The following is a 55,969-nucleotide window of genomic DNA, read 5'->3' as shown; positions in this document are numbered from 1 at the left end:
AGCGGGAGCGACCCGTCCTCCGGGTCGCTCCCGCTGAACAATGTCCACACCATCAATGCCTGCACGAACACGGTGCCGACGAGCACCACCACGACCACGGCGCGCAGCGCACGTACGGTCAGCTTTCCCATGACCCACCCTTCCATCGAAACACGATGGGAATCTATCGAGATTCGATAGGCAAAGCAAGCGCTGGGATGGAGGTGAGCGGCACTTTCGCTGTCTTCTGCGGATCGGGCGCGATCGGTGGGTGGGGGAGGGGTCAGCCGCAGTCGTTGCGGCTTTCCACCGCGCGCTTTCCCCGCCGGCCGAAGCAATCGGCAACTGTCGCACGGCCGTTAACCGCGCAACCACCTGGTCCAGCCAGCGCCGGCCGCGTCCCGCCCAGCTCTGCACCCACCTTCGCTGCTTCCGGTCGTTGCCGGCCCGGAGGGTTTGCCACCCCGTGACGGCTCGATACAGGATGCGGAAACGCACCCTGGGAGCGTGTCTCAGTAACCGGCTACCCGCTGGCGGAGTGCACCCGAATGTACCCAGTCACGTACAGCTGAGCGTGCTCAGGACGCCTGCGCTGGATTCAGCTCCGGCGTCTGAACGTGCCGGGGGCTGTCCCGTGCGTGCGCTTGAACGCGGTGGCGAAGGCGAACTCGGAGGCGTAGCCCACCTGGGCGGCGACGGATTTCAATGGTGCGTCCGATGCCCGCAGCAGGCGCGCGGCCGTGGTCATCCGCCACCAGGTCAGGTAGCTGAGGGGTGGTTGGCCGATCAGTGTGGCGAAGCGCCTGGCGAACGGTGCGCGGGAAAGCCCTGCTTCCGCGGCGAGTTTCGCCACTGTCCACGGTGCCGCCGGGGCCCGGTGGATGGCGTGGAGGGCGGCGGCGACCGGTGGGTCGTTGAGCGCGGCGGCCCAGCCGGTGGTGTTGCCCCGGGCGGGCTGTTCGTTGAACCAGATGCGCAGGATGTACAGCAGCAGTGTGTCCAGGAGCGCGGGAACGGCCGCGTCCGTGCCGAGGCGCGGGTGCTCCAGTTCGGTGGCCAGTAGCCCCACGGCCGAGCGCAGTTCCGGGTGCTGATCGGGGTGCGCGGGGAGGTGGATCCGGTCCGGCAGGTCGCGCAGCAGCGGGTGGGTGCGGGAAGGGTCGAGCTGGTAGGTCCCGCAGAGCACGACGGTGACTGGACCGCCGTCTCCGGTCCGGTCGACGCTGTCCGACGCGTAGGGCTCGGACAATCGGGGGTCGTCGGGGCCGCAGGCGGGGGCCGTCGCCAGGGTTTTGGGGCTGTCGGCCAGGGTGTGTCCACTGCCGTGGGGCAGGAACACCACGTCGCCCACGCCCAGCGGGACGGGCTCTGCGTCTGGAGGGAGTAGCCAGCAGGAGCCCTGAAGGATCACCTGAAAGCCCGCCGACCCCGGTACGGAGGCGAACTCCTGCCCCCACGGGGCATGCCACCGCACGTGCGCCGACCGAGGCCGCCCGGTCCGCATCACCGCGATGACGTCACTGAGCACATCCATGCGGTGAGACTACGCGGGCGAGACGTACGCGTATGAACTGGGCGCTCTGCCGCATGGATCGTCTCCGAGTGCGGTCGTAGATTCGCGGCATGAAGATGAAGACCGCACGTATCCACGAGTACGGCGACGCGTCCGTGATCCGCTACGACGACGTTCCGCGCCCTCAGCCCGCAGCCGGTGAAGTGCTCATCCATGTCGCGGCGACCTCGTTCAACCCCACCGAGGCCGCGTTGCGGGGCGGACTGCTGCGGGCGTTCTTACCCTTGGACCTGCCCTACACGCTCGGATGGGACGTTGCCGGCACTGTCGCCGAGATCGGCGCGGGTGCGCAGGGGTTCACCGTCGGCGACCGGGTCGTCGGGCGGCTCGACAGCGCGGGTGCGGCCGCCGAGTACGTACGGGCGCCCGTGGCCACGCTGGTCGCGGCCCCCGCCTCCATCCCTCTTGCGAACGCTGCGGCCCTTCCCGTGGCCGGTCTCACGGCGTGGCAGGCGGTGTTCGAGCACGGGAAGGCAGCCGCCGGTCAGCGGGTACTGGTCAACGGTGCGGGCGGAGGTGTCGGTGGCTTCGTGACGCAACTCGCCAAGTACGCAGGAGCCGAGGTGATCGCCACGGCCGGAGCCCGCAGCGCCGAGGCGGTCCGGCGGCAGGGGGCGGACCAAGTGATCGACTACACCGCCAAGCCGGTGGTTGCAGCGCTCGACGGCCCGGTGGACACGCTGCTCAACCTGGTCCCGCTGAGCCCGCCGGACGCCGCGGCTCTGGCGCCGCTGGTGCAGCCGGGCGGGCGGATCGTCTCGATCGCCACCCCGATCGAGCCGCCCGCTGATGCCGGGGTGACTGCGATGCACATCGTCGCCCGCAACGATGTGGAACATCTGGCGGCGCTGGTGGAACTCATCGACGCGGGTGTGGTCACCATCGACATCAGTGAGTCGCGCCCACTGGCCGACCTCGGCGTCATCCACCGCCTCAGCGAGGCCGGCCGGATCCGAGGCAAGGTCATCATCGTTCCATGAGCCGCCGGCGGCCGGACCTGCCCCAGGATCACCTGGCCCGGTTCGTCGCCGGCCTGGTGGGCGAAGTGCTGGACCTGGGGCCGGTCCTGGCCGACTGCACCGAGAAGCGAGGCTCCCCGCCCTGCGATCCGCGGCTGATGCTGCATCTGCTGATCTACGGCATACGGGACACCGCCCCGGCGACAGCCGCATCCGCCACGTCAGCAGCCTCGTCCTGGCCGCCCGACACAAGTGCAGGCCCCGGAGGGCGCCCCCGGCCACCCGCTACGGGGCCGGGGACAACAGGCATGCCTACGACCTTCGGTCGTTGCTGGGGGCGACCGGGAAGGAAAGCTCGTCGCGGTCCGTGCCGTCGGTGATCCACCATCTGTCCCCGCCGAGAAGGGCCAGTTCTGCGCGACCGTCGCTGTCCCAGTCGTCAACGGCGAAGAGCGTGCCGTCGACGGGGCCGTTGTCACCCGGCACGGAGCGCTTGGTGGAGCGCCAGGGCTTCGACCCGAGCCCGTGCTCGGAGCCGCCACGCAGCACCTCGATCCGCGCGTCCCCCGTCTCCTTCTTCTTGGTGAGCTGTACGGCCAGGTCGTCGCAGCCGTCGCCGTTGAAGTCTCCGGCGGCGAGCCTGGTGCCGAAGCCCTCCTTGAAGTCGCCGCCATCCATGGTGACCCACTTGCCCGGCTCCTTCCCGTAGCGGACGCTGACCTGGCCGCGTCGGTGGGGGGTGTCGATCTCGTCGTAGCTGTCGACGAAGCTCCGGCCGATGGCGACGTCCTGCCGCCCGTCGCCGTCGAAGTCGCCGAAGACGACGTTCTCGCCCTCCGGCAGCCGCTCGGGCTCCTTGCTCAGCCCGCCGGCGGTCCGGGCGCCGCCGGTGAACAGCAGGGGCGGATCCCACGGGGAGTCGTAGAGCGCGAGATCGGTGGCGCGGTCGTCGTTCGCGTCCCCGGCGACCAGCATGGGTGACGCGCCCTCGTGGACGGGGCTGGGGATCTCCACGGTCCGGGTGGGAGCGCCGGAGCGCTTGAACGGTCCCTTGAGGACGACCAGTTCCTGATCCTCGTTCGAGAACCTGAAGGCCGCGAGGTCGGTGTGGCCGTCCCCGTCGAAGTCGCCGGCGATCGGCGCGGTGCGGTATCCGCTGCCCGGCAGCGGGACGCGCCCGTGCGGTCCGCCGGCCTGCGGACCCTTGGGGCCTCCCCACAAGACCTGGGCGGCGCCGCTGACGATGAGGTCGGCGTGGCCGTCCTCGTCCAGGTCGGCGACTGTGGGCTGCCACGGGTCGTCGCCCGTCTGGATGTCGTCCGGCAGACCGAGGTCATCGTTGGTGAGGACGGTCGTGCGGTCGTGGTCCGGACCGTGCTCGGAGCCGGGCACGACGGTCACGTCGAAGTTCTCCGCCGTGTCGGAGATCTCGTGCACCAGATCGACGAAGCCGTCCCCGTCGAGGTCGGGGGGCGCGGGCCTGTCCTCGCGCGCCGAATCGGTCGGTCGGCAGGGGCTGTTGGGCACCGAGCGCGCGCCGTCGGACGGGAGAAGGACGAGGAACGCCACCACTGTCACCACTACGAGAAGGGCCGGCGCGGCGTGCCACATGCGCAGGTGGCGGAGAAACGGACCGCCTGCTGTCGGAAAGTGCATCAGTCCACTTCACGGGCGTGGACCCGGCCCGCACAAGGAAGCGGATCATCTTGTTACGCGGGTGATGCACGAACCGGGTTCGCCAGCAGTGGCCGCACTCAGTGCGTTGCCGGTGGGCAACTCGCGCGGCAGGCCTGGGGCGCTGGAGCCGCTTCTGCCGGTGAGTGACAACCGGTGCGGCCGGTAGCGCGATCACCGGCAGGTGATCAACGGGATCATCCACCGGCTGGGCACCGGGGTGCGGTGACGGGAACTGCCCGAACGCTTCGGCCCATGGAAGACCGTCCACAAGCGGCACTTGCTGTGGTCGGCCGACGGGACCTGGGACAGGCTCCTGCGGCACATCCAGTCCGCCGCCGACGCCGATCCCTTCAAAGGGGCACGCCGAAGGTCACTGCGGCGGCTGTCGCCCAGGGCGATGCCGCATGCCTCCTTGGAGGGGGTGGCGCTCCGGGAGAAGCTCTCGGCCGGTCCCGCGGCGGCCTGACGACCAAGATTCACATCGCCGCGGAGGGCCACTGTCGCCCGCTGTCTCTACTGATCACGCCGGGACAACGGGCGGACTGCACACAGTTGGAGCCGGTCATGGACAAGATCCGCGTTCCGCGTCCGGGACGCGGCCGTCCCCGACAAGCGCGGATATGTCTATCTCGGCACTGTCACCGCTGCCGGACTCCCCATCTGGCTCCGATCGTGATCGGAGGAACAGGCCCTAGCCTGGTGGCTGCCCGGCAGTTGTGCACTCGGAGACCAGGTGGTGGATCGCCCGGCGCACGTCGGGAAGGGTTCGCTGTAAGCCATGATGGGAAGGAGACGACCTTTGGAGCGGACGTCAGTACGATCTGTGGCGCGTGCGCATCATGCCCTGGAAGTCGGACGTTGAGGGGGGAGCATGAGCTTTGAGGGATTTCCGGTCGGTGGCTGGCGTACAAGGACGGTGCCCGTGCACCGGGCGGCAGGGAGCCCGGCCGTTCTCGTGGTGCGCTCTCGCGGGCCGTTGACGAACTTTACGATCACGCCGGTCATCGACACGCCGAGTGTGAAGAGGACGGGGGGCTACTTGCTGCGGACGTGGGGCACCGCGCCCCATACGTTCGTGCTGCCGGGCGAGTACACGCATGTCAAGGTGGCGAGAGCCGGCCGAGAGTCGAACGGATTTGCTCGCTGGAGTCTTGACCGGATTGCCGTCGATGAACTGCGGCCCCTTCGGGGCCGGGTCATCGGGACCGGCTCGGAGGTCTTCAGCTGGCGAGGCACCGAGGGACGCTTCCGGTTCGACTTCACGGACAAGTACAGCCGGAACTCATTCGGCTTCTTCTCCTTCGACGACGGAAGGCAAGACCGCTTGGAGTGTGACGGCGGCACCCGGGGCACGGCCACCATTCCAGGACCCGGTTTCGTGAGGATCCAGTCCCCGGGCACATGGACGGTCAACGTCGTAAACGCCGTCCCCTGACCCGGGCGGTTGAGGGGTTCCCGCAGCAGGAGGGCGGGCGGCTGTCGTGCGTCCCGGACGCTGGACGAACCGGCAAACGTCTGCTGTTTGTAGTGCTTGTGGCCCTGCTTGTCGGTCGGGTACTGGGCGATCTCGGTGCCCGCGCCCCCTCGCCCTCTGGTCGGCCTCGCGGGCAGCAGTCCTTCGCCTGGCGCCTGGAGAGCGTTGACGGTGATTCCGTCCAGCGCGAGTAGTACCCCAGCAGGGCGGCACGCCACGAGAGCGGCGTATGAACAGGGCCAGGAACGTGATCTGCCGAAACCGGCCTCAGGCGGGCATCTGGCGCTCACCGACGACGGCCAGAGCCCGGGACTCTCCTACAGGGCCATGCAGGCACGGGAACTGGGGCGGTCTTTCGGACTCGCGATCGCCGATCGCACTGCGCGGAACCGCTTCCCGGACCACATGGTGGGCCGGCGGCGGCTCTACCGCGAGGTCAGTTTGGCCACCCTGGCGATGATGGCGTCGGCGACGCTCTCCGCGGGCCACGGGAAGATGCGGATGACTGCGTACTGATGTGCGAGGCCGTGCATGGAGATCCAGAGGGTGACGGCATCCAGTTCCGGATCGGTGACCGTCGACTGTCCCGCGGCGGCACAGTCGGCCAGGGCGTCGGCCAGAATGCGCAAGGCCGGCGCGCCGAGGCCGGTGAGCTGCTCCTCCGTCAGGGAGTTGTCGCCCAGAGTTGGCATCCACAGACCGCCGAACATCGTGCGGTAGCGGCCGGGGTGGTCCTGCGCGTAGCGGAGGTAGGCGCGGCCGAGGGCGTGCAGCCGCTCCCGCGGATCATCTCCGGCGTGCTGGGCGGCCTCGCGCAGATGGTCTGCCAGCGCAGCGAACTCCCGTTCCACGACGGCCAGCATGATGGCCGGCTGGTCGGGAAAGTGGCGGTAGATCGACGGGGCGGCGATGCCGATCCTGCGCGCGACCGACCGCAGGGTGATCGCCCGCTCGTCGCCGGTCTCGTCCAGCAGCGCGGAGGCGGCATCAATGATGTCCTCCCTCAGTCGGCCGCCCTCGCCGCGCCGGTTGCGCACGCGGGCCACTTGTTGAGGTGTGTCCAGACCAGTCACGTCAGCCTCATTCATCTTCGTAATCTTACGCATACAAGTTTATGAGTGTTAGCCCTTCTCGGCGGCGACGCCGCGCACCTCCCCTCCGCCCCTGCGGCTTCGCCTAACGCCGTAAGTTTACTGTCGATACCTCTTGCCTGACGGGAGTTAACGCGCATAGCCTTACGGGTGTAAGCGCACAGTCGAAACCTTCAGGGGCAACCATGACCAGCACCGCCACCACCCTCGCCACCGAGATCGTCCTGCCCGGCAAAGTGGAGCCGAACGGCCTGCACCTGCGCACGCAGGAATTGCCCGCCCCTGCCGCTGGCCAGGTTGTCCTGCGCATGGAGGCGACCGGCGTCAGTTTCGCCGAGCAGCAGATGCGTCGCGGCAAGTACTACGACCAGCCGCCCTTCCCCTTCGTGCCGGGCTACGACCTGGTCGGCACCGTCACCGCGATCGGCCCGCAGGTGGATGCCGCGCTCATCGGGCGCCGGTTCGCCGCCATCACCAAGACCGGCGCCTGGGCCAGCCACCTGCTGGTCGACGCTGCGGGCCTACTGCCCATCCCCGCGGAGGTCGACCCCGCCGCCGCCGAAACGGTCATCGTCAACGGCGTCACCGCCTGGCAGATGCTGTACCGCGTCGCCGAAGTCCGATCCGGGCAGACGATCGTGGTCCTGGGTGCCAACGGAGGCGTCGGCTCCACCCTCGTCCAGCTGGCCCGCCACGCCGGCATCACCGTGATCGGCACCGCCTCGCCCCGCCATCACGACCTCGTCCGCGAGCTCGGCGCCATCCCCCTCGACTACCGCGACCCCGACTTGTACGCCCGCATCCGCGAGATCGCGCCCGACGGCGTCGACGCCGTCTTCGACCACGTCGGCGGCGCCGCCATCACACAGTCCTGGCGGCTCCTGCGCCGCGGCGGCACCCTGGTCTCCTACGGCAGCGCCGCCACCAAGGACGAGGACGGCAGCTCCCAACTCCCAGTTCTGAAGCTGTTCGCACGGCTCTTCGCCTGGAACGTCCTGCCCAACGGCAGGAGCGCCCACTTCTACAACCTCTGGGCCGGCAAGCGCCGCAACCAGAAGGCCTGGCAGCAGCGCATGAGCAACGACCTCACCCAGGTCCTGCTCTTGGTCGCCCGCGGCATCCTCGCCCCCCAGATTGCGGCCACCTTCGCCCTCACCGACGCCGCCGCAGCCCTCGAACTCGCCGAATCCCGCACCGTAGCCGGCAAGGTCGTCATCCTTCCCCGGGCCTAGTCCCCGCAGCCTCACTGGCCGAGCGGCACAGCCCGCTGCCCGCTGCCCGCTGATCCGGCATCACCTCTGCTCCGCGCTAAGCCCTCATCTCCCGTCCTCGGTCCAACACGGCCCACTCAATACCCCCCTGAGGTATATTCATGTATCCCGTCATCGCCACCGCAGAGCAGTCGTCCCCGGTCCGCCGCGCTTCCGGAGACGTCGCCAACCTCGGCACTTACAGCTGCTTCGGCCTCGCCTACGTCCTCGGTCACGGCTCCGCCGCCCTCTCCCAGGGCGACAATCCGTTACTCGACCTGCCCGGCTGGCTGCCCATGGTCCTCCTCGGCAGCGGACTCGCCCTCGGCACCGTCCAGGCCACCCGTGCCGCCCTGCGCGCCCAGCGCGCCGACACCGACCCCGCCACCGTCCGCACCGGCCAACTCCTGGGCGTCGCCTGGGTCACCGCACTCGCCGCGCTCTTCCTCGCCATCACCGGACTCAGCGCCACCGTCGACCACCCCGACATCCAGACCCTGCTCTGGCCCACCGGCTCCGGCTTCGTCGTCGGCCTCATGTACGTCGCCGAAGGCGCCGCCCGCCGCAACCTCCTCCACTACACCCTCGGCACCTGGCTCGCCCTCACCTCTACCGCCGCCCTCCTCCTGGGCACTCCCAACTTCTATTGGGTCCTTACCCTCGCCGGCGGCGGCGCCTACGCCCTTGCCACTCTCCTCGAACACCGCCGTCTCGCCTCCAACCAGCACTGACCCTGAAGCGGCCACTTCTCCCCAGTGGCTCCTTCAGGACATGCAGGTCACTGTTCTGGCGCGGCGGGCAGAGACGTCGTCGACGCTGACACCACGACACGCCCCGTCCGAGGAGCTTGAAGAGAAGGCGGACGGGCTGAGCGGGGCAGTGAGCCGATTCCGCGGAGCGTCCGACAGACGGAGAGTCCGTTGATCTACCACAGTATGCGGATCAAGCTGAAGGAAAGTGTCACCTCGCAGCAGTTCGAGGAGGCGCTGGAGGCCACCCCCTCGCACACGGGCAGCAGCGCCCTTACGGACGTTGGTTTCTGACCTGCGGGTCACCGTCCGCTTGGTGCAGCGCCGGCGCAGAGCGCCGCCGACCGCCCGCACCTGGTCCCGTAGCGGACGCACTCCCGTCGTGCGGGTGCGGGGCCGCTCCCGCCGGCGATTGTCCGTCGCCGCCCTGGCCTGCTACAGCGAACGCTCCCGGCTGGTCAGCATGTGGTGCTCCCGCGGTCCGTCTCCTGTCACCGGATTCGGGATGGCTGGGATGGCATGTCGGGCGTTGTCTGGCATGCGTGCCTCCGTTGGATGCGGTCTGTCCGTTGCGGGATGGGACCCGTGTGGCATGTGTCCAGGTGCCGCTCGACATTCCTGAGCGCGGGAACTTCCGCTTCCGCGCACGATTCGGACGAAGGTGAAGGAGCACCTGCGTCCCTCGCAAAGGGCGTGCCCGTGACGGACATGGCTGATTGGAATCCACCTGGGGTTTCTGCCCCGCCACCAACGTCCTTGTCGGTGAGAATGGCAGCGGGGGGCGATGCCCACGCACACCAGTCCCGCGGCCAGGGACCCTCAGCTTGCACACCACTCATGGGGTGGGCATTCGTCATCGCCATGGCCCGGGTGGCAGGTGAGGCTGTCGGTCCACGCGATGGAGGTGGGGTGAGGGGAGGGTCAGGGGGCGCCCAGGTAGGTGGTGGCCTTGATGTCGTGGAGGTGGATGAGGATGTCGTGGGCCCTGCCGAGTGCGGCCGTGTACTGCGTGGGGTCGGGCCACCCGGCGCCGATGTTCCAGGTGGCACGTTCCGTGTCCAGCCACGCGCGTGCCGCCTTGGGGGCTGTGCGCATGTCGAGGATGTAGTCCTCGCGGCGGGTCTTGTCCAGGGTCTCTTCGTTGGAGCCCTGCTTGGCACCGGCCACGCGGTAGGTGCGTATCACGTTGTCGTCCGTGCCGAACGCCTTGAAAGCACCCTCGTAGAAACTGAAGCCGATGCTGACGTAGCCGCTGCCCAGTGCGTCGTGCAGGAAGGCACCCTGGGTCTTGGGGTAGCGCTCGTCGAACGAGTCGTAGGACACATGGGTGTTGTGGGCCGACAGCAGCGTGCGGTCACCGGTGTGGTGGCGCCACCATTGCACGTTTTCGGCCATCACCTGGTCGCGGTACTTCATCATCTGCGCGATCTGGGCCTCGTCGTTGATGTCGAAGGACATGCCCTTGGCCATCTGGTGGATCGCCAGGGCGTGCTGCACCATCCACACGTGGTCCTGCCTGTCACCGGTGCCGGGGTGCTGTGTGCGCAGGAGGTCGTAGACCCTCCGGGTCCGCTCGGCTCGCTCCTGGCGCTCGTCGAGCGGCAGCTTGAGGTACTCCTCGCTGTAGGTGCCGGCGTCTGTGGTCGGGGCCAGGCCGCGGTACAACTCGGTGACCTGTCCGAGCAACTGCGGGTAAGTGCGGGAGACGTAGTCGATGACGCGCCCGTACAGTTCCGGGCCGGCGTAGCCCATGTCGTTGCCCATGAACTGCACCGGGTCGCTGGGGTGCTGGCGGTTGTAGTCGCGCATCCAGACGATGAGGTCACGGTAGTCCTGGTTGTTCCAGATCCGGTAGGAGCCCTGGAACTCCTCCCGGGCTATCTCGCCGAGGTCGCCCTTCCCGTGCACCACGTACTCGTTGAGCCGCACGCCGCTGCTCCAGGGCAGTTCCAGGGAGAAGGACCGGAAGCCCTTCTTCTCGACCAGGTAGCGGAACACTCGGTGCTTCATGCGGAAGAAGTCCCGTGAACCGTGGGTGGCTTCGCCCAGCCCCACCACCTCGGCGTCCTTGATCATGCGGCCGAGGGCGTCCAAGTCCCGCAGAGAGCCCGTGGGCTGTGTGGTCCTCAACGTGTGGGCGCTGCGGTCGATGGCGTCGACCACGCTCTCGTGGTGCTGCCACAGAGGGGATGTCTTCGACACGGTGGTGGACGAGGGGTGTGCGGGGGATCCGATGGCCGGCGTGGCGAGGGCAAGCGCGCCAACGGAGAGGAGGACCGAGGGAATGAGTACCGCCTTGCGTCGCGTCATGCCTCCAGGTTCCTGTGGACGCAGGGTCCGTCACCAACCCATCTGCTGCCCACCTGCGGTAGTGCAGGCACTACCTACCCGCAGGTCGGCAGGCTGCCGCCCCGTTCGACGGGGGCGTGTCCGCGATTGGCTCGGCGTGAAACGGTTGCGGGTCGGGAGGCGGGTCACGGCGGCCTCCCACAGTGCCGGACCCGGGTCTTCCGCCGGCAGGCCGGCGCCTGCGGCCAAGCAGCGATGGCGGCATCCGGTTCGGATGCCGCCACCGCTGGTCAGCTGGTTCTCACGCGCAGAGCTCGCTGTCGATCAGGTCGTTCTGGGCCCGCTGGGTGGAGGAGTCCGCGGAGCCGTCGCCGGACGAGTTCAGGACCACGGCACGGCGGCCGTCCGCGCTCACGCCGGTGCGGGTGGTGTAGCCGGCAATGTCGCCGCCGTGGCTGTAGTAGGCGCCGCCGCAGGACAGCGGGATCTCCATCAGCCCGAGGCCGTAGCGCACACCGGCCCACGCGGGATCCAGCTCCGGGGCCCGCACGGTCCTCTTCATCTCCGCCAGCTGCGCCGGGCGCAGCAGCCGGCCGCCCAGGAGCGCCTGGTAGAAGCGGCTCAGGTCGGCCGTCGTGCTGATCATGGCCCCTGCCGCGCCTCCTGCGGAGGGGTTGATCTCGGTGACGTCGAGCGCCGGACCCGGTTCGTCGAAGGTGGAGTAGCCGTGCAGGTGGCGGCCTGGTATCCGCGGATGCGTGGTCGGGGCGAGGGTGTCGCGCAGGCCCAGCGGGCGGATGATGCGCGAAGTGACCTCCTGGTTCCAGCTGTTCCCGGTGATCTTCTCGATGATCATTCCGGCCAGGATGTAGTTGGTGTTGGAGTAGCTCCAGCCCTCGCCGGACTCGAAGTTCGGGGCGTGCCGCATCGCGGTGGCGACCAGCTGCTCCGGGGTCCAGGTGGTGTAGCGGTCGGCCAGGTAGCCGGCCTTGCTGGTCAACTCGGGGAGGTCCACCGTGTAGTCGTGCAGTCCGCTGGTGTGCTGGAGCAGCTGCCTCACGCTGATGGCCTTGCCGTCGTTGCCGTTGCCGGAGACGACCCCGGGCAGTCGGCTCTCCACCTTGTCGTCCAGCGACAGGCGCCTCTCCCCGACGAGTTGCAGCAGCACCGTGGCGACGAACGTCTTGGTCGTGCTCGCGATGCGGAACCGGTCACCGGAGCGTGCGAGCTCCCCTGTCGCCTCGTTGGCCACCCCACCGTTCGCATACCGGGTGCCGCGCGGCCCCGTCGACTGCGCCACGACTGCGACGGTCCCCGTCTTCATGATCGCGTCCACGCCGGACCGCAGAGCCGCGCTGTGCGTTCGGCCATGCGCGGCGTCATGCGCGGTGCCGTGCACGGGACCGGTCGCGCCCGCCGCGGGCAGGATCAGGCCGATTCCTGCCAGCGCTGTCACCAGGGTCGTGGCCACCACACGGGAAGTGAGCTTGGGTTTCATGAGTCGCGGACTCCTTGGGCGTCGTCTCGGCCGTGCCGCCGTCGCGGCGTGACCACGACGCTAGGGATTCCGGCTGTTCGAAACGATCAGGCAGGCGGGTCATGCGCAGGGGGTGTACTCCGCCGGGTGCGGGTAGTGCCTGCTGTACCGTCCGGCCCCGACCAGGCCGGAGAGCGGAAGACACACACGCCGCCGGACATGCGCCGAGGGGGCAGGCACGAGCGGTGGACGCAAGGTCCATGACGGGTCGTCAGGAGTGGAGGCGGACGTCGTCGAGGTAGCGCAGGACCGCCGCGACCCGCCGGTCCACCTGGTCGGCGGGGGACAGGTCGAGTTTGGCGAAGATGCTACGGATGTGCTTGTGGACGGCGCCCTCGGTGACAACGAGCCGTTCCGCGATGGCACTGTTGCCCAGGCCCTCCGCCATCAGGGCGAGCACGTCGCGCTCGCGCGGGCTGAGCCGCTCCAGACGGGTGTCCTGCCGACTGCGGGTGAAGAGCTGCGCCACCACCTCCGGGTCGATGGCCGTACCGCCGCCCGCCACCCGGCCCAGCGCGTCCAGGAACTCCTCGACCCGCCCGACACGCTCCTTGAGCAGATAGCCCAGCCCCGTGACCCCGTCGACCAGCAACTCCGTGGCGAACGACTGCTCGACGTACGCGGACAGTACGAGAACCGCCAGATCCGGCCGCCGCCGCCGGGCCTCGACCGCCGCGACGATCCCCTCGTCGGTGTGAGTCGGCGGCATCCGTACGTCGAGGATGGCGACTTCCGGCCTGTGGATGTCGATGGCGTCGAGGACACCGTCGGCGGTCCCGGCCGTGGCCACCACGTCCAGGCCCTCGGCACGCAGCAGGAGCGCGAGCCCCTCCCGCAGCAGCGGGTCGTCCTCGGCAATCACAATCCGCATGGCAGTTCCACCTTGAGGGTCGTCGGGCCGCCGGGCGGGCTGGCCAGTTCGAGGGTTCCGTCGTGGGCGGCGATCCGGTTGCGGATGCCGGTGAGCCCGGACCCGCCGGACCCGCCGGGCTCTTCTGCCCCGCCCCGGCCGTCGTCGGTGACGTCCAGGTACAGCAGGCCGCCCCGGCTGCGGACCGTGACCGATGCCTGCCGGGCCCCGCTGTGCTTGGCGATGTTCGTCAGCGTCTCCGCGACCACGAAGTAGGCGGTCGCCTCCACGGACGCCGCGCACCGCTCGGGTGCCTCGACGTCGATCGTGCAGGGCACCGGGCAACTCGCGGCGAGCCCGGTCAGCGCACCGGCGAGGCCCCGGTCGGCCAGTACGGGCGGCAGAATGCCTCGGGCGACCGAACGCAACTCGGACAGGGCCTGCTCGGCTGCGCTCTGGGCCCGTTCGAGGAGTTCCTCGGCGCCCGCCGGGTCGCGGGCCACCATTCGGCGGGCGGCGCCGAGCAGCACGGTGACGGTGACGAGCCGGTTTTGCGTACCGTCGTGCAACGAGCGTTCGATGCGCCGCAGTTCGGTCGCGTGGGCGTCCAGGGCGGCGGCCCGGGTGGCGGTGAGTTCCGCGACGCGCAGGGACAGGTCGGTGTCGGGTCCGGCCGCGAGGAGGGTGCGTCCCGGGTGGGCCTGGAGTCGTGCCATGCCGGGGGTGAGGCCCAGGATGATGGCGGTCCAGCCAAGCCCGAGGAGGCCGGCGGCGAGCGCGTCGGCCCACGTCGCCGCGACCCCGATGCCCAGGGACGTGCTGGTCGTGCCCTCCGGCAGCAGGCGCCAGTACAGCGGGAAGGCAACGTCGCGCACGGCCAGCACCGGGAGCAACGCGGCGCACAGCCCCAGGAACAGGCCGAGCGACGCGTGGCGGACCAGCCAGCGCAGCTCGCGTCGGGTGGTCGGGTCGACGAGGGCGAGTCTCAGCCGGGTCGGCGCCGGGGCCGGGCCGATGACTTCGGGGCCGCGCCGCCCGAGCCGTCGGCGTTCGCGGCCGGCGAGGGCGTGCAGGGCGCGCAGGACGGCCGGGGCCATGAGCAGTCCGACGCCCGCCAGGGACGTCACGGCGGTCACGGCCGACCAGATCAGGACGAGGAGCGCGAGCAGGGCCGTACCGAGTCCGGTGACGAGCTCGCCGAGCGCGTCGCCGGCCGCATTGGCGGCCCGCACAACCCCGACTCCGACCCCAGGCCGTTCCGTCCCCCGGTCCTCGCCGGACGGGGCGGACCCGTCCTCGGCGGACGCGCGTCCGCCGTGCCGGCTGGAGGTCAGCATGCGTCCACTCCCTCTCCGTCCCCAACAACCCGGTCACGGCCACCGGTTGGCAGATTGGTTCGCCGTCGATGAGGAGCGTAGAGGTACAGCCTGCTGTACCCCCACTCGGGCTGCTGGCGGGCTCGGCCGCCCGAGGCCCCGATCCATAGCCTCGGTGGCACGACAGCCGGGCCCTGCCGGGGCCCGGAGCGATCCGAGACTGCGAAGAGGACAGCCATGACGACCACGGACCCCTACCGCCTCGACGGCGGAGCCGAGAGCCCGCGCCCGGCCGGACCGGGCGCCACCCGCGTTGGCGCCACCCGCGACGGCATCACCCGCGACGGCGTCATCGGAGGCGGAGTCGTACGGACGGCACTGTGGCTGGTACTGGTCATCAGCACCGTCGGCAACATGGCGGCCTCGTTCGGCGCCGCCTCCACCCAGGTCCACCTGATGTGCGGCGCGGTCACCGCACTGTGCGCGACGGCCCTCGTCACACGCCACGTGCGGGCCCGGCGATGAGCCGGGGCGCGATTGAAGCTTCCTTCGAAGCAGCGGCGTGGCACCGCACGGTGATTCATCGTCAGCGGCTGGGCTCCGGCCGGCGACCGGAAGCGCACTGACCGGGGAAGACGCGGCTAGCTCAGGACCAGCACGGTCGCCAGGGCCGGGCCGAGGGCTCCGCCCATGAGGTAGCTGAGCTGGAACAGGCCGATGCCGGTGGGGCGTTGGGGGCCGGGGACGGCGGAGGCGGCGGCCATGGACTGGGTGGCGTTGGCGGCGGTGGCGCTGAACACGGCGAGTCCGATCGCCACCAGGAGCAGCACCGCGCTGTGGGCGAGGACAGCTGCCGCGGTCGCGACCGCCCCCACCGTCAGCAGGATCGCCCGCACCTTGGTCTGGCCCAGACGCGAGGAGACGGCTGCGAAGACGAGGGTGAACACGGACCCGGTGATCATGGCGATCATCTGGCCCGCGGCCACCGAGTCGGTCGACCAGCCGGCCCGGACGGCGATCAGCCGTGGGATCGCGAACAGGAGGGTGAAGTACGACACGGACAGGACGAGGGCGATCAGGACGGAGCCGCGGAAGGCAGGGGAACGCAGCGCAGCGGCTGGAACGTAGCCTTCCGGACGGCGCCGGACGTGCAGGGCCAGGAGGACGGTCGTGACGCCCGTCGCGGCCAGGGCGGGCAACGGGTTGGACGGCAGCAGGACCAGGCCGCTGGACAGGATCGCCAGCAGCAGTGCTCCCCGGGTGTCGAAACGCCCCGCGGCCGACGGCGCCTGTGTGGTGGTGTGGCGGCCGACCGCGGGTACGGCCAGGAGCGTGACCACCAGGACGGACAGCGCCGCCCGCCACGAAACCGCGTCGGTGAGGCGCTCGCCGAGCAGCGGCCCCACCGCCCCTAGCATTCCGGAGCCGGCGCTGATCACGCCCATGCGCCGGGCGGTGCCGGCCAGGTTCATGGCGATGGCCATCATGCCCGCGCCGCCGGCAGCCTGCGCGGCGCGCCCGACGAGGGTGACCGGCAGCCAGGGCGAGGCGGCCACGAGAGCGGTTCCCACGGCGACCAGCACGGCACTGACCAACAGCGCGGTATGTGTGCCGCGGCGCCGCAGCAGCGTCGCGATCAGCGGTGTCCCGACCGCCAGGGCCAGCGCGAACACGGTGACCAGCCACGACGCGGTGGCAGTGGTGACCCCCAGCGACCGGCTCAGGTCGCCGAGGATCAGGACGGACGCGTTGTTGGCGGCGGCCACCGGCGTGGCGAGCAACGCGAGCCAGAGGATGGGGACATGACGGGAGGATCCGCTCATGGCGGAGGGGGCGCGCGTGGCGGCCGGCCCGGAGATGGTGGACATGGCTCTTCCTGTGGCGGAGGTCTGGGGCTCGAAGGCGAGAAGGGGGCGATGTCGTGGCCCGCCGACCCCTCTCGAACGCGCTTCAGGCCGTGGTCACGTGGTGCAGCATCCGGGGCGCGTTCCCACTGAAGTCGATCCACGGGTTCGTCCCCAGTGCCTCCGCACCCTCCGAGCCCGGGGCCTCGTACCGCATGACGAACTTCTCCGGGCCGTGGGCGTACGCCACGATCAGGCCGTGCCCGGCGTCCAGGAAGGCGCCGTGCGGCCGGATGCCGGGGTAGCTGATCCGCCAGGCCGGGTCGCCGATGCCCACTGCGCCCACCGACAGCTTGGCGACCACTCCACCGGGAAGCCGGTAGAACCACGTCATGGGGCCACCGGAGACGACGGTCATGACTTCGTCGATGCCGACACCGTCGTCGGAGGTGTTGACGTGAAGCCTGCCGAAGCGCGCCTGGACAGCGTGCCGGGCGGCGGCGTCCATCGTCTTCATGTCGTACACCTTCGGGTACGGAGGAACGTCGTGCTCGGAGGGGTTCAGGAACCCGCCGTCAGGTGCTTCGGGTGTGCGGCCGGCCAGTTCGACGTGCTCCAGGAGCTTCGCTCGGTCCAGGCTGAACAGCGAGATCAGCTCCGCCTGTTCCTCTGCCGAAAGCGCCCGGACCTCGGAGGCCTCCAGGATCGGATGAGCTCCGGCGGGAACGGGGATCTGGCAGGCGTGGACGCCGACGGTGCCGAGCACCTGATTGACGGACTCGACGCCGATCGTCGCCGGCCTGCCGTCGGAGTAGGAGAGCTTCAGGCCCTGGTCTGCGTTCGTCATTTCTGGTCTTCCCTGATGTGGACGTGCATTTGATCGACACTTCGACCATCTGTCATCAGGCTCATTTATGGAAATGCTTTGTATGCATGGTTATTATTCGCGGCATGGATGAACTCGGCCGGATCGACCTCAACCAGCTCCTGACGCTGCATGCCTTGCTGGCCGAGAAGCACGTCACGCGAGCCGCGTCGCGGCTGAACAAGAGCCAGCCGGCGGTCAGTCACGCCCTCGCCCAACTACGAACCCAGTTCGGTGATCCCCTGCTGGTGCGGCAGGGCGGCCGTATGGTGCTCACCGCTCGCGCTCAGGCTCTGGTGCAGCCGCTGGACGATGCCCTGAACCGTCTGAACGAACTGCTCAGGGCACCGGGCTTCGATCCGGCACTCACGCGCAGGCGATTTAGGCTGTCGCTGTCGGACTACGCCTCGCGCATCGTGCTGCCCCCGCTCGTGCGCCATGTCCGCAGCAGCGCACCCGGCCTCGACCTGGCGATCAGTCAGGCCAGCCGGGAGGCGATGGTGGCGCAGCTCACGGACGGCGAGCTCGACCTCGCTCTGGGAATCTTTCCCCACGTGCCCGAGGGCATCGAAGTCCAGGATCTCTTCCAGGAAGGGTTTGTCAGCCTCGCGGACAAGGCGGTACTGCCCGCACAAGGAGATCTGTCGCTGGAGGAGTGGCTGGAACGGCCGCACATCATGCTGGCCCTGCGCCCCGATGCGAACGACGAGATCGAGATCGCTCTGGCGGCGCGGGGACTACGGCGGCATCTCGCCGTGACCCTGCCCCACTGGAGCGCCGCAGTGGATCTGCTCGCGGGCACGGATCTCATCCTGACAGTGGCCGGCAGAGCCGTCGGGCCGATGCAGAGGCACAGAACCCTGCGGAAATTCACACCTCCCCTGGACCTCCCGCGATTTGCCTACCAGCAGGCGTGGCACGTTCGGCGAGCCAATGATCCTGCCCATCGCTGGTTGCGCGAGGCCGTGCTGACCTGCAGCCGACCAGATCGGGTACAGGCAAAACGAAGTTGACGAGTCATTCGCCAGGTGGACCCAAGCCGCTTGCAATTAGGTCGTCGTCGGCGGCGAGCTTGATGTCCGGTGCCTGACCTTCGGCGAACTCTCGGACGAGTCGCGCGCTCGGTGTCGCCGCCCTCATGCTCCCTGTCGGCCGTCGCCGTCGGGATCCGACCGCCGTACGCGGCACGAGAGCGGCACTCAGGTCATCCGTACGACGACCTTGCCCTTGGCCCGGCCTCCCTCGAGGTAGGCGACGGCGTCCGCTATCCGCTCGAGCGGGAAGGACCGGTCCAGGACAGGCCGCAGGTGCCCTTCGTCGACGAGACCGGCGAGGAAACGCAGGTCCGTTCCGCTGGGCCGCATCATCAGGAAGCGGTAGTCGACGTCGTGGGCCTTGGCCTGACGGCGCAGCTTCGCACTCATCACCTGGAACATCGCGGTGATGACGAAGCCCGCACCCAGGTCCTTGCGGGCGGTGAGGGGCTCGGGTACGCCTCCCACGGACACGACCTTCGTACCGGGCTTGACGATGCCGAAGCTGTCCGTCAGATCCTGGCCACCGATCAGGTCAAAGGCTCCGTCGAAGTCATGCAGGACGTCCTTGAATCGAGTGGTCTTGTAGTCGATGACGTCCTCCGCGCCCAGCGACCGCACCAGCTCCTCGCCGGCGGACGAGGCCGTGGTGGTGACGTGCGCGCCCATCCACACGGCGAGCTGGATGGCGAGCGTCCCCACGCCTCCGGCGCCGCCTGAGATGAAGATCCGCTGCCCCGGCCGAACCCTCATCTCGTCACGCAGCGCCTGAAGCGCCGTCAGACCAGCCAGGGGTAGACCTGCGGCCTGCTCGAAGTCGAGTTTCTCGGGCATCGGCGCCACCAGGCCGGCCGAGACGGTTGCATAGGTGGCGAAGGCCCCCAGCAGGTTCGGGTCGACCCGGGTCATCACCCGGTCGCCGACCGCGAAATCCTCGACGCCGGGGCCCACCTCTTCCACGACGCCGGCCAGCTCAGACCCGGCCACACCCGGGAGGGCCAAACGGTTGATCAAACGCAACTGGCCCTGTCGCAGCTTGTGGTCCACGGGGTTCAGTCCCGCCGCATGCACACGGATCAGGAGATCTCCAGGCCCCGGGACGGGCTTGGGCACCTCCCGCAGCTCCATGACATTCGCGTCCCCGTACTTCGTCATGACGTATCCCTGCACCTGCTGCTCCTTTCCGCGTATACCGGTGGTTCCTAGGCCACCTGGGGGTACAGACCCGTCAGATCGCCGGCCAGACCGGCCTTGACCTGTCGGGTGATGTCGTCGCCGAGCACCTCGTGCGCTCCCGCCTCGACGCCGTCGAGGGCGAGTACCGCGATGTCACGCGGGTCGGCCTTGGGCGCGTCGACGCCCGCGGCCAGGTCCGTGTCCACGTAGGCCATGTGAAGTCCGGTGACAGCGATGCCGCGCGGCCGGAGTTCCAGGCGCAGGGAGTTGGTCTGCGACCACAGCGCGGCCTTGGAGGCGCTGTAGGAGTAGCCGGTGGCCAGCCAGGACATCACGGAGTGCATGGTGAGGATGTGTCCGCCGCCGTTGCGTTCGATGATCGGCGCGAAGGCGCGGGTGACCAGCAGCGGGCCGTAGAAGTTCGTCTCGAACTCCCGCCGAACGTCATCGACCGGAGAGTCGAGGAAGTTCGCGCCGACCACGGCGCCCGCGTTGTTGATCAGCACGGTCACGTCCTCCGCCTGGGCGGCGGCCGCCGCCACGGAAGCCGGGTCGGTGATCTCCAGCGCCACCGGGACGGCGTCGGGATGCGTCACGGTGCGGGGGTCGCGGGCCGAGGCGTACACCTTGCCCGCGCCGCGCGCGTAGAGCTCCTCCACCAGTGCCTTGCCTATGCCACGGCTGCCGCCGGTGACGAAGACGCTTGCGTCCTTGAGTGCGGTCATGATTGCCTCCACAGTAGAAAACCGATCGGTTTCCTAGACTGTAAACCGATCGGTTTCCGCGTGCAAGGCGCAGTCCTGCCGCAAGTCATGGGGCGTCGGTCACGGGGCGCGGCATGCTTGATCAGCACCGCGCCGAAGTGAGCGGACAGTGAGCGGACGCGGACCGGCGTCGGGCTCCGCGCACGGGCGGCGGGCCGCCTCGTACCTGGTCGGCGTCATCGACGCGGGTGTCATCGGTCGGAGAGCGGAGCGGTCCTCGGTCCGCTCGAAGAGGCGACAGGCGTCAGCGCACGCCGGCCGCGTCGAGCAGCGTGGACACCGTGGGTGCGATGAGGCCTGCCAGCTTCTCGGCGCCGATTCCCGCGCGGGCGCTCGCGCCGTCGAAGACCAAGGTCAGCTGCCGGGCCAGCAGATCCGGGTCGCTCGCGCCGCCCTGCTCCGCCTCGGCACGGAAGAAGGCCGTCAGGTCACCCTTGACCCGGCAGGCGACCCGACTCGCCGGATGCGTCTCGTCCTTGAGTTCGATCTGAACAGCCAGGTAGGCGCAGCCCCGGAATTCCGGCAAGGTCGAGTGCGACTCCAACTGCCCGAAGACATGCAGGATCCGCTCGCGGGGCGGCCGGTCGTCGTTCATGTCGGGCAGGAGCTGGGCCGTGTAGGAAGCGGCTTGTCCTTCCAGGCTCGCCGCCAGGAGTTCGTCCTTGCTCTCGAACAGCTGGTACATCGACCTTTTGGACACCCCGGCCGCTTTGCACAGAGCCTCGACGCCGACATTGACGCCCTCGCGGTAGGAGAGTGCGGCCGCCGCCTCGATCAGCCGTTCCCGGGAAGTCCGCTTCGCCTCTGCCGTCATGGTGCGAGGCTAACTCGGTGGTCGAGGAAACGAAACCGATCGGTTTGGCCTTCCACCCGGCGGACGACGCGACCTCGAACGCCCTGCCGCGTCTGGCATCCCCGGCGCTGCCGCGAGAGGATCAAGGTCTTGGCAGAGGATGAGGGGGTGCTCGGCCGCACCGGCCGGCAAACAGTTCCCTGGCATGCGCCCCGCCCCGCCGGACGGGCACCGGTGTCGGCACCGGTGCCCGGATGGATTCCGGCTCGCCCTGGAGGTCAGGCGGTGAGGTCTTTCCTGACGAGGGTGGTGAACGCGGTGGCCGACGCCTCCTGTTGCATGTCTACGCTGGGCGCTGCGCCGCTGACCGCGGGGAGCTTGAGGGCTTTGACCTCGGAGGCGGGGAAGTCCTCTCGTGCCAGGCCGAGCGTGACGTGGGGCCAGAAGCCGTCTTCCACGATGTTCAGGTGCTGGGTGATGTCCTGCTGGATGCGGGCCAGCTCAGGGCTGTGCTCGACGCCCAGGCGGACCTGTTCACCCCTTTGGACGGTGGCCTCGTCGTAGCGGTAGGCCGGGTTGTTCTTCAGTGTCCAGCTGCCATGACGTACTTCGCCGGTGAGGCGGATGGCAGGTGCGGACCACGGTCCTGCGCTGATGAAGGAGCGGGCGTCGCCCAGTTTCTGGTCGTCGGCGCCGTGCAGGAAACCCAGGGTGATGTGGATGTGCTCCGGGCGCTGCGGGTCGACGCGGTCCTGGAACTCGCGCTGCAGGTCGACCAGAGCGTCGACCAGCTCGGGCGGGACCCTCAGGCAGATGAAGGCATTGGTCATCTGGCCACTCGCCATCGCATTCCTCCGTGTTCACTCTTCGTTGTCGCGGATGCCTGCCGTCCGGGGACGATCTCGTGGCCTCGGCTTCAGCGCTGTGGAGCGTGGCCAGTGCGAGGTGGCGCCTCAGGCTGCTGGGCGCGGGGTATCCGCGTGATCGCGGTGGACGGGCTGCTCCTTCAAGAAATCAGCTCGGCCGCCCGCGCGCACCTCGGACTGTCACGCTTCGTGATGGACCCAGCCCGCGGAGGAGGGGGGATCATCAGTCCGGTGGCGGCAGGCTCCTTGCCACGTCGCAGCGGTAGCACTCTGTAGTGGGGGTGCCTGCCTGCGCGCCGGAGGGGACGATGGAGGGAACGGCGCACGGGTGCCGGCGGCCCGCCACCCGGAGGCCGGAAGGAGCCTGAGGTATGGGTGCGACAGAACCCGTCCGGGACGATCCCGGCGCGGCGCATGTGGTGCCGTCCAAGCCGGGTGGCCTGCTCGACGTGCTGAACGTGGCCGCCGTCCTCCTCGACGCGGAGGGCAGGATCGATCTCTGGAGCCCGCAGGCGGAGATCCTCTTCGGCTTCACCGCCGAGGAGGCCCTGGGCCAGGACGCGGGCCACCTGCTGGTCGACGAAGAGCACCTCGACACGGTCCTGGAGCTGTTCGCCCAGGTCATGCAGGAGGGCGAGAGCTGGGCCGGTGTCTTCCCGATCCGGCACAAGGACGGCAGTACGCGCCTGGTGGAGTTCCGCAACATGCGGCTGCAGGACGACCAGCGCGACTACTGGGCACTGGGTCTGGCCACGGATCAGGCAACGCTGCGACAGGTGGAGCGGAACCTGTCCCTGTCCGCGCAGCTGGTGTCCCAGTCACCGATCGGCCTGGCCATGCTGGACACCGATCTCCGGTACATCTCGGTCAACCCTGCGGAGGAACGGATGAACGGGGTGCCGGTCGCCGAGCACGTCGGCCGGCACGTCCATGACGTGCTGCCTTTCATCGACGAGACCTTCGAAGCGGCTATGCGTGAGGTCCTCGCCACCGGGGCCCCGATCGTGGACCAGTACACCGTCGGGCGCACAGCGGCCGATCCGGACCATGATCATGCCTGGTCGATTTCGTTCTACCGGCTCGAGACGTCCAACGGGAAGGTGCTGGGAGTGGCGACGTCCAGCGTCGACGTCACCGAGCGGCACCGCGCCGTGGAGGCACAGCGCCACGCCGCCCTCACTCTCCAGCGCAGCCTGTTGCCCCGCCCCTCTCCACGGCGGCCCGGTCTCGACGTCGCCTACCGTTACCGCCCCGCCGAGGCGATCATGGAGATCGGCGGCGACTGGTTCGACGTCATTCCCCTGGCCGGCGACAAGACCGCCCTTGTCGTCGGCGATGTCATGGGGAGCGGTGTCACGGCCGCGGCCACCATGGGACAGCTGCGCACCGCCACGAGAACCCTGGCCAACCTCGACCTGGCCCCCGACCAGGTCCTGCACCACCTCGACTCCATCACCGACGGTCTCGACACCATCGCGACCTGCGTCTATGCCGTCTTCGACCCTCACATCGCGCAGTGTCACGTCTCCCTTGCCGGGCACCTGCCGCCCGTGCTGCTGCGCTCGGACGGCACCCGCGGACTGCTGGATCTGCCTACCGGGGCCCCCTTGGGCGGCTGTGGCGTCACCTTCGACACCACCTCCCTCGCCTTCGGCACGGGTGATCAGCTCCTCCTGTACACCGACGGCCTTGTCGAGACACGAGACGAGCCCATCGACGCCCGTCTGAACACTCTCCTGGACGCCCTCGACGACCCCGGCCGCTCGCTGGACGCCACCTGCGACCTGCTGCTGCGCACCTTGCGGGATGGCAGCGAGCGTGACGACGTGGCTCTCCTCGTCGCCCGGGCAGGTCACGGTCGCGCCGGCGGGACGAACTTCAGGGCATGAGACCGCCCGAGCCCGAGCCGTCGAGGGTGGCGCCGGTTCGCCGCGGTCCAGCGGTGGCCGGGCCGCGGCTGGGGCCGGGGATCAGGATCCGGTGAGGGAGATGGCCAGGTCCGTGATGTTCAGCGGGAACTGGCCGATGGAGGTGGCCTGGCCGGTGAAGACGTTGATGCTGTACAGCGAGGGGGTGGCGGCGCCGGACGGAGTGAGGGAGGCGAAGGCGGCGTTGTCGACCGTCTTCCCGCCGGACAGGGTGCTGTAGATGTCCATGCCGGCGTTGATTCCCGCGTCGATGCCGAGGCTGCCGGTCGGGGCGAGCGTGCCGTTGTTCGCCGGGGACTGGAGGGCGACCTGGTCGGTGGTCGTGTTGATGTCGACCAGCGTGGTCGCGGTGGCCGCGTTGAGGTCGTTGTTCGTGTAGGCGGCGGCCGAGACACCCTTGGTCGTGCCCTCGATCGGCGGGGTGGTGAGGTTCAGGTCCTGGATGGTGCTGTGGTCGTTGAGGTTGTGCCGCAGGTTCTGGCCGTTGTCACTGATCACGCGCAGGCGGTCGGCCGCCGGGTTGAAGTCGACACCGAAGTTCGCGCCGTTCAGCGCGTACTGGAGCTGGGAGACCTTGGTGACCAGGACGTCCCCGGTGCCTGACGGGGTCTTGATCGTGTAGATGCCGCCCTTGTTGCCGACGCCGTACATCAGACCGTTCTGCACCCGGAAGTCGATCCCGATCAGGCCGGTGTCGCCGCTGAGGCCGGTGACGGCCCTGACCCAGTCGAGGATCTGCGGCCGGTCGGTCGTGAACGTGGCCATCAGGGTGCCGTCACCGCTGATGCCGAAGGCGCGCAGGCTGGGTGTGGCGGCGGGAGCGGCCGAGCCGGTGCCGGGGGTGCCGAGCATGAGCGCCGTCGATGTGACCATGACCGCGACCGCCGCCATGATTCTCTTTCTCGTGTCCGCTGTCATCGGAGTTTCCCTCCCGTTTGGGTGAGCGCCATTCAAGGCGCCTGGCTGCGAATCGAGCCGGAGTGATTCCGGCGATGTTCTTCCGAGGGGTGTGCAGGCGGTTCTCATTAAGGCCGTTTCACACTTCCTCCACAAGCAGAAAGGTTGACGGAAACACCCCGATCCGGGAATTTTGCGCACTGTGATAAAAGCCCTGTCGCTACACCTGAAGCCGTTTTGTGCGGAGTGATGAACACCGTCCGGATCCCCCCTGTCGGCCCGCTTGTCCTGAATGGCAAGCTCGCGTTCATGGGGAGCCTCTTCGTCGAGCTGGCCCGGCAGGCGTCGACCAACGCCCGTCGTGAGGTCGAGACATACACACGTGAGATCCCGGAGTTCGGGTTCCTGGACAAGGACTCCCGGGCGCGAGCCGAGACGCTGGAACACTCGATGTGGTTCCGGCGTCGTACCGTCGAACTTTCGCCGGACAACAGCGAGTTGAGCGGGGACGATCTCGGCTACATCGCGTCGATGGGGGAGCTGCGGGCAGCAGCCGGGATGTCGCTCGACGCGCGGCAGCGGGTGCTGCGCGTGCACACCGCCCTCATGCTGCGTGAGATCAACGAGGCGACCGAGGCCCAGCGTGGCGGCGGTGTCGACGAAATCATGCGCATGATGACCTGGTTCGCCCCGCAGGGTGAACGCGGCATCGCCTCCTACCGCCAGGGATTCGTGCGCGTACTGCGCCGCCGAATGCCGTACACCGAGCAGGTTGCCCTGCTGACCCGGTCATTACTGAACGGAGATCCGATTTCGGCGGAACTCGCCGCGGCCGTCGACATGGAACTCCCGGATCGCTACGCGGTGACGGTTTTTCGGATTCCGGACCGGCCCACCATCGATCGTTTCCTGGAAGGCGAGATCGGGGCGCTCGTGAAGAGCCACCGTGCGCCGGTCATGTGGGGGCCGGAGGGCGGCGACGGGAGCGGTGAGCTGATCGCCCTGTTTCCGCCGTTCTCCGGCCCCGAGGCAGCGGAAGGTGCACCGCCGCACGTGGTTCCCGACCTCTTGCCCGATCTCACCCCTGCCCACCTGCCGGGCCTCGTACAGGACTTTGCCCAGGTCCTGGGCCGCCCCTGCGCCGTCGGCACGTCCGTCGCACCGCTGCCGGAGCTGGCCGACGCTCTGGACCGTGCCCGCCGGATCAGCCGGGCAGCCCCGCCGCGCCGGGCGTCCGCCCGGCTGCGGCCGCACACCCTGGCGGATGTCTTCGTCGAACTCGCCGTCGCGGACGTGCCACTCGTCGACGACTGGCTCCGCTCACTGGCCCGCCGCCTGGAGACCGGCCCCGACCTCCTCACGACCCTCGACGCGTACTACCGCCACGACATGCACCGCGGTGCCACGGCGACCGCGCTCAACGTCCACACCCGCACCTTGGACTACCGTCTGCGCCGGGTCCGTGAGCTCACGGGTATCGACCCCGGATCGACACGAGGCGTGCGCACGCTCAGTGCCGTGGTCACCCGGCGCCTCTCGGGAGCGTGGGGCCGAGCGACGGCCTGAATCACGGGCCGGCCCCCTCGTCGCCGAGGGGCGTGTCCGCGTCGGCCGGACTCGGGGCGGGCTGCTGTATGGCCTCGGGCAGGGCCTGTTCGGCCCAGATCACCTTGCCCTGCGGGGTGTACCTGGTGCCCCAGCGCTCAGCCATCTGCGAGACCAGGAACAGACCCCGGCCTCCTTCATCGGTCGTCGCGGCGTACCGCAGATGCGGTGAGGTGCTGCTGCCGTCGGCCACTTCGCAGATCAGCGTACGGTCGCGGATCAGCCGGACGTGGATCGGCCCGGCGCCGTAGCGGATGGCGTTGGTGATGAGCTCGCTAAGGATGAGCTCCATGGTGAAGCCGAACTCTGACAGGCCCCACCCTTCGAGCCTCTGCGACACGGCGTCGCGCATGCCGGAGACGGCGGCCGGGTCCGGTGGTACGTCCCAGTCGGCGATCCGATCGGGCGGCAGTTCCCGCGTACGGGCGACGAGCAGGGCGACGTCGTCCTTGGGACGCCCGGGGAGCAGGATGTCCAGCACGTCCTGGCAGGTCTCCTCGGGCGGCCGGCCGGGGTGGCCCGTCAGCGCATCGCGCAGCAGGTCCATTCCCACGTCCAGGTCGCGTCTGCGGTCCTCGATGAGGCCGTCGGTGTACAGCACGAGCTGGGTGCCCTCCGCCAGGCACAGCTCGGCCGTCTGGAACGGCATGCCGCCGAGGCCCAGGGGCGGGCCGGCCGGCACGTCCGGGAAGGTGACGGTCCCGTCGGGGTGGACCAGCGCGGGCACCAGATGCCCCGCACGTGCCATGACGTAGCGACGCGTCACGGGGTCGTAGATCCCGTACAGGCAGGTGGCGCCCACGACGCCCGCCGCGCTCTCCGCCGTCTCGTTCTGGTCGATGCTCCCGACCAGGTCGTCCAGATGGCTCAGCAGCTCGTCGGGTGGCAGATCGAGCGCGGAGAAGTTGTGGACCGCGGTGCGCAGCCGTCCCATCGTGGCGGCGGCGTGCAGGCCGTGGCCGACCACATCGCCGACGGCCAGTGCCACCCGGCTCCCCGGCATGGGAATCACGTCGAACCAGTCTCCGCCCACGCCCGACTGGGCGGGGAGATAGCGGTAGGCGATGTCGAGGGCGTTCTGCTCGGGCATCGCCTGGGGCAGCAGGCTGCGCTGGAGGGTGACGGCCAGGGCGTGCTCGCGGGTGTACCGGCGGGCGTTGTCGATGCTGATCGCGGCGCGGGCCACCAGCTCCTCCGCCAGCGACAGGTCCTCCTCGTTGAAGGGTTCATGCTGCCGCCCGCGCCAGAAGCTGGCCATGCCCAGCACGACGCCACGGGCCTGGATGGGGGCGGTGATGAGGGAATGGATGCCGTAGTCGATGATCGCCTGGGCACGCTCCGGGTCCTGCAGGCGCCAGCCCGTGGCGCTCGGCAGATCGCTCACCAGCTGGGAGCGGCCGCTGCCGTAGCCGCGGGCCTGGGGAGTGGAGGGCAGGTAGTCGAAGAGCCGGCCCTGTTCGGAGAGCGGGTGGTCGTCCCGGATGCCGTAGACGGCCGCGCGTCGCATGTCCGTCCCGGTGGGGGCCGGCTCATCGCCGTGCAGGACGGTGTCGGCCAGGTCCACGGTGACGAAGTCGGCGAAGCGAGGAATGGGGACCCGCGCCAACTCGTCGGCGGTGCGCAGCACGTCCAGGCTGGTACCGATGTGGAGCCCGGCGTCGTAGAGCAGCCTGAGCCGTTCCCGTGCCACCTCCGCCCTGCCGGTCACCGCCTGTAGCTCGGTGGAGTCGCGCAGCGTCACCACTGTCCCCCTGGGGCCTCCCTTGCGGTCCGTAGGGCGCTGGTTGACCGCGAGTAGCCGATCGCCCGCGAGGTGCACCTCGTCGGTGGCCTCGCGCCCGGAGACGAGCAGCGCCTTTGTCTCGGGGTCGAGGCCCGGCAGGTCCGAGACGAGTCGCCCCTCCACGTCCGGGGGCAGCTCCAGCAGTCGTCTGGCCTCGTCGTTCGCCAGCATCAGCCGCCCGTCGGAGGCCACGATCAGGACCCCTTCCCGGACGGAGTGGAGCACCGTGTCGTGGTGCTCGTACATGAGGGTCATCTCGTCCGGGGCGAGGCTGTGTGTCTGTCGCCGCAGCCGCCTGCCCACCAGTGCCGTCACCCCGGTGGACAAGACGAGCGCTCCGGCCCCGGCGCCCAGGATGATGGGCAGTTGCCGGGTCAACTGGCTTTGGACGTTCTTGACCTTCATCCCCGCCGAGACGATGCCCACCACCTCGGCGTCGGCGTTCTTGATCGGGACTGTGGCCTGCACTTCGCGGCCGAGCGGGCCGTCGACGCTCTCCACGAAGACCTTCCCCGCCAGCGACGGTCCGATCTCGCCCACGAACTTCTTTCCGATGCGGTCCGGCAAGGGGTGCGTGTACCGGATGCCCTCGGTGTCCATGACCACGATGAAGTCGACACCGGCGGCCCGGCGCGCCTCCTCGGTGAGCGGCTGGAGAATCCTGCTCGGATCCGGAGTCCGCAATGCCGCCTGGACGCCTGGCGCATGCGCGAAGGTCTGTGCCACGGCCGTGGAGCGGCGCCTGGCCTCGGCGCTGGTGTCCCGCTCCGACTGCAGGATGAGAGCGAAAACGCCGCAGGCCACGAGCAGCACCACGAGAGCCACCTGGAAGATCAACACCTGCCCGGCCACGCTCCGCGTGCTCTTGCTGATCACGCGTTTGACGGAGAGGTGCTGAAAGCGGGCGAAGCGATTCGCCATGCGACCTTTTTAACACTGGTGATCCCGACCGGCCAGGGCCCGCCTGATCCTCGCCTGGTCGCCAGGGAGTCTGTGCGGGCCATGCGTGTCACACATGGCCTCGGCTCCTCCGGGCGGGCCCGTTCGCCGCGCCGCGGAGCGCGCGGCGCATGATCTTCTCCGCGCTCGACGCCCGATTAGGTCGATACTATGCATTTGTGATCATGTCTGCGCGGCTGAGGCGTCGTCGCCCCGCCTACAGCGGCCGATGGGAAGCTGCCCGGCTGTCACCCGTGGTCCTGACCGTCCTCATCGCCGTACTGGCGTTCTCCACACCCCGGGAGATCGCCATCAGCCGCCTTCTGCCCGCCGCACCCGCCCTTGCCGCAGCGATGTGGCCCGTGCTCCCCACCCTCATGCTGGGGGCGTTCTGCCTGGTGCTCATGACAGTCCTCAGCCTCTTCTACACCGATCTGGGGACGCAGTACACGTCGGCCGCGATCGTCGCGGTCACCTTGGCGGCCGCATACGGGAGTCATGTCCGGCTTCAGCGAGAGGAAGTGCTCTTCCAGGTCCGGCTCGTCGCCGACGCCGCCCAGAAGGTGCTGCTGCGCCCGCTGCCGCGCCGCGTCGAGGACATCGAGATCGAGTCGATGTATCTGGCGGCCCAGGAACAGGCCCGGATCGGCGGCGACTTCTATGAAGCGATCGGGACACCGCACGGGGTCCGGCTGCTCATCGGCGACGTCCGGGGCAAGGGCCTGTCCGCAGTGGGGGTGGCCTCGGCGGTGATCAGTTGCTTCAGGGAGGCGGCGTACGACGAGCCCGACCTGCGGGGCATCGTCCATCGCCTGGAGACCACCGTCACGCGCCACAGCGCTGTGTTTCCCGTTCAGGACCAGCCCGAGCACTTCGCCACCGCTCTCCTCGCCGAGATCCCGCCCGACGGCGACCGCATACGACTTCTCAACTGCGGACATCCACCGCCGCTGATCGCGCATCGCGGGAAGGTCCGGGTCCTGGAGCCCGCCATCCCCTCCCCGCCACTCAACCTCGCGGCGCTCATCGGTGACCGCTACTGGGTGGACAGCGTCGCCTTTGCCCCGGGTGACCAGTTGCTTCTCTACACGGACGGCGTATCGGAGGCCCGGGACCATGCCGGCCAGTTCTTTCCGCTGCCGGACTGGATGCGGCGGCAGGGCCTGGAGCAGCCCCGCGAGCTGCTCGATCAGCTGCACCGGGATCTGCTGCGGCACAGCGGCGGAAGGCTCGACGACGACATCGCGGCCCTGGCGCTGAGGCGCTCGGACGTGAGGGACCGAGGAGTCGTCGGTCCATGATCCACTGAGCGCCGGCCGACCTGACATCGGCCTGGGTCAGCTCAGGACAGTCCCTTCCAGCCCCAGCGGGGGGTGGGGCCGGGGTCGCCCAGGTCGGTGCCGACGGGATCGGCCGAGACGGCCCGGGCGATCTCTGTGCCCCAGTCGAAGTACGCCATCACTCGCTGTCGCAGCAGGTCGTCGTCGGGGAGTTCCTTGTCGACGGCCTCTGTCATCAGCTCCATCCACCGCAGGCGCTGTTCCTCGGTGATGGCCAGTCCGAGGTGGGAGCGGATCAGGGCCTGATGGCCGCCCAGTTCCCGGGTGAACGCATCTGGACCGCCGAAGACCTCGTCCAGCCAGATGGCGACGTGCTCGATGTGAGTGCGGGTGAATTCGGCGAAGACCGGCGCCAGCAGCGGGTCGGCCAGGACCCGGTCGTAGAAGGTGTCGCTCAACCGGCGAAGGACCTCCATCCCACCGATGGCCTCGCTCAAAGATCCAGTGCGCTCGCTCATGCCACTCATCCCCGTCGACAGCGTCACGCCGGCCAGACCAACGTGTCCCATGCTCCCACCTCACCGCGCTGTGTGTCCGAACCTTCGTTCATGGACCCGATGAGCAAGGCGTGGATCCGTGACAGTGGCGGGGCCCTGGCGCGTACGGACGGGTGGGCGGAGTCGGGGCGGCCCAGCCTGGTGAGCTCGGAGGCGTGCAACGGCTCGGCGCGGGACGCACCCCGATGCGACGGGTCCTGGCCCGCAGCCGTGTCCCAGGGGCCGCAATCGGGCACCCACCCTGTCAGTCTCCGGGAGCGGTGGTCAGTGCGTGGATCAGCTGCCGGGCTCGCGTCTGCTCCCTCAGGAGGGTCTCGACGAGGGGGCCGGTACCCGGGTCGTTCGTCGATGCGTTGCAGGAGTCGGCCGACCGCACCGCGCGGGGGCGTGCAGCCTCATCGAGGTACTTCTTGACGGGCCGGGGGTCGGCTGTCAGGCGGATTCCGTCACGGGTGAGGGCATGGTGAACCGAGGCGTAGTCGATGCCCAGGCGGGCCAGCCGCTCACCGCCCGCATAGCGGGTGTCGGGAGTGGGGGTGCTGGCCTTTGCCAGGTGCGGGTACCGCAGCGCCACCTCGTGGGTGGCCAGGACCGCCAGCAGGGCATGCTCGGTCCCCACGGGGCCGTTGCCGAGACGGCGTGCTTGGTCATAGGTCTCCGTACTGACCCACCAGGCAGGACGTGAGGCCCAGTTGATCCCAGCGAACCTGAGTACCCAACGCTGCCAGAAGGGCATGTGACGATAGTGGCTTCGGCCGAGGAGAATGTCGCGGGTGGCGTGCAGCAGGGGGCCCAGGCCGTCCTGCCGGCCTCCGGTTCCGCCGTCGAGCCGGGTGCGTACCGCCTGCGGTGAGACGCGGCACGCGCCCAGCAGTTCCACCGCGCGGTTGTCCTCTTCCAGCAGCGCCCGCAGCAGATGAACGCCGGTGAACTTCGCTGCGTTCTCCCGCTGTGCCTGCCGCATCGCCGCGGTCAGCGCCCTGGCCGCGGCGCCGGTGAGGCTGTCCCGGTCACCGTCGTCGCCCAGCACGTCCTGCGCGGCGACGCTTGCCTCGATGTCGTCGGTGCCGCTCCACGCACCGTCCCTGTCCATCGTGTCCCGCAGTACCGCCATCAGCGCCGTCCTGGTCGCTCCTTCATCGTCGAGTGCTTTGCGCGCCGGCCCTCTGGCCGTGGTGATGCCGGCCAGTAGATGCTCGGTACCCGTGGGCCCCTCGGCGGATCCCCGGGCGCCGCGGGCTGCCCCCAGGATTCCGATGGTGTTCCAGTCGGGTTCCTTGATCGCTTCCATGCGGCCTTTCCTCTCCTGTTCCGCTCGATGGCCCGTATTCCGCGTCAACGTGACTGCAGGGCGTCCAGCGCCACCGCCTGTGCGATGGCGAGGCGGCGGTCGATGCCGGGGGCTGCGATGTCGAGTACGTACCGGTCGCGCAGCCCGAACTTCTTGTCGACCCTCATCAACCGCTTGTCGCCCTCGGTGAAATCGAAGTGGTACGGCCATGCGAACGGCACGAAGTCGGTGACCGGGAGGAACTCCCAGACTCGGCGCAGCACGGCCACCAACCGGTTGCGCTCGCGGCCGGTGAGCTCCACCGTGCCTGGCTGCTCCAGGACCCATGTCGAGCGCAGCAAGGAGGCCACAGCCCTTTCGCGAAACGACCCGATGGGGTTCCCGTCCTCGTCCCGCACGGTGTAGACGGCGCCGATGTCGAGGACTTGGCCGGCCTCGAAGGTGCACAGGACGCGGTTCTTGGACTCGTCGGTGTAGATGGTCACCTGTTCCTTGAGCGCCATCCGCTTCTGCTGAGCGAAGGCGACGACCTCACCCTCCGAGCCGCCCGAGCCGTCGGGACGGGCCACGGTCACCACGTACTGGTTGGCCATGAAGGTCATCTTCTGCAGGACGCTGAACCGATCGTGCGCCTGCAATCGTGCGTTGTCCACGTGACGACTCCCGCCTCTTCATCCCATACACGGGCCTGTTGTGAACCGCCCGCACCGCTTGCGCTCTGCTGCTGAGCCATCGTCACCGCGACAGGCGACTCGACGCAGTCCCCGAAAGTCGTGTCTCGCAGCGACCGATGGCGATGGGCCAGGGCACGTCCAACAGCTTCTGCCGCACCTGTGGTTGTCGACTTTCGTCGTTCGGCGTCACGACCCAGGGATGATGTTGTGCTCCCGGGCGCTGACTATCGTCGGCCCGTGGAACTGGACGAAGCACACCCCGCCCGCACCGTACGGTCGCTCCGCCTCCGGCTTGCGGCCGCGTCCCCCTGGAGCCGCAGAAGGATCGCCGGGGAGATCGTGCTCACCGTCGCCCTCGCTGGGCTCGCGGTGCTGTTCGAAGCAGTGAGGTCCGGTTACGGGGTGCGAACCTTCGCCGTCGTGGCGGGCATTGCCGTGCTGTCGCTGATCAGGCGTGCGCTGCCGGTGACGGTGCTGGTCGTCTCTGCCGGCGCGGCAGCGGTACTGCTGTCCGCGGTGCCGCTGATGGTCTACGCGAGCTGGTCGGCGGGAAGCCGCATCACAAAGCCCGGGCGGGTGTTCGCTGCCTACGCCGCCGCGCTCGTCCTCCATACCGTGCTGTCCGCCCACGAGGAGATCAGTGGCTCCGGCCTGTCGCTTCCGGTCACGGGCGCGCTGAGCGCGGCAGCGTTTCTCACGCTGGGGATCGTGCCGGGACTGATGTCCCGCTACCGGGCGCAACGCCACTCGCTGCTGGACGCACTGCAGCGGAACAACGCCCAGCTCGTGCGCGAGCAGGCGATGGTGGCACGACAGGCGCGCCTGCTGGAGCGAGGCCGCATTGCGCAGGACATGCACGACAGCCTCGGCCACCAACTCGCCCTGATCTCCGTGCACGCGGGCGCCTTGCAGGTTGATCCGGACCTGACCGACCGCCAGCGCGAAGGGGTCCGGATCCTGCGCGACGCCTCCGTGGCCGCGATGGGGGAGCTACGCGAAGCCGTCGGCATCCTCCGCGAAGACCGGGACGACCCGAACCGGCCCGGCGACCTCCCCGAGCACGCCAAGCCCTCTCCGGCCGCGGCCACGCACACGGGCGGCGGGCGCCCGCTCACCCGGGTCGTGGCCTCCATCGACGGCCTGGTGGCAACGTCCCGGACTGCGGGCGCGACCGTGGAACTGCACCGGTCCGGCGCCGCCCGGCCACTGGCGCCCGCCGCCGACCACGCGGCGTACCGCATAGCCCAGGAGGGCCTGACCAACGCCCACAAGCACGCCGCGGGCGCCCCGATCACCGTTGCCCTGCGCTACGAGCCGGACAGCCTGGTGGTGGAGGTCGCCAACGGGCCCGCGCCGGCCGGGGTGCCGGGCGCCCCGGCAGCGGTCAGCGGCGGTCAGGGACTGGCAGGCCTGCGGGAGCGGGCCCGGCTCATCGGCGGCATGGTGCACACCGGCCCCACCGCGGACGGCGGCTTCCGTATCGCGGGGATGCTTCCCTACGGCACCGGGCACGGCGAGCCCGGGCCCCGCCCGGACGACGCGACCTCCGTCAGCCCGGACGACGACTTCGGAGGACAGCCAGGGGCGGGACCCGAGGGCAACAGTGGAACGGTCATCAACCGTTCCGACAAGCACGGGGAGTACGCCGCCATCATGAGCAGCAAGAAGAACGTGGCCATCGGCTGTGCCGTCACAGCCGTAGTCCTCGTCGTGAGCGTGATCGCCCTTGGCGTCTGGGGGGTGAGCGCGCTGATGGACGAGCTGGAGAAGTCCACGATCCCGGTGAGCGTGTACGAGTCGGCGAAGGAGGGGGATCCCGAAGCCGACGTGCAGGCCGAACTGCCCGACGAGGACTCCTTTCTGACGACGGATCTGGAGGACCAGGGCCCGCGGCCACCCGAGGACGCCACCTGCCGCCACTTCGCGTCCGACGACCCCGACGACACCTCGACCATCTTCCGGTTCTGCTTCCGCGACGGAAAGCTGGTCACGAAGCAGACCTTCAAGGACGAGAGCTGATCCGCAGGGCCGAGAAACGACCCGCGTTGTAGCGCCGTCCGCGCGATGGACCCCGACCGGATCAAGGCATGATGGCGAGGCCATGCCATCGCCTTCCGACCGACACCGCCCAGGAGGCCGTGTGATCCGGGTCCTCGTCGCCGACGACGAGCCGCTCATCCGAGCCGGCATCAGGATGATCCTCAACTCGGCCGACGACATCGACGTGGTCGCCGAGGCCGGCGATGGCCGGGAGGCGGTGAGGAGCGCTCGCGGCACCGCCGTCGACGTTGCCCTGCTGGACATCCAGATGCCGGTGATGGACGGGCTGACGGCACTGGCCGAGCTGGGCCGCGCCGCGCCGCAGGTACGGGTGCTGATCCTCACCACGTTCGGCGAGCGGGACAACGTACTGCGGGCGCTCGGCCACGGCGGCGCGGGGTTCCTGCTCAAGGACACCGCGCCCGATGAGCTGATTCACGCGGTGCGGGCGGCGGCGGCCGGGAACGCCTATCTCTCGCCGGCGGCCACCCGGCACGTGGCGGACGCTCTTGCCTCCCCCATGGCCACCGCCCGCGCGGAGGAGGCCAGACGCCGCCTCGACGGGCTGACCGAACGGGAGCGTGACGTCCTCGCCCTGCTCGGCGAGGGCCTGTCCAACGCGGACGCGGGCAGGCGGCTGCACATGAGCGAAGCCACCGTGAAGACCTACGTCAGCCGCATCCTGACCAAGCTCGACTGCGACAACCGGGTGCAGGCGGCACTCCTCGCCCGCGACGCCGGACTGCACCCGGGCGCGGTGTGACCCGGCCGGGGGGCAACTCAGGCATAGCCCGGACAGCGCGGCGGACCGGCTCGGTGATGGCCTATCCGACCGAGAAGCGGGCACGCATTCCTCGTTTCCGCATGGCGCGGAAGTGAGCGAGGAAGTCTTGCGAGGATCCGGCACTGGCGCCGGCGTTCCCGGGACGCACGAGTGGCGCTGACCAACACCTTCCCAACAGACGCTAGTCGACCCTGACCACGTATTTGCCCCGCACCCCGCCCGCCTCCAGGGCCCGGTGTGCCGCTGCTGTCTCTTCCAGGGGGAAGACCGTGTCCACCGCCGGCCGGAGCTTTCCCTCCGTCACCTGGTGGGCGAGATCATCGAAGAGCGCACGTTCGGGGTTGCCGCTGAAGAAGCGCACCCGACCGCGTCCGTGGAGGGCGCTGGCCGCGATGTAACCCAGAGAGGCGGCGGGCCGCGCCTGGTCGAAGGCGATTGCGACCATGCGTCCGCCGGGCTTCAGAAGCCGCCGTACGGTACGCAGGCCGGTGCCCGCCGTGTCGAGGACCACGTCGAACAGTCCCAGTTCCGCCTGGGACACAGTCCGGTGGTCGACGGCCTGGTGGGCACCGAGCGAGCGGACGAAGTCGAGGTTGGCAGCGCGGGCCAGGGCCGTGACCTCGGCGCCGTATGCCCGTCCGAGCTGGACTACGGCGTTGCCTACGCCGCCCGCCGCGCCCCGTACGAGCAGCCGTTCGCCGGGGCGCAGTGCGGCCTTGTCGCGCAGGGCCGTGATGGCCGTGGTGGCCACCGGAAGTGCGGCGGCGGCCACGAGGTCCAGCCCGTCCGGGACCCGGCCGAGCCGCTCGGGCCGTACCGTCACGTACTCGGCCGCGCTGCCGAATCCGGAGCGGCGGCCGAGGACGCCCCACACCTGGTCGCCGACATCGACGCCGGTCGCGCCGGTGCCGAGTGCGGCGACCTCGCCCGTGAAGTCCAGCCCGACGCGCTGCGGGAACTTCCGGCCGGTGATGAGGCTGACGCGACCGGAACGGGCCGCCAGCTCACCGCCGTTCACGCTGAACGCGCGCACACGCACGAGGACCTCACCGGATGCCGGTACGGGGCGCGGTACCCGGCCCACGTACAGCACCTCGGGGCCGCCGAAGCGGTCGAACAGCACGGCTTTCATCATGCGGTCGTCCATCGTTCTCACCTTCGCCGTCAGCGGACGTTCGGGGGGATCCGGTCGCCGAGCGTAGGCTGCTAAACGGACGGGATCGTCCACTTGAGCCGGAGGTGAGAGACAGTGGCGGGGGAATCCTCTCGGATCGCGGGTCAGGACAGGCTGAGGGCGGATGCCCAGCGCAACCGGCAGCGCATCCTCGTGGCTGCCCGCGCGGTCTTCGCCGAGCACGGCATCGACGCGCCCATGGCGACCGTGGCCCGCCGGGCGGGGGTCGGCGTGGCGACGCTGTACCGGCGTTTCCCGACACGGGACGCTCTGGTGCGGGCCGCGTTCGCGCACCAGATGGCCACCTGCGCCCGGACGCTCACCGCGGCGCTGGCCGACCCCGATCCGTGGCGGGGCTTCCAGCGGCTGTTCGAGACGGTCTGCGAACTGCAACGGGAGGAACGGGGGTTCCCGGCCGCGTTCGTCGCGGCCTATCCGGACAGCACGCGAGAACATGCGCGGGAACGGGAACAGGCCGAGCGGGAGTTCATGACCCTGGTCCGCAGGGCTCAGGCGGCCGGCGCGCTGCGGGCCGACTTCCACCCCTCCGACCTCGCCGTGGCCCTGCTGTCCCACTGCGGTCTGGTCACCGCGCTGCCGGGTGACCGTGCGGCGTCCCGGCGTCTGGTGGCGTACCTCCTCCAGTCGTTCCGCGCCGAAGCGGCCCACGCGGCGCTGCCGGCGCCGAGCGCCCTGTCACTGCGCAGTCTTCCCCTCACGGCCGACAGCTCCCAGGGACTGCGGCCCTCCAGAGCCTGATACGAAGCGACGCCTGCCGCGTGGCCCGCCCGTCGGGCGACCGCGCCACTTTCGCAACACCGTTGTGAGGCAGGACGAACCAGGGGTCCTCTTGGTGGATAACGTTTCCCGCCGAACAGCCCTGCGTACCCCGTCGGGCGCGGGCCGGCCGGCCTACGTCGGCGGTGGGGCCGTGGTCCGGCGTGGCACGAGTGTGGGGGAGAGCATGAGCCGGGTCGACGGCCTGTGCCGGTCGGCGATCCGGTCCAGCAGCAGGCGTACGGCGTTCCTGCCCATCTCATGTCCTGCCTGGTCCACGCTGGTCAGGGAGATGGGGCCGAACGCGGCGAACGTGGTGTTGTCGTAGCCGGCCACGGAGATGTCGCCGGGGACGGTCAGTCCGGCCTCGGCGACCGCTTCCAGCACACCCATGGCGACGATGTCCGCTCCGGCGAAGACGGCCGTGGGCCGATGCGGGCGGGCCAGGAGCTGCTGCGCGCCCTCGTACCCGCCTTCCTGGGTGTAGCTGGTGGACACGACGTCGATCGATTCCTCCAGGCCGTGCGTCCGCATGGCCTGCCGGTATCCGTCGGCGCGCCGGGCGTTGGGCATCTCCGCGAGGCGCGCGGGATCGGTTTCGTGATGGTCGATGTGGGCGATCCGTCGATGCCCGAGACCGGCGAGATGGCCGACGATCAAAGAAGCGCCCTCGATGTCGTCGTCGGTCACGGTGTCGTGGAGCGGGGACGACCCGTGGCGGCCGATGACGACGGTCGGCACGGCGGACGCGACGTGTTCGAGGCGGGCTCGCGAGGACACGGGGGCGACGAGGACGATGCCGTCCATGCCGCGGTCGATCATCGCCTCGGTGACGCGGGCCTCCGCCTTCTCACCGTTGCAGCCCGGCCCGAGGAACACCTGGTACTCGGTGTCCTCCAGTGAACCCGTGATGCCGTCGAGGATCTCGGGGAAGAACGGGTTGCGGATGTCGGGCAGCATCACGCCGATGGTGTACGTCTGACCGCGCAACGCCCTGGCGCCCGCATGCGGCCGGTAGCCCAACTCGTCGATCGCGCGCCGCACCTTGGCGCGCATCTCGGGGCTGGCGCCATAGGCGTTGCGCAGAACCTTCGACACGGCGGTCGTGGAGACCTGGGCGTGACGTGCCACGTCGACGATGGTGACCCTGCGACGCGGTGCTGGCGGCTCCATCCGGTCCCTTGCCTCTCTGGGAAACGCTGCCGCCGAGTGTATGCCCGGCATCTTGACGCCCCCTGGGCGCTCTCTAGGGTCAGGCCCACATCTCCTCGGAAAACGTTACCCATCGCCGCACCGAAGCGCGGCGCGATCTTCCAGCGCTTGTTCGGGCCACGGCCCTCGAGGATCTTGACAGCCGAATTTTGAATCGATTCACCACCGGAGGATGCAGGCGTGAGTCATGATGCAGTGCGTCGTCGGACCGTACTCGCCGCGACGGCCGGAGTCGTGTCGGTAGGCGCCGGGGCAGGCGTCCCGGGAGGCGGAACGACTGCCGCCGCCGCGGAGCCCTCCCTGCTTCCTGAGGGCCACGCGGTGGGGGCGCTGACCGTCGAACACCGCACCGATCCGCTGGGCGTGGACGCGAGCAGGCCGCGCTTCGGGTGGCGCATACGGACGTCGAGCCGTGGCCGGAGCCAAGGGTCGTACCAGATCCTCGTCGCAAGCTCGCCCGACAAACTGTCCGCAGCCCGCGCGGACCTCTGGAACAGCGGACGCGTCCGCTCCGCCGATTCCGTCGCCGTCCGCTACGCGGGCAAGCCGCTCGGCGCCTCCACCCGCTACCACTGGACCGTCACCGTCTGGGACGCGGAAGGCCGTCCGGTCGGAGTCGCCTTCCCGTCCACCTTCGAGACCGGCCTGATGAGCACCGACGGTGTGGCCGGGTGGGACGGCGCGCAGTGGATCGGGATGAAGGGGAAGGAGCCCGGCTCGGCCGGTGCTCCCATGCTGCGGAGGGAGACACCCCTCAGGACACCCCTCAGGACCGACGGCCGGGGGCGGGTGCGCGAGGCACGGCTGTACGTCTCGGCCCTGGGGGTCTACGACGCCTACGTCAACGGACAGCACGTGACCGTCCCGCAGGACGGCGGCACCACGATCGAACTGCTGCCCCCGGGCTGGACCAACTACGACGCGCGCGTCAACTACCTGACGTACGACGTCACGGATCTCGTGACGCGGGAGCAGGCGGTTGCCCTCGCCTTCGTCCTGGGCAACGGCTGGTACAACGGCCGGGTCTCCGAGGGCAGCACGTACTGGTCGAAGGACGGCAACGCCCTCGCGATCAAGGCCAAGCTGCTGATCCGGTACGCCGACGGCACCTCGCAGACGGTCGTCACCGAGCCGGACGGCACCTGGAAGGCCACGGACACCGGCCCCCACCGGGCCGACGACATCTACGACGGCCAGACCTACGACGCCCGGAAGGAACTGCCCGGCTGGGCGGCGCCCGGATTCGACGACAGCGCGTGGGCCGACGTGACACGCGTCGCCTTCGAGGACACCTACCCGGGCGCGCAAGTCCTCGCCTACCCGGCCGAGACGGCGCGCCTCATGCCGCAGTGGGACCGCCGGCCGCGGTCGATCACCGTCGCCACCGGAGTGACCGGCCAGGACGGCAGCCCCAACGGCAAGGGGCGCATCGTCGTGGACCCCGCCCGGACGGTGACCGACCCTGAGCAGGCGGCCTCCGCCTCCGTGACGATCGGCAGCGGCGAGACCGCCGTCTTCGACCTCGGCCAGAACATGGTCGGCGTCGCCCGCTACCGCCTGCGCGGTCCGGCCGGCGCGCGGGCCGAGTTCAGGTTCGGCGAGATGCTCAACGACGACAGCGCCGGAGCGGACGGCCCCGAGGGCTCCGTCTACCGGGCCAACCTCCGCAGCGCCAAGGCCACCAGCACCTACATCCTCAAGGGCGACCGGAAGGGCGAGACCCATCAGGACTCACTGACCTTCTACGGCTTCCGCTACGTTTCCGTCACCGCGACGGACACCGTCACGATCACCGGTCTGACCGGCAGGACCGCCACATCCGCGATCCGCGAGACCGGCAGCCTCACCACGAACGATCCCGACATCAACCAGCTGATGAGCAACGTCCGTTGGGGCCAGCGCGGCAACTACCTCTGGGTGCCCACCGACTGCCCCCAGCGCGACGAACGCCTCGGCTGGACCGGCGACACCCAGGTCTTCGCCACGACCGGTCTGTACAACGCGGACGCCGGTGTCTTCCTCGGCCACTTCCAGGACACCGTCGTCGACTCCCAGACCATCTACGGCACGGACCAGGCACAGTTCACCGGAGTGGCTCCCGGCGGGCGGTACAACTTCCCCGACGGCGGGAGCGGTTGGGCGGACTGCGGCGTCGTCCTCCCGTGGACCGTGTGGCAGATGACGGGTGACGCGACCATCGTCGAGAGCAGCTGGCCGGCGATGACCCGCTACCTGGACTGGATCCGTGAGCAGACCGGTGACACCTACGCCGGCCAGGGGTCCCTCACCGGCGACTGGCTGGCACCGCAGAAGACCAGCGCGCAGCTCATGAGCGACGTCTACTACGGCTACTCCGCGCGGTTGATGGCGCAGATGGCCCGGGCCATCGGCCGGACGAAGGAGGCCGAGGCGTACCAGCGCCTCTTCGGGCGCATCAGGCAGGCGTTCATCGCCAAGTACCTGAGCACCGAGGGCGGCCGGGTCACGGTGAAGTCCAGCCTCGGCGCCGCCTCCCCGATCGAACCCGGCGCCGACCCCGACCAGAAGACGGAGGACAACAGCCAGACCGCGCTGCTCTGGGTCCTCAAGCTCGGGTTCTACGAGACGCAGGCACAACGCCGCGCGCTCGTCGAGCACCTGGCCGACAACATCGGCAACGACGCGGCCTACAAGGCGGCGCACCCGGACAGCAGCCGGGTCAAGTACGCCGAGAACACGCTGTCCGTCGGCTTCCTGGGCGTCAACGTCCTGGCCCCCGTCCTGTCCGACGAGGGCCGCGCCGACCTGGCGTACGCACTGCTCCACCAGGACGCCCTGCCGTCCTGGCTGTACTCGGTGAAGAACGGCGCCACCACCGTCTGGGAGCGCTGGAACTCCTACTCCGAGGACGCGGGCTTCGGCCCGGTCAGCATGAACTCCTTCAACCACTACGCCTACGGCGCGATCATGGAGTGGATGTACACGCACATGGCCGGCATCGCCCGCGACCCGGACAGCCCCGGCTTCAAGCACTTCCTGCTGCGGCCCCACCTCGATCCCACGGGCAGGATCACGCGGGTGGCGGGTTCGTACGAGTCGCCGTACGGCGAGATCCGGAGCGCCTGGGAGGTCGTCGAGGCGGGACGGGCCCTGAAGTACGAGGCCGCGGTGCCCGCCAACAGCGAGGCGACCCTGCGCCTTCCCGCCACCTCCGCCGACGCCGTCCGTGAGGGACGCACCCCGCTGGCGCGGGTGTCCGGAGTGCGTTTCCTCGGATTCGCCGAGGGGGTGTGCGCGTACCGTCTGCCGTCCGGGCGGTACCGGCTGACCGCTGCGCTGCGCTGACATCGCAGTCGGCGCATGCCCCGCGGTCCTTGAATCCGGGGCTGACTACGATGGTCCGTCGGCACTCGAATTGCACCGTGTCGGTCACCGGCGGCCGACTTCGACCTTGGGCAGGAGCAGCGCAGCACGATGACAGGTCTCCGCGACGTCGTCGCACTCGACGACCCGGTGGGGGAATCGCTTCGCGGCCACCACGGGCATCTCGCTCGCCGGCTCGGCCGGGCTGTCACCTATCTGCCGGGAGTCGCGACCTTCTCCGCGGTATCCGCTGAGGCGGACGCGGAGGAGTGGGGCGAGCTCGCCGGGCTGCTGGGGCGGGGCGAGTTCGCTGACATGTTCAGCTGCCCGGCGATTCCGCCGCCGGACTGGGAACCGGTCTTCGTCCTCGAGGGCCGCCAGATGATCTGGACCGGCGACAGCCGTCCGGACGCGTCTCGTGTCGAGCTCGACCCCGCCGTGGTCCAGTTGGGCGCCGAGAGCGTGCCCGGGATGCTCGGCCTCGTCGAGCGGACCCAACCGGGGCCGTTCTGGCCGCGCACCCATGAACTCGGCACCTATCTCGGCATCCGCGACGGCGACACCCTGGTGGCGATGGTGGGGGAGCGGCTCCGGCCCCCCGGGTGGACCGAGATCAGCGCTGTCTGCACCGCTCCCGAGGCACGCGGACAAGGCCACGCCGCCCGCCTGGTGCGTGCGCTGGTCGCGCGCATCGTGGGCCGGGGTGAACGTCCCTTCCTGCACGTGGCCGAGGCGAACACCGGCGCGATCGCGCTCTACGAGCGACTCGGGTTCGAGACCCGGAAACACGTGACGTTCCGCGGGTTCCGCACTCCGTGAGGCACGCGGCCCCGGCGGTGGACTGTTCCGTGGGTCTGCGACGCCGATGATGTTGCCGGCCAGGGCTTGGACGTGGACCGTCCATCCCAGTGCTGTGAGGTCGCCCGCGAGCTTCCGGGCGTCATGGAACACCTTCACGATCCGGTATCGGCTGCCGTCGTCGAGTCGGCGCGAAACCGTGGGAACGGGCCCTTCCGTGACACCTTCCTCGTTCGCGGCGGCGGGAGGCTCATCGTCGATGAAGATCATCTTGCCGCCGGGTGCGAGCAGGGCGGCGATGGTGCTCCAGAAGCCGGGCAACCGCGCCGGCGGAACATGGGAGAGCCAGAAGGCGAAGAACACCGTGTCGTAGCGCCGAGACGGCTGCCACTCGAACAGATCGGCCTGAAGAAACCGCACGTTGGGGGCGGCAGCCGCTGCGCGGTAGTAGGCCTGCTGCTCCGCCAAGAGGGCATCGTCGTCGCTGCTCATGACCAGAAGGGTCAGCTCTGCCCCTGAGACAAGGTCAACCCCATCTGGGGAGCATGCTTGAGGCATGAAGTCGGACCGGTTGCTCTCCATCCTGCTGTTGCTGCAAACGCACGGGCAGCTGCCCGCCGGCGATCTGGCAGCGCGACTGGAGGTCTCGGTGCGCACCATCTACCGGGACGTGGAGGCGCTGTCGGCCGCGGGAGTGCCGGTGTACGCGGAACGTGGGAGTCAGGGGGGTATCGCCTTGCTGCCGGGGTACCGGACCGACGTCACCGGTCTGACCGCGGACGAGGCTCGTGCCTTGTTCGTGCTGGTCACCGAGCAGGCGCACGCGGATCTGGGGCTGGGGCAGGCGATCGGTTCGGCGTTGCGCAAGGTGATGGTGGCGCTGCCGGCGCCGTTTCGCGGGGACGCCGACCTGGCGAGCCGACGGATCATGATCGATCCGGTGCGCTGGCGCACGAGCCCGCGTCCTTCGGCGGTCGATCTCGGCGTGCTGCAGGCGGCGGTGTTCAACGACCGGCGGCTGCGGCTGCGTTACCGGCACGGCCGGGACGCTCAGGTGCGCTCGTACACGCTGGATCCGTACGGGCTGGTGAGCAAGGCCGGAGCCTGGTACCTGGTGGCGGACCACAGGCGGCAGCCGATGATGTTCCGCCTCGACCGGATGCTGTCGGCGTCGGTGGTCGACGAGCCGGTACGCCGCCGTGCGGGGGTGGAACTGGCGGATGTGTGGGAGGCGCTGCGAGAGGGCATCGACCGGATTCCGGCCCCGGTGCGGGTGGTGGCCCGGGTGCAGCGGTCGGTGCTGGCCCGGTTTCTGCGCTACCACGAGGCCGACCTCGGGGGCCCGATGCCTGTTCTGGAGGAGGCCGAGGCCAAGACGGGCAGTGAGGGGGAACCGGTGGAGCTGGAGCTGCGGTTCCCGGCGCTTCGCGCGGCCGAACAGTTGCTGGTGTTCGGCCCGGCGGTCGAGGTGCTGGAGCCTGCGGAACTGCGTGAGGCCTTGGTGCGCCGGGCTCGGGAGACGGTCTCCCTGTACACGGAGGGCGTGGGGGAGGAAATCCACTGAGATACCTGACGCTGTCTGTCAGGTATCCCTTGCCAGCATGAGGACACGACCTACGGATGAACCACCTGGAGAGGACTGTTCCCCATGACTGCCACCAGTGACTCCGCCCAGAAGATCGCCGACGAGTTCGTCCGCGCCTGGCTCGGCGGTGACGTCGAGAAGGCACTGGATCTCCTCGCCGACGATGTCGTGTGCGAGGCTCCGAACGGCCGCTTCGAGGGCCGGGACCGCTACCGCCAGTTCCTGGAGCCGTTCGCAAGCACCGTCATCAGCGGCGCGGTGATCGACGTACTGGGCAATGACACCCAGGCGGCCACCGTCTACACCACCGATGTGCCCTTCGCGAAGGACTTCCGCGGCATGGACTACATGACCGTCAAGGACGGCAAGATCACCCACGTGATCAGCGTCTTCGACCTCAGCCCGACGATCAAGGCCGGAGGCGACCCCCAGCACTGACCAGTCCCGGGAGCGGGTCCGCCCGTGCCGGGATACGACGGCGGGGTGGACGAGCGCAACGCGATCATCGAGGCAACGGCGGGCCGCGGCGCCGCCGAGCACCGCGCGGAACTCGCCGTGCACACGGCCTCGCTGGAGGCGGTCTGGGCCCGCGCAGGCGACGTGGACTGGGTCCGGCCCGTCACCTTCCGCGACGCGGACCTTGCCGCCACGGTCTTCGCGCGCCGGCGCGAGGCATGGATCCACATGGTCGACCTGGACTGCGGGGTGCGGCCGGACGACTGGCCCGAGGACCTGGCCGTACATGCCATCGCCCTTCTCCTCGGCCGCCTTCCTGCGGGCACACGCCTGCGTGCCGAGGATGTGTGTCACCGATGGTCCGCCGGCGACGGACAGCCGGGCACGGTGGTCACCGGAGGCGTGCGCGACCTGGCGGCCTGGCTCGCCGGACGTACGCCTGGGATTACACCCGTGGCGGCGGAGGGGCTGCCCGCTCTCGGGCCCTGGCCGCCCCACCCGGCACAGCGAACGGACCGCGGGTGACGTCGCCGCCGGGCAGCGGGGGGAGCCGTTCTGTCGTCCGGGTTCCTGCGGCCGGACCGTCCCGACGGTCTCGACGGTCCCGACCGGCGCGGCCCCACGGGCTCCGGTAGCATCGACGGTATGTCTGGTGCTTCATGCGCGGCTTGTGCCGCGGTGACGAGGACGCTCCGCTAGCGGCGGGGCGTTCATCACACCTCTGTTGAACGTTCTGTCGCTCCGTGGTTGAACCGGAGCGGCACGCTCGTGCTGCTCGGACCTCTTCTGGGCAACGGAGCACTCAGTGGTTTCAGGCGTTCTCTCTTCGCGCGGGGACGGATCGTCCCCGGTGCGTGCGTGGCTGGTGCTGTGCTGCATGGCCATGCTGCAGTTCTTCATCGCGGTGGATGTGACCGTGGTCAATGTCGCCCTGCCCTCGATCGGCGCCGACTTCGGCGTCGACGGGCACTCCCTGACCTGGGTCGTGGTCGGGTACACGATCACCGGGGGTGGGCTGCTGATGCTCGGCGGCCGGCTGGGCGACGTGCTCGGCAGGCGTCGCATCCTCCTGCTCGGCACCGCTCTTTTCGGCGCCGCGTCCTTGCTGGCCGGGCTCGCGCCCTCCTTCGCCGTACTGGTGACAGCGCGGCTGTTGCAGGGTGCCGGTGAAGCGATCGCCCTTCCGGCGGCGATGGCGGTGATCGTGCTCATGTTCCCCGAGGGGCCGCGCAGGTCACGCGCGCTCAGCGCATGGGCTGCCGTGGCGAGTTGTGGCCTCGTCCTCGGGTTCGTGGTCTCCGGGATCATCACCGAGCTGCTCGGCTGGCGGTGGATCTTCCTGGTGTCCGTACCCTTCATCCTGGTCGTACTCGCCGCCGCGGCCGTTCTCGTGCCGGACGAACGGCCTGCCGAGCCCGTGCCTTTGGACCTTCGCGGTTCGCTCCTGCTGATCGCTGCCCCGCTGCTGTTCACGCTGGGCGTCGTCGAGGCGGGAGCGGCGGACAGCGCGTTGCCGTGGCTGCCGCCGGTGGCGCTCGCCGGCGCCGTCGTAGCGGGGGCCCTGTTCGTCGTAGCTGAGCGCCGTTCTCGGAGGCCGCTCGTGCCGCTGCGGTTCCTCCGCAACCGGCCGCGCGTCCTGGCCAACCTCGCCACGGCTCTGTTGAGCGCGGCGCTGTCCACGTCGTTCCTGCTGTTCACCTACTACCTGCAGGACCGGTCGGGTGCCGGACCGTTCCAGGCCGGGCTGACGATGCTGCCGCTGGCGGGGACTCTGATCGTGGCCTCGATGCTGGTTCCCCGGCTGCTCCGACGGTGGGGTGCCCGGGCCTGTGTCCTGGCCGGGATCGGCTTCACCGTGCTGGCGATGGCCGCCATCGCGCTGGTCTCGGGCCTCGGAGCCACCGGTCCGGCGATGGTTCCGGCCATGATGCTCATCGCTGCCGGGATGGGGTTCGGATTGGTCGGGCTGCAGTACGTCGCGGTGACCGGCGTGACCGAAGAGGACGCGGGTATCGCGTCCGGCGTCCAGCGAGCCGCCGATCAACTGGGCGGTTCCACCGGTGTCACGATCTACGTCGGCATCGGGTTCGCCCCTGCCATGAACGGCACCGACCCGTACCTCGCCAGTTGCCTCCTGGCCATCGTCGGGCTCGCCGCGGCCGGGTGCGTCACCTGGCGGATCTCCATGCCCTCCGCGGTGGTGGAGGACGAGCCCGGGTGACCCCGGACAGGGCTACGATCCCTTGACGTACTCCACCTTGGCCGGCCCCTCGCCCTCGAGCCGATCCCCGTGCCGCCAACCGCACGCCTCGTAGAACGAGTTGGCCGCGGTGTTGTCCGCGAAGCTCTCCAGCCGGATGGTCGTGTACCGGGCGAGGAGCGTTTCCTCCGCGTGGCGAAGCAGGAGACGGCCGAACCCCCGGCGATGGTGATCCGGGTCGATCATCATCAGGTCGATCGTGGAGCCGTCGAGGATGGAGAAGCCGATGATCCGGCCCTCCAGGCCGAGGCATTGAACACCACCCGCCTCCAGATGGCTCTTGACGTGAGCGTCCGAAGCCCCGCTGCCGATGAACCAGTCCACTGCCTCGTCACCGAGGAACGCGCGGTAGCGGGCGTCGATCGTGCGACGCGCGAGAACCTGGAGATCATCGAGATCTGCCCCGGTCGCAGGCCGGGTGACGGGAAGGTGTGGTCCGGTCGGCACGGAAATCCCAGCTCTGACGGGGGGAATCGGGCTCCCGATCCTAACCGTCCCGACACAAAGTTCGGACGGCGGATGCACCCCACCCGCCGAAGCCGCGTCCTTCCGGATGGTCGCCCGACCCCGATCATCCGAGAGGACCTCCATGTCGCACAGCCCGTCCCCAGGTGCGCGCCGCGCCGTCTCCGGTCTCGCCACCGCCCTGCTGGCCCTGGCCGGTCCGCTGGCGGTTCCAGCCGTACCCGCGGCGGCGGCAGCCGGAGCCGGGCAGGTCGGTACGGTCACCTACACGGCGGCGGAGCAGGCAGCCACCCTCTCGTACTGGACGCCGGCGCGCATGAAGCAGGTGGGCCGCACCGTCGATCTGGGGCCGACCGGACCGCTCGGCAAGCCCTGGACCGGCAAGGCCGTCCCCAGCATCGGCCGGCTCTTCTTCGTGAACTCGCGGGGGCAGGACACCTGGTGCACGGCCAGCGCCGTCACCAGCGCCAACCGCTCAGTGATCATGACTGCCGCCCACTGTGCCCGCCTCGGTTCCTCGCCCGTCAACACCTACACCGACATCGTCTTCGTCCCCGGCTACGCCAAGGGCAAGGCGCCGTACGGCCGTTATGCCGTCAAGTCGACCATGACACCGCGTTCCTGGGCCGAGGAAACCGTCAACGACGTAGCGGCGATGGTCGTCGCCACCCCGGCCGGGGGGAAGCGGCTCACCGACGCGGTGGGGGCGCAGAAGGTCGCCTTCGGCCGTCCGGCCGGTGAGCGGGTCACCGCCTTCGGCTATCCCGGGACCACTCCCCAGCGGGGCGAGGAACTGCTGCACTGCACCGGTACCTCTCAGCGCGCCCCCGAGGGCGAGCAGCGCGTCCCGTGCGACCTCGGCGGCGGCGCGAGCGGCGGTCCCTGGCTCGCCGGCTTCGACTCCGCCACCGGCAAGGGCACCGTGGTCTCGGTCAACAGCCACGGCGAGGGCGACGGCCGCTCCCCGATGTACGGGCCGACCCTCGGCAAGACCGCGCGGGCCGTCTACGACGCCGCCGTGCGCGACTGAGCACCGCCGCTCCGGCCGACCGGAGCGGCGGGCATTCCCACGCGGCGACGGGGCGGCTCCTCGGCGCCGCCCCGTCGCCGCGTGGGGACGCGGCCGGTTCAGTCGCCCGGCGCGAGGCCCAGCGTTTCGAGCACGCCGTACACCCCGAGGAAGAGAATCGCCGCGCTGCTGAGGACGAGGGCGGCGGTCATCCAGGGGTTGGCGCGGAAGCGGGGCGGGACGCCGGTGTAGCGCAGGCGCCAGACCGCGATCACCACGGCGAGGAGGAAGACGCCACCTCCGATACCGCCGATCTGCACCATCAGGACCGGGGACTGGACCCACAGGAAGAAACACATCCACACCGGCGGCAGACACCAGGTGAGGATCCGGATGGTGCGGGTGCGGACGCGCATGTCGTTCCAGTCGATCGCGCCGAGCAGACCGAGGGTGTTGGTCCACAGCCGCGGAACGCTGGCCGACGAGGCGACGGTGACCGAGAAGAGCACGGAGATCGCACCGCCCAGGAAGAGGTACTCGGCCCAGGGACCGAGTGTGTCGGTGTAGCTGTGCGACAGAGTGGTGATCATGTCGTTGCCCTCGGGCACCAGGCCCTGCGGATGCAGCACGGAGGCGCCGATCACGTAGAAGGACAGGGTGCAGATGGTGCACACGAACCAGGAGACAGCCACGTCGAGCCGCATGACCTTGAGCCAGCCCTCGGCGCGCCGGGCGCGCTGCTCGGTCCCGTCGTCGGGGCCGGTCCAGCGGGCGTAGCCCTTCTCGAGGCACCAGTACGTGTAGGTGGTCATCTCGTCGGCGCCGACGCCGGTGATGCCGAACATCGCGAGGGCGATGCCGACCGTACCGGCCGGGATCTGGAAGCTGAGCCCGTCGGCGAGCTGTTCCGTGCCGTAGCCGTACGCGGTGAGCGGCAGGGCGAGCGCCAGGCCGACGGTGATCACCGTCTTGAGCGTGATGCCGATGACCTCGACCCGCTCGACGACGTGGTACTTGCCCGTCTGGAGGATGAGGATGGCGGCGGCGGTGACGATCACGGCCCAGATCGTGAGGGACGTGCCGCTCAGCGACCCGCCGTGGATCGGGAAGAGGATGGAACAGGCGGCCGCGGTACCGCCGATGATGCCGCCGCGCTGGAACATCTTGGCGAAGTCCATGCCGATCCACAGCCAGTTGATCCAGCTGAGGCGGCCGATACGGGGTCCGACGTCACGGAAGCCGTCCAGCGCGGGGCGGCCGTTGAGGATGGTCCAGCGGGCCAGCTCCATCTGCACCCAGACCTTGACCGCGGTGGAGATGATCACGAGCCACAGCAGGGCGAAGCCCGCCCTCGCCCCGAGCGAGGTGGTGGTGATCAGTTCACCGGAGCCGACGACCGCGGCGGACAGGATGAGCCCGGGACCGAGGTGGCGCAGGCGGCCGCGGAAGCGGTCGGGGGCCGGGCGGGCGTCTTCGGCGCGCAGCGCGTAAGGGTCGGGCTGCGCGGGGGGCGGCGCCGCGGCGGCGCCGTCGGTCGACGTGATGGCCATGTCAGGTCCTAGGGGATCTTCCGGCGTCGTCACCGGTATCCGGTACGGGGACAGAGGTGTGTCGTGGTGGGGGAGGAGGTGACCGGGGCCGGGCCGTCAAGGGCGGGGCTCAGCGGGCCTGGTGGTGCGGTGCCTCGCCTGCCAGTACGCGGACGATGTCCTCGGCCACCATCGCGCCCATGGCCTGGTTGGCCTCCGGGGTGCAGGCGGCCATGTGCGAGGTGAGGAGGGTGCGGGGGGCCTCGCGCAGGGGGTGGTCGGCGGGCAGGGGCTCGGTACTGAAGGCGTCGAGGGCCGCGGCACCGAGGTGCCCGGAGCGCAGCAGGGCGGCGAGCGCGCTCTCGTCGACGAGGCCGCCGCGCGCCGCGTTGACCAGGATCGCGCCCGGCTTCATCGCCGCGAGACGGGAGCTGTCCAGCAGCGGCGTGCCGGACGGGTCGGGCGGGGTGTGCAGGCTGACGGCGTCGGCGCGGGCCAGCAGGTCGTCGAGGGCGGCCGGTTCGGCGCCGTGCGCGCGGACGTCGTCGCCCGGGACGTACGGGTCGTGGGCGAGCACATGCATCCCGAAGGCGCGGGCGTAGCCGGCGAGCAGCCGCCCGATGCGGCCGAAGCCGACGATGCCGAGTGTCTTGCCGTGCAGTTCGGGGCCGAACAGCTTCGGCCAGCCGCCCGACTCCACGGCGGTGTGCGAGGCCGTGAGGGAGCGCGTCGCCGACAGGAGCAGACCGAAGCTGTACTCCGCCACCGCACGGGAGTTGCTGCCCGGCGCGCACACCACCGGTATGCCGCGGGCGTGGGCGGCGGCCACGTCGATGGTGTCCACGCCGACGCCGTGCTTGGCGATCACCTTGAGGCGTGGTGCGGCGTCCAGTACCTCGACGGTGATGGGGTCCATGCCGACGATCAGGGCGTCCGCTTCGGCGGCGCGGGAGAACAGTTCGGCGGTGGGCAGGGCCGCGTCGGCGCACGGACGGAGCGGTCCTGCCCCGGCCTCCTCGAGGATCTGCCAGGGGAGTGCCGAATGCCGCGCGAAGGTGGGCGTCGTGATGAGCGTGGTCGGCATCAGCGCGCTCCGCCGCGTGCCGCGCAGCCGTCGGCGGGGTCCACGCCCGTGATGCCCGTGGCGAGCGCGGCCTCCGGCACTGCAACGGGCCTCGTGCGGTCCGTGGGGTCGCCGAAGGTCATCCTGCCCAGGACGCGACGGGACAGCGGTACGGGGACTTGCGGGAGTGGGATGCCGACGGGCACGGCGTTTCCTTCCTGGGCGGGTGGTGCGAGCGGTGCCGGGACGGGGCGTGGGCGGGTGATGCCTCGTGACGGGCGCTGCTGTCGGACGCCGGATGTGCGTCTGTGCGCCTGGTGCGCGAAATGCGCAGGTGGCGGCGCCGTCCTGGGGTGACAGGCGTCGGCGCCAGGGGAACGCTCGCATGGCTGCGCGAATCGCGCAAGGGTTCGCGCGCACTTCGCGCACCACGGGTCAGCGGCCGAGCGGAGCCGCGGAGCCCGCCGCGGTTGCGCGGATCGCGCACCTGTCGATGGATCAGAAGCGTGTGTCGCCGGCGGATCCGTCCCATAACCTCGTGCGTGAAGACGTCGGATGCCACCTGTGTCCGCATGGAGGAGGCGATGGTGCTCGTCAGGGGTACGCGGTTGCTCGCGGTGGCCGTGGTCGCGGCCTGCATGGTGCTCGTCGGACCCAGTGCGCCCAGCGGTGCCCTCTTCGGCAGGTCCGTGCCCGTCGACGCCGTCAGGGACCCCGTACCGAACCGGGTCATGACGTGGAACATCTGCAACCCCTGCGACGCGAGCAACGTCGGCCGGGCGGCGGAGATCGCCACGTACGCGCCTCAGGTCGTCGGCATGCAGGAGACGTGCGTGCGTGACGTCGAGAGGATCCGGGAGTACCTGAAGAGCCTTCACGGGCTCGAATACCACGTCGAGTACGGAACGGTCCTTCAGGACTGGGGCCGCTGCGGGGGAGCGCCGTGGAATCCGGGAGCCTTCGGCCAGGCGGTCCTGTCCGCGGCACCGATGACAGACCCCGTCGAGGTGGAGTACCCCGACGGAGGATCAGAGGACCGTGGGTACATGGCCGTCACCACCATGGTGGGCGGCCGGCCCGTCCGGGTCTTCAACACCCACCTCGCCCAACGACGTCAAGAGGCAGTCCGGGCGGACCAGGCCCGCGTGCTCGCCGCGGACGTCGCCCGGCACGACCGTGCGATCGTGCTCGGCGACTTCAACGCCGTGCCGGACGCCTCCGAGCTCGCCCCGCTCTGGGCTCTGGCCGCGGACACGGATCCCGAGTGCCGTCCCTCGTCCGTCGGCACCTGCGAGCCGACCACCGACTGGCGCAGCAAGTTCGACTACGTCTTCCTGCGAGGCCTCGCCCCGCTCGGGCACCGAGTGCGAACCACGCCGTACTCGGACCACGACCTGCTGTACACCGACGTGGATCCGACCCTCAGCGAGGGCCCCTGACCAGCGCCTCAACGGGTGACCTCACGCGCTCTTCCTCCAGATGTCCGTGAACCGGTCGAGCAGTGCGGCCGCCGCCGTCACATCGTCCGTGAGCGGCCGGTCCGCGTGGTCCTCGTCGAGCACCGACCCGGCGAGTTCCAGCGCATGGGTCACCGGAAGCCCCGGCTCGGGCCTCAGGCCGCGCTGGCGCAATGCCCGTACGGCGGCGACGAGTTCACAGCCGACGACGAGCCGGTACGCGCCGCAGGCGCGCAGTGTCTGACGTGCGGCCAGGGAGGCGAAGCTGGCCTGTTCCTCGACGCCGCGGGAGAGCACGGCGTGGCCGAGCGACGCGGGCGCGGAGAACGCCCGCAGATCACCGAGTGCGGCCCCGGCGGCGTACTCCAGGATCATCACGCCGGAGGAGGCGGGCTCCTGGTCGGAGAGGAAGGGGCGCAGCCGGGTGTAGGCGGGCTCGTTCAGGGTCGCGAGGCGGGAGGTCGACAGGCGCGCCACCTGCGTCAGCGACAGTCGGAAGTGGTCCAGGGCGAGGCCGAGTTGGGCCTGGTAGAAGCCGCCGTGGTGGTAGGCGGCCATGTCCTCGGGAAAGATCAGCGGGTTCTCGGCGGCCGCGTTGATCTCGACGGCGACGACCTCTTCCAGGGCGTCCGCCGCATCGTGGGCCGGGCCGTGGATCTGCGGCAGACAGCGGAAGCCGTACGGGTCCTGGAGACGGTCCAGCGGCGGGGTCGGACGATCCGCCGCGCCGATCAACTCCCGCATACGGCGGGCGACCTCGGCGCAGCCGCGGTGCGGACGGGCGGCGTGCACGGGGGCGGCGTAGGCCTCGTGCGAGCCGTCGGTGGCCAGCAGGGACAGCGCGGCGACGACCTGGGTGGCCTCCAGCAGCCCGCGCAGCTCGTGCAGGGCGAGAGCCGACTGGCCGAGGGTCAGGGCATTGCTGCTGATGAAGGCCAGCGCGTCGTTGTTGTCGAGCGGCAGGGGCTCCGGCGGGGTGCCCCCGCGCCAGGGATGCTCCCCCGCCAGAGCCAGCCCCGCCTGTGCCAGGGCCGCGATGTCGCCGGTGCCGACGGAGCCGAACTCGTTGACGACCGGGTACGCACCGCTCTCCAGCGCCTCGCACAGCGCCGTCACGACGGTGGGCCGCAGCCCCGCGCCTCCGGCGAGCAGTTGGTTGGCCCGGATGGCCAGCATCGCGCGTATCTGACGGGCAGGGAGCTCCTCACCGATGGCGCCGGCGTGGCTGCGCAGGAGCCGCAGACCGTGCTCGGCGTCGGCCCCGCTGGGCACGTCCTCGTTGCGTTTGGCGCCGACGCCGGTGGAGCGGCCGTATACGCGGCCGGTCGCGGCGATCTGCCGGGCGGCGTTCCAGGACTCCTCCATACGCCGCATCGCCTCGCTCCGGGGAGTCGGCCGCACGGTCCCGCGGGCGAGCCGCGCGACGTCCGCCACACCGAGACCGGTGCCGTCCAGAGCGACGAGAGCCGAGCCATGGCCGACACCTCTGGGAGTGTCCACAGTCCGAGACGAGATCAAGCCCAAACACCCCTCGATCCAGGCAGTTGACCGCTATTCATGCACCAAGAACTCTGCATGAGGCCATACAGTCGGGCAAGGGGTGTCTCACGGCGGTGACCCTGTGATTCCTACGGCGCGGGGTCGACCCAGGACAGCCCGTCCTCCGACGCCACCAGACCGCCAGGCCGCAGCGGCGCCTCGTCCTCCAGCGGGCCGCCGAACAGCCCGCGTTCCTGAAGGACGGTCCCTTCCTGGAACACCTGCCGGAAGGTCTGGGACTCGTAGAGCGGATTGCGCAGGTCGTCGGCGTCGGGAAGGCGGCGCACCGCTCGCTCGAAGTCGTCGGCGGCCGCGGTCAGCCGTTCGCCCGCCGGTCCGGCCCCGGTGAGTGACGCGTCGCCTGACGCCAGACCGCCCACCAGCTCGACGAACGCCTCCAGTTCCGTCGTGCCGACATGGGTGACCTTGCGCGCCTGCCAGAAGTACGACCGCTCGTCCTGGTGCATGTCGTAGAAGGAGACCAGGAACTCGTGGAACAAGCCGTACTCGTGCCGGTAGCGGGCCTCGAACTCGGCGAACGACCGCTCCTCGTCCAGGGTTCCGGCGAGGCAGCCGTTGAGGGACCGGGCGGCGAGCAGTCCGCCGTAGGTCGCCAGATGGACCCCGCTGGACAGCACCGGGTCGACGAAGCACGCCGCGTCTCCGACGAGCGCCATGCCGGGCCGCCACAGCTGCGACTTCCAGTACGACCAGTCCTTGCGGACACGGACCTGGTCGTAGGGCGCCTCCGTGGCCCGCGGGACGCCGTCGAGGAGGTCGCGTACCTCCGGGCAGGCGTCGATCAGCCGAAGCCAGGCGGCCGCCGGGTCCCCCTGGACGGCCCCGGCGTTCTCGCGCGCGACCACCGCTCCGACGCTGGTCAGATCGTCCCGGAGCGGGATGTACCAGATCCAGCCCTCGTCGAAGGCGGCGCAGAAGATGTTGCCCTCGTTCGGTGCCGGGAGCCGCGCGCCGCCGGCGAAGTAGCCGAACACCGCGATGTTGCGGAAGAAGTCGGAGTGGATCCGCTTTCCGCCGACCTGCGGGTGGATCCTGCTGCCGTTGCCGGAGGCGTCCACGACGTACCGGGCGCCGGCCTCGCGGATCTCGCCGTCGGGGCCGGTCCAGCGCACCCCGCGGACCCGCTCCTCGTCGGCGAGCACGCCGGTCACACGGCAGCCCTCCCGTACGTCGACCCCGACCCGGCGGGCGTTGTCCAGGAGGATCGCGTCGAACCGGGACCGCTCGACCTGGTAGGCGAACGAGGTCGGGTCGGCCAGCCGGGGCGACAGCGCGAAGGAGAACTGCCAGGGGTCACGGTTGCGGCCCCAGCGGAACGTGCCGCCGCGCTTCGGCTTGAAGCCCGCCCGCGCCACCTCGTCCTCGACCCCGAGGATCCGGCACACGCCGTGCACGGTGGAGGGGAGCAGGGACTCGCC

Annotated in this window: 49 protein-coding genes and 2 pseudogenes (2 of these 51 cut by a window edge); 23 read left to right on the top strand and 28 right to left on the bottom strand. The window is 69.9% G+C overall.

Annotated features, from left to right (window positions below; all coding sequences use genetic code 11):
- Positions 1 to 131 carry the beginning of a DUF2975 domain-containing protein gene (locus ACIBK5_RS02280; protein WP_399015256.1) on the bottom strand. It extends 361 nt beyond the left edge of the window, so only the first 131 of its 492 coding nucleotides appear in the window; the start codon lies at positions 129 to 131; its stop codon lies beyond the left edge, outside the window.
- A gap of 446 nt (positions 132 to 577) precedes the next feature.
- Positions 578 to 1,513: an AraC family transcriptional regulator gene (locus tag ACIBK5_RS02275; protein ID WP_399015254.1), complete on the bottom strand. Its 936-nt coding sequence runs from the start codon at positions 1,511 to 1,513 to the stop codon at positions 578 to 580.
- A gap of 89 nt (positions 1,514 to 1,602) precedes the next feature.
- On the opposite strand from ACIBK5_RS02275, the gene ACIBK5_RS02270 reads away from it, so the two are divergent.
- Together ACIBK5_RS02270 and ACIBK5_RS02265 are read left to right on the top strand one after the other, a co-directional pair.
- The gene (locus ACIBK5_RS02270; RefSeq protein WP_399015252.1) at positions 1,603 to 2,532 is read left to right on the top strand and encodes an NADP-dependent oxidoreductase; all 930 of its coding nucleotides are present in this window, start codon (positions 1,603 to 1,605) and stop codon (positions 2,530 to 2,532) included.
- A 17-nt stretch (positions 2,533 to 2,549) separates the two neighbouring features.
- A pseudogene (locus ACIBK5_RS02265) lies at positions 2,550 to 2,693 on the top strand (IS5/IS1182 family transposase); the annotation flags it as partial.
- A 130-nt stretch (positions 2,694 to 2,823) separates the two neighbouring features.
- On the opposite strand, the gene ACIBK5_RS02260 reads toward ACIBK5_RS02265, so the two are convergent.
- On the bottom strand, positions 2,824 to 4,167 hold the full coding sequence (locus ACIBK5_RS02260) for an FG-GAP repeat domain-containing protein (RefSeq protein ID WP_399015250.1): 1,344 nt from the start codon (positions 4,165 to 4,167) through the stop codon (positions 2,824 to 2,826).
- Positions 4,168 to 4,420: 253 nt separating this feature from the next.
- On the opposite strand from ACIBK5_RS02260, the gene ACIBK5_RS02255 reads away from it, so the two are divergent.
- Together ACIBK5_RS02255 and ACIBK5_RS02250 are read left to right on the top strand one after the other, a co-directional pair.
- The gene (locus ACIBK5_RS02255; protein ID WP_399016205.1) at positions 4,421 to 4,654 is read left to right on the top strand and encodes a hypothetical protein; all 234 of its coding nucleotides are present in this window, start codon (positions 4,421 to 4,423) and stop codon (positions 4,652 to 4,654) included.
- Between the two features lie 405 nt (positions 4,655 to 5,059).
- Positions 5,060 to 5,623 (top strand): hypothetical protein, encoded by a 564-nt coding sequence (locus tag ACIBK5_RS02250; protein WP_399015248.1) that lies wholly within the window; start codon positions 5,060 to 5,062, stop codon positions 5,621 to 5,623.
- Between the two features lie 464 nt (positions 5,624 to 6,087).
- Here the strand turns inward: ACIBK5_RS02250 and ACIBK5_RS02245 are convergent, their stop codons facing one another.
- Positions 6,088 to 6,750, bottom strand: a complete 663-nt coding sequence (locus tag ACIBK5_RS02245; protein WP_399015246.1) for a TetR/AcrR family transcriptional regulator — start codon at positions 6,748 to 6,750, stop codon at positions 6,088 to 6,090.
- Positions 6,751 to 6,938: 188 nt separating this feature from the next.
- Between ACIBK5_RS02245 and ACIBK5_RS02240 the strand changes: the two genes are divergently transcribed.
- The 3 genes from ACIBK5_RS02240 to ACIBK5_RS02230 all read left to right on the top strand — a co-directional run bounded on the left by ACIBK5_RS02240 (position 6,939) and on the right by ACIBK5_RS02230 (position 9,046).
- Positions 6,939 to 7,985 (top strand): medium chain dehydrogenase/reductase family protein, encoded by a 1,047-nt coding sequence (locus tag ACIBK5_RS02240; protein WP_399015244.1) that lies wholly within the window; start codon positions 6,939 to 6,941, stop codon positions 7,983 to 7,985.
- 140 nt (positions 7,986 to 8,125) lie between these two features.
- Positions 8,126 to 8,734 carry an ABC transporter permease gene (locus ACIBK5_RS02235; protein WP_399015243.1) on the top strand — a complete coding sequence of 203 codons (609 nt, stop codon included), beginning with the start codon at positions 8,126 to 8,128 and terminating at the stop codon, positions 8,732 to 8,734.
- Positions 8,735 to 8,923: 189 nt separating this feature from the next.
- Positions 8,924 to 9,046: a hypothetical protein gene (locus tag ACIBK5_RS02230; RefSeq protein WP_399015241.1), complete on the top strand. Its 123-nt coding sequence runs from the start codon at positions 8,924 to 8,926 to the stop codon at positions 9,044 to 9,046.
- Positions 9,047 to 9,673: 627 nt separating this feature from the next.
- On the opposite strand, the gene ACIBK5_RS02225 is transcribed toward ACIBK5_RS02230, so the two are convergent.
- From ACIBK5_RS02225 to ACIBK5_RS02210, 4 genes are all read right to left on the bottom strand, one after another.
- On the bottom strand, positions 9,674 to 11,062 hold the full coding sequence (locus ACIBK5_RS02225; protein ID WP_399015239.1) for an erythromycin esterase family protein: 1,389 nt from the start codon (positions 11,060 to 11,062) through the stop codon (positions 9,674 to 9,676).
- Positions 11,063 to 11,342: 280 nt separating this feature from the next.
- Entirely contained in the window at positions 11,343 to 12,539 is a 1,197-nt protein-coding gene (locus tag ACIBK5_RS02220; RefSeq protein ID WP_399015237.1) for a serine hydrolase domain-containing protein, read from the bottom strand.
- 250 nt (positions 12,540 to 12,789) lie between these two features.
- Positions 12,790 to 13,449 carry a response regulator gene (locus tag ACIBK5_RS02215; protein ID WP_399015235.1) on the bottom strand — a complete coding sequence of 220 codons (660 nt, stop codon included), beginning with the start codon at positions 13,447 to 13,449 and terminating at the stop codon, positions 12,790 to 12,792.
- Positions 13,437 to 14,765: a sensor domain-containing protein gene (locus ACIBK5_RS02210; RefSeq protein WP_399015233.1), complete on the bottom strand. Its 1,329-nt coding sequence runs from the start codon at positions 14,763 to 14,765 to the stop codon at positions 13,437 to 13,439. Before ACIBK5_RS02210 ends, ACIBK5_RS02215 begins: the two co-directional genes overlap by 13 nt.
- A gap of 216 nt (positions 14,766 to 14,981) precedes the next feature.
- On the opposite strand from ACIBK5_RS02210, the gene ACIBK5_RS02205 reads away from it, so the two are divergent.
- Positions 14,982 to 15,269 (top strand): hypothetical protein, encoded by a 288-nt coding sequence (locus ACIBK5_RS02205; RefSeq protein WP_399015231.1) that lies wholly within the window; start codon positions 14,982 to 14,984, stop codon positions 15,267 to 15,269.
- Between the two features lie 116 nt (positions 15,270 to 15,385).
- Here ACIBK5_RS02205 and ACIBK5_RS02200 read toward each other — a convergent pair whose 3' ends face one another.
- Positions 15,386 to 16,612: an MFS transporter gene (locus ACIBK5_RS02200; protein WP_399015229.1), complete on the bottom strand. Its 1,227-nt coding sequence runs from the start codon at positions 16,610 to 16,612 to the stop codon at positions 15,386 to 15,388.
- An 82-nt stretch (positions 16,613 to 16,694) separates the two neighbouring features.
- Positions 16,695 to 17,435 carry a hypothetical protein gene (locus tag ACIBK5_RS02195; protein WP_399015227.1) on the bottom strand — a complete coding sequence of 247 codons (741 nt, stop codon included), beginning with the start codon at positions 17,433 to 17,435 and terminating at the stop codon, positions 16,695 to 16,697.
- Positions 17,436 to 17,539: 104 nt separating this feature from the next.
- Here ACIBK5_RS02195 and ACIBK5_RS02190 point away from each other — a divergent pair, with 104 nt between their 5' ends.
- Complete coding sequence (locus ACIBK5_RS02190; RefSeq protein WP_399015225.1) at positions 17,540 to 18,466, top strand: LysR family transcriptional regulator; 927 nt, start codon at positions 17,540 to 17,542, stop codon at positions 18,464 to 18,466.
- Between the two features lie 186 nt (positions 18,467 to 18,652).
- Here ACIBK5_RS02190 and ACIBK5_RS02185 read toward each other — a convergent pair whose 3' ends face one another.
- The 4 genes from ACIBK5_RS02185 to ACIBK5_RS02170 form a co-directional block, all read right to left on the bottom strand.
- Positions 18,653 to 19,657: an NADP-dependent oxidoreductase gene (locus ACIBK5_RS02185; RefSeq protein WP_399015223.1), complete on the bottom strand. Its 1,005-nt coding sequence runs from the start codon at positions 19,655 to 19,657 to the stop codon at positions 18,653 to 18,655.
- Between the two features lie 32 nt (positions 19,658 to 19,689).
- Complete coding sequence (locus ACIBK5_RS02180) at positions 19,690 to 20,388, bottom strand: SDR family oxidoreductase (RefSeq protein WP_399015221.1); 699 nt, start codon at positions 20,386 to 20,388, stop codon at positions 19,690 to 19,692.
- A 283-nt stretch (positions 20,389 to 20,671) separates the two neighbouring features.
- Positions 20,672 to 21,241, bottom strand: a complete 570-nt coding sequence (locus tag ACIBK5_RS02175) for a TetR/AcrR family transcriptional regulator (protein ID WP_399015219.1) — start codon at positions 21,239 to 21,241, stop codon at positions 20,672 to 20,674.
- A 257-nt stretch (positions 21,242 to 21,498) separates the two neighbouring features.
- Entirely contained in the window at positions 21,499 to 22,065 is a 567-nt protein-coding gene (locus ACIBK5_RS02170) for a 2'-5' RNA ligase family protein (protein ID WP_399015217.1), read from the bottom strand.
- Positions 22,066 to 22,457: 392 nt separating this feature from the next.
- Here ACIBK5_RS02170 and ACIBK5_RS02165 point away from each other — a divergent pair, with 392 nt between their 5' ends.
- Positions 22,458 to 23,975, top strand: coding sequence for a SpoIIE family protein phosphatase (locus tag ACIBK5_RS02165; protein ID WP_399015216.1), 1,518 nt, complete (start codon positions 22,458 to 22,460; stop codon positions 23,973 to 23,975).
- Positions 23,976 to 24,056: 81 nt separating this feature from the next.
- Here ACIBK5_RS02165 and ACIBK5_RS02160 read toward each other — a convergent pair whose 3' ends face one another.
- Positions 24,057 to 24,905, bottom strand: coding sequence for a DUF4394 domain-containing protein (locus ACIBK5_RS02160; protein WP_399015214.1), 849 nt, complete (start codon positions 24,903 to 24,905; stop codon positions 24,057 to 24,059).
- A 315-nt stretch (positions 24,906 to 25,220) separates the two neighbouring features.
- On the opposite strand from ACIBK5_RS02160, the gene ACIBK5_RS02155 reads away from it, so the two are divergent.
- Positions 25,221 to 26,477, top strand: coding sequence for a PucR family transcriptional regulator (locus tag ACIBK5_RS02155; protein WP_399015213.1), 1,257 nt, complete (start codon positions 25,221 to 25,223; stop codon positions 26,475 to 26,477).
- Position 26,478: 1 nt separating this feature from the next.
- Here the strand turns inward: ACIBK5_RS02155 and ACIBK5_RS02150 are convergent, their stop codons facing one another.
- Positions 26,479 to 29,220, bottom strand: coding sequence for a SpoIIE family protein phosphatase (locus ACIBK5_RS02150; RefSeq protein WP_399015211.1), 2,742 nt, complete (start codon positions 29,218 to 29,220; stop codon positions 26,479 to 26,481).
- A gap of 272 nt (positions 29,221 to 29,492) precedes the next feature.
- On the opposite strand from ACIBK5_RS02150, the gene ACIBK5_RS02145 reads away from it, so the two are divergent.
- On the top strand, positions 29,493 to 30,539 hold the full coding sequence (locus ACIBK5_RS02145) for a PP2C family protein-serine/threonine phosphatase (protein WP_399015208.1): 1,047 nt from the start codon (positions 29,493 to 29,495) through the stop codon (positions 30,537 to 30,539).
- Between the two features lie 41 nt (positions 30,540 to 30,580).
- On the opposite strand, the gene ACIBK5_RS02140 is transcribed toward ACIBK5_RS02145, so the two are convergent.
- From ACIBK5_RS02140 to ACIBK5_RS02130, 3 genes are all read right to left on the bottom strand, one after another.
- Positions 30,581 to 31,036 (bottom strand): group II truncated hemoglobin, encoded by a 456-nt coding sequence (locus tag ACIBK5_RS02140; protein WP_399015206.1) that lies wholly within the window; start codon positions 31,034 to 31,036, stop codon positions 30,581 to 30,583.
- Positions 31,037 to 31,319: 283 nt separating this feature from the next.
- The gene (locus ACIBK5_RS02135) at positions 31,320 to 32,366 is read right to left on the bottom strand and encodes a Clp protease N-terminal domain-containing protein (protein WP_399015204.1); all 1,047 of its coding nucleotides are present in this window, start codon (positions 32,364 to 32,366) and stop codon (positions 31,320 to 31,322) included.
- A gap of 44 nt (positions 32,367 to 32,410) precedes the next feature.
- Positions 32,411 to 32,968, bottom strand: coding sequence for a hypothetical protein (locus ACIBK5_RS02130; RefSeq protein WP_399016203.1), 558 nt, complete (start codon positions 32,966 to 32,968; stop codon positions 32,411 to 32,413).
- A 315-nt stretch (positions 32,969 to 33,283) separates the two neighbouring features.
- Between ACIBK5_RS02130 and ACIBK5_RS02125 the strand changes: the two genes are divergently transcribed.
- Positions 33,284 to 35,059 carry a histidine kinase gene (locus tag ACIBK5_RS02125; RefSeq protein WP_399016201.1) on the top strand — a complete coding sequence of 592 codons (1,776 nt, stop codon included), beginning with the start codon at positions 33,284 to 33,286 and terminating at the stop codon, positions 35,057 to 35,059.
- Between the two features lie 121 nt (positions 35,060 to 35,180).
- The gene (locus ACIBK5_RS02120; protein ID WP_399015202.1) at positions 35,181 to 35,843 is read left to right on the top strand and encodes a response regulator; all 663 of its coding nucleotides are present in this window, start codon (positions 35,181 to 35,183) and stop codon (positions 35,841 to 35,843) included.
- 202 nt (positions 35,844 to 36,045) lie between these two features.
- Here ACIBK5_RS02120 and ACIBK5_RS02115 read toward each other — a convergent pair whose 3' ends face one another.
- Positions 36,046 to 37,011: an NAD(P)-dependent alcohol dehydrogenase gene (locus ACIBK5_RS02115; RefSeq protein WP_399015200.1), complete on the bottom strand. Its 966-nt coding sequence runs from the start codon at positions 37,009 to 37,011 to the stop codon at positions 36,046 to 36,048.
- Between the two features lie 141 nt (positions 37,012 to 37,152).
- On the opposite strand from ACIBK5_RS02115, the gene ACIBK5_RS02110 reads away from it, so the two are divergent.
- Positions 37,153 to 37,797, top strand: coding sequence for a TetR/AcrR family transcriptional regulator (locus tag ACIBK5_RS02110; RefSeq protein WP_399016198.1), 645 nt, complete (start codon positions 37,153 to 37,155; stop codon positions 37,795 to 37,797).
- Positions 37,798 to 37,950: 153 nt separating this feature from the next.
- Here the strand turns inward: ACIBK5_RS02110 and ACIBK5_RS02105 are convergent, their stop codons facing one another.
- The gene (locus tag ACIBK5_RS02105; RefSeq protein WP_399015198.1) at positions 37,951 to 38,988 is read right to left on the bottom strand and encodes a LacI family DNA-binding transcriptional regulator; all 1,038 of its coding nucleotides are present in this window, start codon (positions 38,986 to 38,988) and stop codon (positions 37,951 to 37,953) included.
- A gap of 219 nt (positions 38,989 to 39,207) precedes the next feature.
- On the opposite strand from ACIBK5_RS02105, the gene ACIBK5_RS02100 reads away from it, so the two are divergent.
- Both ACIBK5_RS02100 and ACIBK5_RS02095 read left to right on the top strand, forming a co-directional pair.
- On the top strand, positions 39,208 to 42,351 hold the full coding sequence (locus ACIBK5_RS02100; protein WP_399015197.1) for a family 78 glycoside hydrolase catalytic domain: 3,144 nt from the start codon (positions 39,208 to 39,210) through the stop codon (positions 42,349 to 42,351).
- 129 nt (positions 42,352 to 42,480) lie between these two features.
- A complete protein-coding gene (locus ACIBK5_RS02095) occupies positions 42,481 to 43,188 on the top strand; it encodes a GNAT family N-acetyltransferase (protein WP_399015195.1) in 708 nt (235 codons plus the stop codon).
- A gap of 312 nt (positions 43,189 to 43,500) precedes the next feature.
- Here the strand turns inward: ACIBK5_RS02095 and ACIBK5_RS02090 are convergent.
- Positions 43,501 to 43,659 (bottom strand): annotated as a pseudogene (locus ACIBK5_RS02090) (hypothetical protein); the annotation flags it as partial.
- Positions 43,660 to 43,723: 64 nt separating this feature from the next.
- Between ACIBK5_RS02090 and ACIBK5_RS02085 the strand changes: the two are divergent.
- The 4 genes from ACIBK5_RS02085 to ACIBK5_RS02070 all read left to right on the top strand — a co-directional run bounded on the left by ACIBK5_RS02085 (position 43,724) and on the right by ACIBK5_RS02070 (position 47,429).
- Positions 43,724 to 44,731 (top strand): helix-turn-helix transcriptional regulator, encoded by a 1,008-nt coding sequence (locus ACIBK5_RS02085; protein WP_399015193.1) that lies wholly within the window; start codon positions 43,724 to 43,726, stop codon positions 44,729 to 44,731.
- A gap of 84 nt (positions 44,732 to 44,815) precedes the next feature.
- The gene (locus ACIBK5_RS02080; protein ID WP_399015191.1) at positions 44,816 to 45,190 is read left to right on the top strand and encodes a nuclear transport factor 2 family protein; all 375 of its coding nucleotides are present in this window, start codon (positions 44,816 to 44,818) and stop codon (positions 45,188 to 45,190) included.
- 24 nt (positions 45,191 to 45,214) lie between these two features.
- Entirely contained in the window at positions 45,215 to 45,733 is a 519-nt protein-coding gene (locus ACIBK5_RS02075; RefSeq protein WP_399015189.1) for a maleylpyruvate isomerase family mycothiol-dependent enzyme, read from the top strand.
- Between the two features lie 352 nt (positions 45,734 to 46,085).
- The gene (locus tag ACIBK5_RS02070) at positions 46,086 to 47,429 is read left to right on the top strand and encodes an MFS transporter (RefSeq protein WP_399016196.1); all 1,344 of its coding nucleotides are present in this window, start codon (positions 46,086 to 46,088) and stop codon (positions 47,427 to 47,429) included.
- Positions 47,430 to 47,441: 12 nt separating this feature from the next.
- Here ACIBK5_RS02070 and ACIBK5_RS02065 read toward each other — a convergent pair whose 3' ends face one another.
- The gene (locus tag ACIBK5_RS02065; protein ID WP_399015186.1) at positions 47,442 to 47,915 is read right to left on the bottom strand and encodes a GNAT family N-acetyltransferase; all 474 of its coding nucleotides are present in this window, start codon (positions 47,913 to 47,915) and stop codon (positions 47,442 to 47,444) included.
- Between the two features lie 142 nt (positions 47,916 to 48,057).
- Here ACIBK5_RS02065 and ACIBK5_RS02060 point away from each other — a divergent pair, with 142 nt between their 5' ends.
- Positions 48,058 to 48,963 (top strand): trypsin-like serine peptidase, encoded by a 906-nt coding sequence (locus ACIBK5_RS02060; RefSeq protein ID WP_399015185.1) that lies wholly within the window; start codon positions 48,058 to 48,060, stop codon positions 48,961 to 48,963.
- A 98-nt stretch (positions 48,964 to 49,061) separates the two neighbouring features.
- Here ACIBK5_RS02060 and ACIBK5_RS02055 read toward each other — a convergent pair whose 3' ends face one another.
- From ACIBK5_RS02055 to ACIBK5_RS02045, 3 genes are all read right to left on the bottom strand, one after another.
- Positions 49,062 to 50,492: an Nramp family divalent metal transporter gene (locus tag ACIBK5_RS02055; RefSeq protein ID WP_399015183.1), complete on the bottom strand. Its 1,431-nt coding sequence runs from the start codon at positions 50,490 to 50,492 to the stop codon at positions 49,062 to 49,064.
- Positions 50,493 to 50,601: 109 nt separating this feature from the next.
- Positions 50,602 to 51,555, bottom strand: coding sequence for a phosphoglycerate dehydrogenase (locus ACIBK5_RS02050; protein WP_399015181.1), 954 nt, complete (start codon positions 51,553 to 51,555; stop codon positions 50,602 to 50,604).
- Positions 51,555 to 51,740, bottom strand: a complete 186-nt coding sequence (locus tag ACIBK5_RS02045) for a hypothetical protein (protein WP_399015179.1) — start codon at positions 51,738 to 51,740, stop codon at positions 51,555 to 51,557. Before ACIBK5_RS02045 ends, ACIBK5_RS02050 begins: the two co-directional genes overlap by 1 nt.
- A gap of 378 nt (positions 51,741 to 52,118) precedes the next feature.
- Between ACIBK5_RS02045 and ACIBK5_RS02040 the strand changes: the two genes are divergently transcribed.
- A complete protein-coding gene (locus tag ACIBK5_RS02040) occupies positions 52,119 to 52,973 on the top strand; it encodes an endonuclease/exonuclease/phosphatase family protein (protein WP_399016194.1) in 855 nt (284 codons plus the stop codon).
- 21 nt (positions 52,974 to 52,994) lie between these two features.
- On the opposite strand, the gene ACIBK5_RS02035 is transcribed toward ACIBK5_RS02040, so the two are convergent.
- Both ACIBK5_RS02035 and ACIBK5_RS02030 read right to left on the bottom strand, forming a co-directional pair.
- Positions 52,995 to 54,506, bottom strand: coding sequence for an aromatic amino acid ammonia-lyase (locus ACIBK5_RS02035; RefSeq protein WP_399016192.1), 1,512 nt, complete (start codon positions 54,504 to 54,506; stop codon positions 52,995 to 52,997).
- Positions 54,507 to 54,619: 113 nt separating this feature from the next.
- Positions 54,620 to 55,969, bottom strand: partial view of a tryptophan 7-halogenase gene (locus ACIBK5_RS02030; protein WP_399015178.1) — the 3' portion only. The gene runs 144 nt beyond the window's last position; only the last 1,350 of its 1,494 coding nucleotides appear in the window; the start codon falls outside the window, past its right edge; the stop codon is at positions 54,620 to 54,622.

It is taken from the genome of Streptomyces sp. NPDC050546 (assembly GCF_044457425.1).
Lineage (GTDB): Bacteria > Actinomycetota > Actinomycetes > Streptomycetales > Streptomycetaceae > Streptomyces.
Note: the sequence above shows the minus strand (reverse complement) of the source record. Positions and strands in the feature narration are given on the sequence as shown.

Bases quoted from the DNA above. Each gene is read 5' to 3' on its own strand.
- ACIBK5_RS02215 (WP_399015235.1), bottom strand. From the start codon at position 13,449: ATGCGGATTGTGATTGCCGAGGACGACCCGCTGCTGCGGGAGGGGCTC.
- ACIBK5_RS02205 (WP_399015231.1), top strand. From the start codon at position 14,982: ATGACGACCACGGACCCCTACCGCCTCGACGGCGGAGCCGAGAGCCCG.
- ACIBK5_RS02170 (WP_399015217.1), bottom strand. From the start codon at position 22,065: ATGGCGAGTGGCCAGATGACCAATGCCTTCATCTGCCTGAGGGTCCCG.
- ACIBK5_RS02210 (WP_399015233.1), bottom strand. From the start codon at position 14,765: ATGCTGACCTCCAGCCGGCACGGCGGACGCGCGTCCGCCGAGGACGGG.
- ACIBK5_RS02240 (WP_399015244.1), top strand. From the start codon at position 6,939: ATGACCAGCACCGCCACCACCCTCGCCACCGAGATCGTCCTGCCCGGC.
- ACIBK5_RS02060 (WP_399015185.1), top strand. From the start codon at position 48,058: ATGTCGCACAGCCCGTCCCCAGGTGCGCGCCGCGCCGTCTCCGGTCTC.
- ACIBK5_RS02180 (WP_399015221.1), bottom strand. From the start codon at position 20,388: ATGACCGCACTCAAGGACGCAAGCGTCTTCGTCACCGGCGGCAGCCGT.
- ACIBK5_RS02055 (WP_399015183.1), bottom strand. From the start codon at position 50,492: ATGGCCATCACGTCGACCGACGGCGCCGCCGCGGCGCCGCCCCCCGCG.
- ACIBK5_RS02245 (WP_399015246.1), bottom strand. From the start codon at position 6,750: ATGAATGAGGCTGACGTGACTGGTCTGGACACACCTCAACAAGTGGCC.
- ACIBK5_RS02130 (WP_399016203.1), bottom strand. From the start codon at position 32,968: ATGACCTTCATGGCCAACCAGTACGTGGTGACCGTGGCCCGTCCCGAC.
- ACIBK5_RS02250 (WP_399015248.1), top strand. From the start codon at position 5,060: ATGAGCTTTGAGGGATTTCCGGTCGGTGGCTGGCGTACAAGGACGGTG.
- ACIBK5_RS02050 (WP_399015181.1), bottom strand. From the start codon at position 51,555: ATGCCGACCACGCTCATCACGACGCCCACCTTCGCGCGGCATTCGGCA.
- ACIBK5_RS02225 (WP_399015239.1), bottom strand. From the start codon at position 11,062: ATGACGCGACGCAAGGCGGTACTCATTCCCTCGGTCCTCCTCTCCGTT.
- ACIBK5_RS02220 (WP_399015237.1), bottom strand. From the start codon at position 12,539: ATGAAACCCAAGCTCACTTCCCGTGTGGTGGCCACGACCCTGGTGACA.
- ACIBK5_RS02270 (WP_399015252.1), top strand. From the start codon at position 1,603: ATGAAGATGAAGACCGCACGTATCCACGAGTACGGCGACGCGTCCGTG.
- ACIBK5_RS02195 (WP_399015227.1), bottom strand. From the start codon at position 17,435: ATGACGAACGCAGACCAGGGCCTGAAGCTCTCCTACTCCGACGGCAGG.
- ACIBK5_RS02260 (WP_399015250.1), bottom strand. From the start codon at position 4,167: ATGCACTTTCCGACAGCAGGCGGTCCGTTTCTCCGCCACCTGCGCATG.
- ACIBK5_RS02115 (WP_399015200.1), bottom strand. From the start codon at position 37,011: ATGGACGACCGCATGATGAAAGCCGTGCTGTTCGACCGCTTCGGCGGC.
- ACIBK5_RS02080 (WP_399015191.1), top strand. From the start codon at position 44,816: ATGACTGCCACCAGTGACTCCGCCCAGAAGATCGCCGACGAGTTCGTC.
- ACIBK5_RS02275 (WP_399015254.1), bottom strand. From the start codon at position 1,513: ATGGATGTGCTCAGTGACGTCATCGCGGTGATGCGGACCGGGCGGCCT.
- ACIBK5_RS02160 (WP_399015214.1), bottom strand. From the start codon at position 24,905: ATGGCGGCGGTCGCGGTCATGGTCACATCGACGGCGCTCATGCTCGGC.
- ACIBK5_RS02095 (WP_399015195.1), top strand. From the start codon at position 42,481: ATGACAGGTCTCCGCGACGTCGTCGCACTCGACGACCCGGTGGGGGAA.
- ACIBK5_RS02200 (WP_399015229.1), bottom strand. From the start codon at position 16,612: ATGTCCACCATCTCCGGGCCGGCCGCCACGCGCGCCCCCTCCGCCATG.
- ACIBK5_RS02175 (WP_399015219.1), bottom strand. From the start codon at position 21,241: ATGACGGCAGAGGCGAAGCGGACTTCCCGGGAACGGCTGATCGAGGCG.
- ACIBK5_RS02105 (WP_399015198.1), bottom strand. From the start codon at position 38,988: ATGGAGCCGCCAGCACCGCGTCGCAGGGTCACCATCGTCGACGTGGCA.
- ACIBK5_RS02040 (WP_399016194.1), top strand. From the start codon at position 52,119: ATGGTGCTCGTCAGGGGTACGCGGTTGCTCGCGGTGGCCGTGGTCGCG.
- ACIBK5_RS02165 (WP_399015216.1), top strand. From the start codon at position 22,458: ATGGGTGCGACAGAACCCGTCCGGGACGATCCCGGCGCGGCGCATGTG.
- ACIBK5_RS02235 (WP_399015243.1), top strand. From the start codon at position 8,126: ATGTATCCCGTCATCGCCACCGCAGAGCAGTCGTCCCCGGTCCGCCGC.
- ACIBK5_RS02070 (WP_399016196.1), top strand. From the start codon at position 46,086: ATGGCCATGCTGCAGTTCTTCATCGCGGTGGATGTGACCGTGGTCAAT.
- ACIBK5_RS02190 (WP_399015225.1), top strand. From the start codon at position 17,540: ATGGATGAACTCGGCCGGATCGACCTCAACCAGCTCCTGACGCTGCAT.
- ACIBK5_RS02085 (WP_399015193.1), top strand. From the start codon at position 43,724: ATGAAGTCGGACCGGTTGCTCTCCATCCTGCTGTTGCTGCAAACGCAC.
- ACIBK5_RS02155 (WP_399015213.1), top strand. From the start codon at position 25,221: ATGGGGAGCCTCTTCGTCGAGCTGGCCCGGCAGGCGTCGACCAACGCC.
- ACIBK5_RS02150 (WP_399015211.1), bottom strand. From the start codon at position 29,220: ATGGCGAATCGCTTCGCCCGCTTTCAGCACCTCTCCGTCAAACGCGTG.
- ACIBK5_RS02140 (WP_399015206.1), bottom strand. From the start codon at position 31,036: ATGAGCGAGCGCACTGGATCTTTGAGCGAGGCCATCGGTGGGATGGAG.
- ACIBK5_RS02135 (WP_399015204.1), bottom strand. From the start codon at position 32,366: ATGGAAGCGATCAAGGAACCCGACTGGAACACCATCGGAATCCTGGGG.